The sequence below is a fragment of the Amycolatopsis sp. w19 genome, from assembly GCF_051373225.1.
Lineage (GTDB): Bacteria > Actinomycetota > Actinomycetes > Mycobacteriales > Pseudonocardiaceae > Amycolatopsis > Amycolatopsis japonica.
Window position 1 is genome coordinate 1 of record NZ_JBPQFM010000034.1, and the last position, 56,988, is coordinate 56,988.

General features: G+C 69.5%; 53 protein-coding genes and 1 pseudogene (1 of these 54 only partly in view). 27 read left to right on the plus strand and 27 right to left on the minus strand.

The annotated features are described in order from the left end of the window. The first annotated feature begins 238 nt into the window (after positions 1-238). A complete protein-coding gene (locus ACSMFO_RS37425; RefSeq protein WP_436462209.1) occupies positions 239-850 on the plus strand; it encodes a hypothetical protein in 612 nt (203 codons plus the stop codon). A 12-nt stretch (positions 851-862) separates the two neighbouring features. Here ACSMFO_RS37425 and ACSMFO_RS37430 read toward each other — a convergent pair whose 3' ends face one another. After that, positions 863-1,132 carry a DUF2631 domain-containing protein gene (locus ACSMFO_RS37430; protein WP_037342353.1) on the minus strand — a complete coding sequence of 90 codons (270 nt, stop codon included), beginning with the start codon at positions 1,130-1,132 and terminating at the stop codon, positions 863-865. Between the two features lie 95 nt (positions 1,133-1,227). Here ACSMFO_RS37430 and dxr point away from each other — a divergent pair, with 95 nt between their 5' ends. From dxr to map, 6 genes are all read left to right on the plus strand, one after another. Next, positions 1,228-2,433, plus strand: coding sequence for a 1-deoxy-D-xylulose-5-phosphate reductoisomerase (gene dxr / locus ACSMFO_RS37435; RefSeq protein ID WP_038509954.1), 1,206 nt, complete (start codon positions 1,228-1,230; stop codon positions 2,431-2,433). Positions 2,434-2,436: 3 nt separating this feature from the next. After that, positions 2,437-3,681 (plus strand): M50 family metallopeptidase, encoded by a 1,245-nt coding sequence (locus tag ACSMFO_RS37440; protein ID WP_037342355.1) that lies wholly within the window; start codon positions 2,437-2,439, stop codon positions 3,679-3,681. 118 nt (positions 3,682-3,799) lie between these two features. Then, positions 3,800-4,951 (plus strand): flavodoxin-dependent (E)-4-hydroxy-3-methylbut-2-enyl-diphosphate synthase, encoded by a 1,152-nt coding sequence (gene ispG, locus ACSMFO_RS37445; RefSeq protein ID WP_073849032.1) that lies wholly within the window; start codon positions 3,800-3,802, stop codon positions 4,949-4,951. Between the two features lie 164 nt (positions 4,952-5,115). Then, positions 5,116-5,970, plus strand: coding sequence for a GNAT family N-acetyltransferase (locus ACSMFO_RS37450; protein ID WP_038509958.1), 855 nt, complete (start codon positions 5,116-5,118; stop codon positions 5,968-5,970). 50 nt (positions 5,971-6,020) lie between these two features. Beyond that, positions 6,021-7,826, plus strand: a complete 1,806-nt coding sequence (locus tag ACSMFO_RS37455) for a penicillin-binding transpeptidase domain-containing protein (RefSeq protein ID WP_436462210.1) — start codon at positions 6,021-6,023, stop codon at positions 7,824-7,826. Positions 7,827-7,849: 23 nt separating this feature from the next. After that, positions 7,850-8,707, plus strand: coding sequence for a type I methionyl aminopeptidase (map, locus tag ACSMFO_RS37460; RefSeq protein ID WP_436462211.1), 858 nt, complete (start codon positions 7,850-7,852; stop codon positions 8,705-8,707). Positions 8,708-8,785: 78 nt separating this feature from the next. Here the strand turns inward: map and ACSMFO_RS37465 are convergent, their stop codons facing one another. Further along, complete coding sequence (locus ACSMFO_RS37465; RefSeq protein WP_436462212.1) at positions 8,786-9,475, minus strand: FadR/GntR family transcriptional regulator; 690 nt, start codon at positions 9,473-9,475, stop codon at positions 8,786-8,788. 48 nt (positions 9,476-9,523) lie between these two features. Between ACSMFO_RS37465 and ACSMFO_RS37470 the strand changes: the two genes are divergently transcribed. Beyond that, entirely contained in the window at positions 9,524-10,771 is a 1,248-nt protein-coding gene (locus ACSMFO_RS37470) for a CynX/NimT family MFS transporter (RefSeq protein WP_073849030.1), read from the plus strand. Positions 10,772-10,826: 55 nt separating this feature from the next. Further along, complete coding sequence (locus tag ACSMFO_RS37475) at positions 10,827-11,339, plus strand: hypothetical protein (protein ID WP_436462213.1); 513 nt, start codon at positions 10,827-10,829, stop codon at positions 11,337-11,339. Between the two features lie 77 nt (positions 11,340-11,416). Here the strand turns inward: ACSMFO_RS37475 and ACSMFO_RS37480 are convergent, their stop codons facing one another. The 3 genes from ACSMFO_RS37480 to ACSMFO_RS37490 form a co-directional block, all read right to left on the minus strand. Continuing rightward, the gene (locus ACSMFO_RS37480) at positions 11,417-12,811 is read right to left on the minus strand and encodes a mycothione reductase (RefSeq protein WP_436462214.1); all 1,395 of its coding nucleotides are present in this window, start codon (positions 12,809-12,811) and stop codon (positions 11,417-11,419) included. A 75-nt stretch (positions 12,812-12,886) separates the two neighbouring features. After that, a complete protein-coding gene (locus tag ACSMFO_RS37485; RefSeq protein ID WP_436462215.1) occupies positions 12,887-13,120 on the minus strand; it encodes a M15 family metallopeptidase in 234 nt (77 codons plus the stop codon). Next, entirely contained in the window at positions 13,117-13,635 is a 519-nt protein-coding gene (locus ACSMFO_RS37490; protein ID WP_436462216.1) for a hypothetical protein, read from the minus strand. Before ACSMFO_RS37490 ends, ACSMFO_RS37485 begins: the two co-directional genes overlap by 4 nt. 166 nt (positions 13,636-13,801) lie before the next feature. Between ACSMFO_RS37490 and ACSMFO_RS37495 the strand changes: the two genes are divergently transcribed. Both ACSMFO_RS37495 and ACSMFO_RS37500 read left to right on the plus strand, forming a co-directional pair. Next, positions 13,802-14,635, plus strand: a complete 834-nt coding sequence (locus ACSMFO_RS37495; protein ID WP_436462217.1) for a S1 family peptidase — start codon at positions 13,802-13,804, stop codon at positions 14,633-14,635. Positions 14,636-14,668: 33 nt separating this feature from the next. Beyond that, positions 14,669-15,151 carry a GNAT family N-acetyltransferase gene (locus tag ACSMFO_RS37500; RefSeq protein ID WP_436462218.1) on the plus strand — a complete coding sequence of 161 codons (483 nt, stop codon included), beginning with the start codon at positions 14,669-14,671 and terminating at the stop codon, positions 15,149-15,151. Here ACSMFO_RS37500 and ACSMFO_RS37505 read toward each other — a convergent pair. The 4 genes from ACSMFO_RS37505 to ACSMFO_RS37520 form a co-directional block, all read right to left on the minus strand. Then, on the minus strand, positions 15,117-16,304 hold the full coding sequence (locus tag ACSMFO_RS37505; protein ID WP_436462219.1) for an 8-amino-7-oxononanoate synthase: 1,188 nt from the start codon (positions 16,302-16,304) through the stop codon (positions 15,117-15,119). The two genes, ACSMFO_RS37500 and ACSMFO_RS37505, sit on opposite strands and share 35 nt — an antisense overlap. A 102-nt stretch (positions 16,305-16,406) precedes the next feature. Beyond that, positions 16,407-17,906, minus strand: a complete 1,500-nt coding sequence (locus tag ACSMFO_RS37510) for a DEAD/DEAH box helicase (protein ID WP_436462220.1) — start codon at positions 17,904-17,906, stop codon at positions 16,407-16,409. A 344-nt stretch (positions 17,907-18,250) separates the two neighbouring features. After that, positions 18,251-19,192 carry a serine protein kinase RIO gene (locus tag ACSMFO_RS37515; protein WP_037342368.1) on the minus strand — a complete coding sequence of 314 codons (942 nt, stop codon included), beginning with the start codon at positions 19,190-19,192 and terminating at the stop codon, positions 18,251-18,253. Between the two features lie 280 nt (positions 19,193-19,472). Continuing rightward, positions 19,473-22,337, minus strand: coding sequence for an ATP-binding protein (locus ACSMFO_RS37520; RefSeq protein ID WP_436462221.1), 2,865 nt, complete (start codon positions 22,335-22,337; stop codon positions 19,473-19,475). Positions 22,338-22,607: 270 nt separating this feature from the next. Between ACSMFO_RS37520 and ACSMFO_RS37525 the strand changes: the two genes are divergently transcribed. The 3 genes and pseudogenes from ACSMFO_RS37525 (at position 22,608) to ACSMFO_RS37535 (ending at position 26,914) form a co-directional block, all read left to right on the plus strand. Further along, on the plus strand, positions 22,608-23,771 hold the full coding sequence (locus tag ACSMFO_RS37525; RefSeq protein WP_436462222.1) for a S8 family peptidase: 1,164 nt from the start codon (positions 22,608-22,610) through the stop codon (positions 23,769-23,771). Beyond that, positions 23,771-25,318 (plus strand): S8 family serine peptidase, encoded by a 1,548-nt coding sequence (locus tag ACSMFO_RS37530; protein ID WP_436462223.1) that lies wholly within the window; start codon positions 23,771-23,773, stop codon positions 25,316-25,318. The genes ACSMFO_RS37525 and ACSMFO_RS37530 overlap by 1 nt, the downstream gene beginning before the upstream one ends. A 71-nt stretch (positions 25,319-25,389) precedes the next feature. Then, positions 25,390-26,914: pseudogene (locus ACSMFO_RS37535) on the plus strand (phytoene desaturase family protein). Positions 26,915-26,974: 60 nt separating this feature from the next. Here the strand turns inward: ACSMFO_RS37535 and ACSMFO_RS37540 are convergent. Continuing rightward, positions 26,975-28,426, minus strand: a complete 1,452-nt coding sequence (locus tag ACSMFO_RS37540) for a trypsin-like serine protease (RefSeq protein ID WP_436462224.1) — start codon at positions 28,424-28,426, stop codon at positions 26,975-26,977. An 87-nt stretch (positions 28,427-28,513) separates the two neighbouring features. Then, positions 28,514-29,269: a peroxide stress protein YaaA gene (gene yaaA / locus ACSMFO_RS37545; protein WP_436462225.1), complete on the minus strand. Its 756-nt coding sequence runs from the start codon at positions 29,267-29,269 to the stop codon at positions 28,514-28,516. Positions 29,270-29,328: 59 nt separating this feature from the next. On the opposite strand from yaaA, the gene ACSMFO_RS37550 reads away from it, so the two are divergent. Further along, the gene (locus tag ACSMFO_RS37550) at positions 29,329-30,297 is read left to right on the plus strand and encodes a GNAT family N-acetyltransferase (RefSeq protein ID WP_436462226.1); all 969 of its coding nucleotides are present in this window, start codon (positions 29,329-29,331) and stop codon (positions 30,295-30,297) included. Between the two features lie 73 nt (positions 30,298-30,370). Then, a complete protein-coding gene (locus ACSMFO_RS37555) occupies positions 30,371-31,306 on the plus strand; it encodes a hypothetical protein (RefSeq protein WP_038509987.1) in 936 nt (311 codons plus the stop codon). A gap of 279 nt (positions 31,307-31,585) precedes the next feature. On the opposite strand, the gene ACSMFO_RS37560 is transcribed toward ACSMFO_RS37555, so the two are convergent. Together ACSMFO_RS37560 and ACSMFO_RS37565 are read right to left on the minus strand one after the other, a co-directional pair. Next, the gene (locus ACSMFO_RS37560) at positions 31,586-32,491 is read right to left on the minus strand and encodes a 2-hydroxyacid dehydrogenase (RefSeq protein WP_436462227.1); all 906 of its coding nucleotides are present in this window, start codon (positions 32,489-32,491) and stop codon (positions 31,586-31,588) included. A 28-nt stretch (positions 32,492-32,519) separates the two neighbouring features. Beyond that, positions 32,520-32,876, minus strand: a complete 357-nt coding sequence (locus tag ACSMFO_RS37565; RefSeq protein ID WP_038509994.1) for a VOC family protein — start codon at positions 32,874-32,876, stop codon at positions 32,520-32,522. Between the two features lie 126 nt (positions 32,877-33,002). Between ACSMFO_RS37565 and ACSMFO_RS37570 the strand changes: the two genes are divergently transcribed. Together ACSMFO_RS37570 and ACSMFO_RS37575 are read left to right on the plus strand one after the other, a co-directional pair. Further along, positions 33,003-34,751, plus strand: a complete 1,749-nt coding sequence (locus ACSMFO_RS37570; RefSeq protein WP_400567785.1) for a proline--tRNA ligase — start codon at positions 33,003-33,005, stop codon at positions 34,749-34,751. A gap of 162 nt (positions 34,752-34,913) precedes the next feature. Next, positions 34,914-35,840: a hypothetical protein gene (locus ACSMFO_RS37575; protein WP_436462228.1), complete on the plus strand. Its 927-nt coding sequence runs from the start codon at positions 34,914-34,916 to the stop codon at positions 35,838-35,840. Here ACSMFO_RS37575 and ACSMFO_RS37580 read toward each other — a convergent pair. From ACSMFO_RS37580 to ACSMFO_RS37595, 4 genes are all read right to left on the minus strand, one after another. After that, complete coding sequence (locus ACSMFO_RS37580; protein WP_436462229.1) at positions 35,777-37,951, minus strand: bifunctional lysylphosphatidylglycerol flippase/synthetase MprF; 2,175 nt, start codon at positions 37,949-37,951, stop codon at positions 35,777-35,779. The genes ACSMFO_RS37575 and ACSMFO_RS37580 overlap by 64 nt on opposite strands. 71 nt (positions 37,952-38,022) lie before the next feature. Next, a complete protein-coding gene (locus tag ACSMFO_RS37585) occupies positions 38,023-38,880 on the minus strand; it encodes a hypothetical protein (RefSeq protein WP_436462230.1) in 858 nt (285 codons plus the stop codon). Beyond that, on the minus strand, positions 38,877-39,806 hold the full coding sequence (locus ACSMFO_RS37590; RefSeq protein WP_436462231.1) for a hypothetical protein: 930 nt from the start codon (positions 39,804-39,806) through the stop codon (positions 38,877-38,879). The genes ACSMFO_RS37585 and ACSMFO_RS37590 overlap by 4 nt, the downstream gene beginning before the upstream one ends. A gap of 9 nt (positions 39,807-39,815) precedes the next feature. Next, positions 39,816-40,502, minus strand: coding sequence for an HAD hydrolase-like protein (locus ACSMFO_RS37595; protein ID WP_436462246.1), 687 nt, complete (start codon positions 40,500-40,502; stop codon positions 39,816-39,818). Between the two features lie 127 nt (positions 40,503-40,629). On the opposite strand from ACSMFO_RS37595, the gene ACSMFO_RS37600 reads away from it, so the two are divergent. Beyond that, the gene (locus tag ACSMFO_RS37600; RefSeq protein WP_436462232.1) at positions 40,630-41,628 is read left to right on the plus strand and encodes an ABC transporter permease; all 999 of its coding nucleotides are present in this window, start codon (positions 40,630-40,632) and stop codon (positions 41,626-41,628) included. Here the strand turns inward: ACSMFO_RS37600 and ACSMFO_RS37605 are convergent. From ACSMFO_RS37605 to ACSMFO_RS37615, 3 genes are read right to left on the minus strand one after another with little or no spacing between them, the layout of a single operon-like run. Continuing rightward, positions 41,566-41,976, minus strand: a complete 411-nt coding sequence (locus ACSMFO_RS37605; protein ID WP_037342383.1) for a secondary thiamine-phosphate synthase enzyme YjbQ — start codon at positions 41,974-41,976, stop codon at positions 41,566-41,568. The genes ACSMFO_RS37600 and ACSMFO_RS37605 overlap by 63 nt on opposite strands. Positions 41,977-41,981: 5 nt before the next feature. Further along, a complete protein-coding gene (locus ACSMFO_RS37610) occupies positions 41,982-42,791 on the minus strand; it encodes a DUF3626 domain-containing protein (RefSeq protein ID WP_436462233.1) in 810 nt (269 codons plus the stop codon). A 10-nt stretch (positions 42,792-42,801) separates the two neighbouring features. Continuing rightward, positions 42,802-43,365, minus strand: a complete 564-nt coding sequence (locus tag ACSMFO_RS37615; RefSeq protein ID WP_125737936.1) for a helix-turn-helix domain-containing protein — start codon at positions 43,363-43,365, stop codon at positions 42,802-42,804. Positions 43,366-43,396: 31 nt separating this feature from the next. On the opposite strand from ACSMFO_RS37615, the gene ACSMFO_RS37620 reads away from it, so the two are divergent. After that, positions 43,397-43,927, plus strand: a complete 531-nt coding sequence (locus ACSMFO_RS37620; protein WP_436462234.1) for an N-acetyltransferase family protein — start codon at positions 43,397-43,399, stop codon at positions 43,925-43,927. Positions 43,928-43,935: 8 nt separating this feature from the next. On the opposite strand, the gene ACSMFO_RS37625 is transcribed toward ACSMFO_RS37620, so the two are convergent. The 5 genes from ACSMFO_RS37625 to ACSMFO_RS37645 all read right to left on the minus strand — a co-directional run bounded on the left by ACSMFO_RS37625 (position 43,936) and on the right by ACSMFO_RS37645 (position 48,471). After that, positions 43,936-44,580 carry a response regulator transcription factor gene (locus ACSMFO_RS37625; protein ID WP_037342386.1) on the minus strand — a complete coding sequence of 215 codons (645 nt, stop codon included), beginning with the start codon at positions 44,578-44,580 and terminating at the stop codon, positions 43,936-43,938. 8 nt (positions 44,581-44,588) lie between these two features. Beyond that, positions 44,589-45,851 (minus strand): sensor histidine kinase, encoded by a 1,263-nt coding sequence (locus ACSMFO_RS37630; RefSeq protein WP_436462235.1) that lies wholly within the window; start codon positions 45,849-45,851, stop codon positions 44,589-44,591. 185 nt (positions 45,852-46,036) lie between these two features. Next, complete coding sequence (locus tag ACSMFO_RS37635; RefSeq protein ID WP_038510010.1) at positions 46,037-46,240, minus strand: hypothetical protein; 204 nt, start codon at positions 46,238-46,240, stop codon at positions 46,037-46,039. 10 nt (positions 46,241-46,250) lie between these two features. After that, positions 46,251-47,366, minus strand: coding sequence for a fatty acid desaturase family protein (locus ACSMFO_RS37640; RefSeq protein WP_436462236.1), 1,116 nt, complete (start codon positions 47,364-47,366; stop codon positions 46,251-46,253). Between the two features lie 13 nt (positions 47,367-47,379). Next, entirely contained in the window at positions 47,380-48,471 is a 1,092-nt protein-coding gene (locus ACSMFO_RS37645; RefSeq protein WP_436462237.1) for a ferredoxin reductase, read from the minus strand. An 89-nt stretch (positions 48,472-48,560) separates the two neighbouring features. Between ACSMFO_RS37645 and ACSMFO_RS37650 the strand changes: the two genes are divergently transcribed. The 5 genes from ACSMFO_RS37650 (at position 48,561) to ACSMFO_RS37670 (ending at position 52,910) form a co-directional block, all read left to right on the plus strand. Next, entirely contained in the window at positions 48,561-49,217 is a 657-nt protein-coding gene (locus tag ACSMFO_RS37650) for a TetR family transcriptional regulator (protein ID WP_016336136.1), read from the plus strand. A gap of 180 nt (positions 49,218-49,397) precedes the next feature. After that, on the plus strand, positions 49,398-50,504 hold the full coding sequence (locus ACSMFO_RS37655; protein ID WP_436462238.1) for a Re/Si-specific NAD(P)(+) transhydrogenase subunit alpha: 1,107 nt from the start codon (positions 49,398-49,400) through the stop codon (positions 50,502-50,504). Beyond that, positions 50,504-50,803 (plus strand): NAD(P) transhydrogenase subunit alpha, encoded by a 300-nt coding sequence (locus ACSMFO_RS37660; RefSeq protein WP_016336134.1) that lies wholly within the window; start codon positions 50,504-50,506, stop codon positions 50,801-50,803. Before ACSMFO_RS37655 ends, ACSMFO_RS37660 begins: the two co-directional genes overlap by 1 nt. After that, positions 50,800-52,185 carry an NAD(P)(+) transhydrogenase (Re/Si-specific) subunit beta gene (locus ACSMFO_RS37665; RefSeq protein WP_073849013.1) on the plus strand — a complete coding sequence of 462 codons (1,386 nt, stop codon included), beginning with the start codon at positions 50,800-50,802 and terminating at the stop codon, positions 52,183-52,185. The genes ACSMFO_RS37660 and ACSMFO_RS37665 overlap by 4 nt, the downstream gene beginning before the upstream one ends. After that, the gene (locus tag ACSMFO_RS37670) at positions 52,182-52,910 is read left to right on the plus strand and encodes a lipoate--protein ligase family protein (protein WP_436462239.1); all 729 of its coding nucleotides are present in this window, start codon (positions 52,182-52,184) and stop codon (positions 52,908-52,910) included. The genes ACSMFO_RS37665 and ACSMFO_RS37670 overlap by 4 nt, the downstream gene beginning before the upstream one ends. A gap of 56 nt (positions 52,911-52,966) precedes the next feature. On the opposite strand, the gene ACSMFO_RS37675 is transcribed toward ACSMFO_RS37670, so the two are convergent. Then, positions 52,967-53,671 carry an Lsr2 dimerization domain-containing protein gene (locus tag ACSMFO_RS37675; protein WP_436462240.1) on the minus strand — a complete coding sequence of 235 codons (705 nt, stop codon included), beginning with the start codon at positions 53,669-53,671 and terminating at the stop codon, positions 52,967-52,969. Between the two features lie 156 nt (positions 53,672-53,827). On the opposite strand from ACSMFO_RS37675, the gene ACSMFO_RS37680 reads away from it, so the two are divergent. Continuing rightward, positions 53,828-55,201, plus strand: a complete 1,374-nt coding sequence (locus tag ACSMFO_RS37680; RefSeq protein WP_436462241.1) for a dihydrolipoyl dehydrogenase family protein — start codon at positions 53,828-53,830, stop codon at positions 55,199-55,201. Here the strand turns inward: ACSMFO_RS37680 and ACSMFO_RS37685 are convergent. Continuing rightward, positions 55,198-56,649, minus strand: a complete 1,452-nt coding sequence (locus ACSMFO_RS37685) for a hypothetical protein (RefSeq protein WP_436462242.1) — start codon at positions 56,647-56,649, stop codon at positions 55,198-55,200. The two genes, ACSMFO_RS37680 and ACSMFO_RS37685, sit on opposite strands and share 4 nt — an antisense overlap. 193 nt (positions 56,650-56,842) lie before the next feature. On the opposite strand from ACSMFO_RS37685, the gene ACSMFO_RS37690 reads away from it, so the two are divergent. Further along, positions 56,843-56,988, plus strand: the 5' portion of a protein-coding gene (locus ACSMFO_RS37690; protein WP_436462243.1) for a S8 family peptidase. It continues 1,327 nt past the right edge of the window; only the first 146 of its 1,473 coding nucleotides appear in the window; its start codon is at positions 56,843-56,845; its stop codon lies off the right edge, out of view.

Here is a 56,988-nt window from a genome sequence, read left to right on the forward strand (position 1 = left end):
GGTAGATGTCGCAATCCACACCGAACCCGGAGGCCCTCCCTCATTCCAAGATCATCTGACTACGTGTCTCCCCGTTCACAACCTCCCGGGGCAGTACACCTAGGTACAGGAAGGGGGCCTTCATGTACTTCGGGCGGGTGAGCGTGGCGGTGAGCCCTCGGTCCAGGTGGTCGTGAGTGGCGATTCGGGTTAGAACACGAATCGCCACTCACGACCCACCGCACCGAACGGTCAACGCATGCTGAGCTCACTCACCGCCGCGTACCTCGCCCTTTCCCTCGTCCTGCTCCCGCCCACCGAGATCCGGCCCGACCAGGTCGAACACGTAGCCCTGCCGTGCGTCCAAGCGGGCGTGTCCGCCGACGACACCGACTCCGCCCAAAGCCTCAACCAGCAACTCGCCACCAAGATGCGCGGCTACATGAACCCGTACAACACCTCGTGCGCCAGAGTGATCGTCGAGACCGTCCAGAGACAGGGGCTCAACGATCGCGCGGCGGCCATCGCGATCGCCACGGTGATCGTCGAGTCGAGCATCGCCAACCTCGACGGCGGCCTCGGCGACTCGGTCGGGCTCTTCCAGCAGCGCGCGAGCTGGGGGAGTTTCGAGCAGCGGACCGATCCGGTCTGGGCGACCGGCCGGTTCCTCGCCGTGATGCGGCAGTTCTACCCGAACGACTCGTGGAACAACGTCGCCATCGGAGAGGTCGCCGCGGCGATCCAGCGGCCGGCGGCGAAGTACCGGCATCGCTACGGGGTCGAGGCGGACGACGCGGTCAAGATCGTCAACGAGCTGTGGTCCCAGAACGGCGAATGGCCCCGGCCCACGAAGGTGGACAGGGGCCATTGAGCCGTGAAGGAGCTACTTGCGCCAGGCCGTGCGCTGCTTGCGGATGTCGAGCACCAGCCCGAACATCATCAGCAGCGACAGGCCGATCAGCCACAGGTTCTCGGTCCAGCCGTGGTGGTTGCCGTACAGCATCACCAGCAGGATGATCGCGCTCAGCCAGCCCGCGATCCGCGTCGCCTTCGGGAAGGAACCGTGCCAGCCCCACTCGGCCGACGGCTCGTCGCGCGGGTCGACGGTGTCGACGCCCACCCGGCCGCGCTTTTCGACCGCTTTGCTCGCCACGATCAACTCCTCAAAACCCGATGGTTCGCTTGCCCGCGAATGATCCCACACCTGGCTGCACGCGCCCGACGGGCCCCAAGCGACAATGAGCCCCGATGACTACCTCGCGAAGTGTGCTCGTGCTCGGTTCGACCGGATCGGTCGGCGCCCAGGCCCTCGACGTCGCGGCCCGCAACCCGGAGCTGTTCCGGGTCGCCGGGATCGCCGCGGGCGGCTCCGACCCCGCCGCGCTGGCCGCGCAGGCCCTGGCGCACCAGGTCGACGCCGTCGCCATCAGCAGGCCGACGGCCGTCGAAGACCTGCAGCTCGCGCTGTACGCCGAGGCGCAGAAGCGCGGCTACTCCAGCGGCGACTTCAAGCTCCCGCGCATCTTCGCCGGGGCCGACGCGGTCGTCGAGATGATCGACGCCACCCCTGTCGACGTCGTGCTCAACGCGCTTCCCGGTTCCCAGGGCCTCCCGCCGACCCTGCGCGCGCTCGCCACCGGCGCCACGCTCGCGCTGGCCAACAAGGAGTCGCTGATCGCGGGCGGCCCCCTGGTCCTGGCCGCGGCCAAACCCGGACAGCTGGTCCCGGTGGATTCCGAGCACTCCGCGATCGCGCAGGCCCTGCGCGCCGGCCGCGAGTCCGAGGTCGCCCGGCTGGTGCTCACCGCCTCGGGCGGCCCGTTCCGCGGGCGCAAGCGCGAGGAACTGGCCGACGTCACGGTCGAGCAGGCGATGGCGCATCCGACCTGGTCGATGGGCCCGCTCATCACGATCAACTCGTCCACTTTGGTCAACAAGGGCCTGGAGCTGATCGAGGCGAAGCTCCTGTTCGACATCGAGACCGACCGCATCGACGTGGTCGTCCACCCGCAGTCGATCATCCACTCGATGGTGACCTTCGTGGACGGTTCGACGATCGCCCAGGCCAGCCCGCCCGACATGCGGCTGCCGATCGCGCTGGCGCTGCACTGGCCGGATCGCGTGCCCGGCGCCGCGGCCGCGTGCGTCTGGGACAAGCCCGCGAGCTGGACTTTCGAGCCGCTGGACAACGAGGCGTTCCCGGCCGTCGAGCTCGCGAGGCACGCCGGAACCGTGGGCGGTTGCGTCCCGGCGGTCTACAACGCGGCGAACGAGGAGCTGGTGGCCGCCTTCCTGGCACAGAACACCGGCTTCACCTCGATTGTGGACACTATTGCCCAGGTGGTGGAAGCCGCCGACGAATGGCGTCGCGAACCTCGCGACGTGGATGACGTACTAGCTGCCGAGCGCTGGGCTCGCGCGCGTGCCGGTGCGCTGATCGGTAAGGGGAAGTAGCGCGTGCTCTGGTTCATTCTCGGGATCGTGCTGTTCGCGCTGGGTATCTGCCTGTCCGTCGCCCTGCACGAAGCCGGTCACATGTGGGCGGCCAAGGCCTTCGGCATGAAGGTCCGGCGCTACTTCATCGGCTTCGGGCCGACGATCTTCTCCTTCCGCCGCGGTGAGACCGAGTACGGCGTGAAGTGGATCCCGCTCGGCGGGTTCTGCGACATCGCGGGCATGACCGCGCTCGACGAGGTCACCCCGGAAGAGTCGAAGCGCGCGATGTGGCGCTTCAAGACCTGGAAGCGCACCGTCGTCATGTCGGCGGGCTCGGCGATGCACTTCATCCTCGGTTTCGTCATTCTCTACCTGATGGCCGTCACCATGGGCCTGCCGAACCCGGCCGCGCAGGCCGCTCCCACCGAAGCCGTGATCAGCGCCACGTCCTGCGCCCGCGCGGCCACCACGGTGGAGCAGCTGAACGACACCACCTGCCCGCCGAACGCCCCGACCCCCGCGAAGACCGCCGGTCTCCAGGCGGGCGACAAGGTCGTCTCCGTCGCGGGCAAGCCGATCAAGACCTGGCGCGAGATGCTGGCGGCCGTCCAGGTAGCCAGCGGCCCGACGCCGTTCGTGGTCGAACGGAACGGGCAGCGGCTGAACCTGACCGTCGACGTGCCGCGCGTGCAGCGGCTGGTCGCCGACGGTTCCAACAACACCACGGTCAAGGACGTCGGCATGATCGGCGCCTCGCCGATCCAGAACACCGCGCCGCCGCTGCTCACCTACGGCCCGGTCGACGCCATCGGCGGGACGCTCAGCTTCACCGGCACGATGTTCTCCGAGACCGCCAAGCGGCTGATCGAGTTCCCGTCGCGGATCCCCGCGGTGGTGGATTCCATCTTCGGCGGCGAGCGCGACCCGAACACCCCGGTCAGCGTCGTCGGTGCCAGCCGGATCGGTGGCGAGGCGGCCGAGCGCGGCCTGTGGGAGATCTTCGTGCTCCTGCTGGCGAGCCTGAACTTCTTCATCGGCGTGTTCAACCTGCTGCCGTTGCTCCCGCTCGACGGCGGGCATATCGCGGTCGTCTGGTACGAGCGGGTCCGCGACTGGATCCGGAAGCTGCGTGGCAAGGCGGCGGGCGGACCGGTCGACTACACGAAGCTGTCCGCGGTCACGATGGTGCTCGTCTTCATCGGCGGCGCGGTGACCCTGCTCACCGTCACCGCCGACATCGTGAACCCGGTCAAGCTGTTTCAGTGACGCGGGAGGACGGCGACGGAGCGCGCTGTCAGCATCATTGGGCTGCCCAGGTAATGCTGCTCACCGTGACGGCTGACGTCGTGGATGTCCGCCGATCGGGGTAGGTACGCTTGACGGCGTGACTGTCGCTCTTGGTATGCCAGCGCTTCCCCCTCCCGTCCTCTCCGAGCGTCGTAAGACCCGACAGCTGCAGGTCGGGCCGGTGGGCGTCGGCAGCGAGCACCCGATTTCGGTGCAGTCGATGACCACCACGCTCACTTCCGACGTCAACGCGACGCTGCAGCAGATCGCCGAGCTCACCGCTGCGGGCTGTGACATCGTGCGCGTCGCGTGCCCGTCGGCGGACGACGCCGAAGCGCTGCCCGCGATCGCGAAGAAGTCGCAGATCCCGGTGATCGCCGACATCCACTTCCAGCCGAAGTACGTCTTCGCCGCGATCGAGGCGGGCTGCGCCGCGGTCCGGGTGAACCCGGGCAACATCCGCAAGTTCGACGATCAGGTCAAGGAGATCGCGAAGGCCGCGAAGGACCACGGCACCCCGATCCGGATCGGCGTCAACGCGGGTTCGCTGGACAAGCGGATCATGGACAAGTACGGCAAGGCGACCCCGGAGGCGCTGGCCGAGTCGGCGCTGTGGGAGGCGTCGCTGTTCGCCGAGCACGACTTCTACGACGTGAAGATCTCCGTGAAGCACAACGACCCGGTGGTCATGGTACGCGCGTACGAGATCCTCGCCGAGCAGTGCGACTACCCGCTGCACCTCGGGGTCACCGAGGCGGGCCCGGCGTTCCAGGGCACCATCAAATCGGCCGTCGCGTTCGGCGCGCTGCTGCGGCAGGGTATCGGCGACACGATCCGCGTCTCGCTGTCGGCACCGCCGGTGGAAGAGGTCAAGGTCGGGATCCAGATCCTGCAGTCGCTGAACCTCAAGGAGCGCAAGCTCGAGATCGTCTCCTGCCCCTCGTGCGGCCGTGCGCAGGTGGACGTCTACACGCTCGCCGAGCAGGTCACCGCCGGCCTGGAGGGCATGGAGGTCCCGCTGCGCGTCGCGGTCATGGGCTGCGTCGTCAACGGTCCCGGTGAAGCGCGTGAGGCCGACCTCGGTGTCGCGTCGGGTAACGGAAAGGGCCAGATCTTCGTGAAGGGCGAGGTCATCAAGACCGTGCCGGAGCACGCGATCGTCGAGACGCTGATCGAAGAGGCCATGCGCATCGCCGAGGAGTCGGGCCAGACGATCGGTGAGGGAGAGCCGACCGTCACTGTCGGCTGAGTCCGGCCGAGTGGTCGAGACCACGCTAGGAAAGGTCCTTTCCTCGCAAATTTTGCAAGGAAAGGACCTTTCATGGCACTTGGCGGCCCCGACCTGCCGAAGTTCTCTCAGCGTGTCGTGAAGCTTGCGTTCCGTTTGTGCCGCTCATCTGGCACCCTGGAGTGGTGTTGCGGCTTGCAGGTGCACGGCTGCTCGATGATCGGGACTATCCCGCGGTCCGTGCCGCGCTCGCCACAGACCCGGTCGGCAGCTGCATGGTCAGTGCCAGGGTGGAGACCGCGGGTCTCGACCCCTGGCGGCTCGGTGGCGAGCTCTGGGCCGCGGATTCCCGTCCGGTGCGCGCGGGCAGGCTCCAAGGGCTGTGCTTCTCCGGGCCGAATCTGATCCCGTTGCGCGGCAACGCCTCCGCTCTGCGTTCCTTCGCCGATCGCGCCCTGCGCCGTCAGCGGAGCTGCTCGTCGCTCGTCGGCCCGGCCGAGCAGGTACTGGGGCTGTGGGACGAACTCGAGCCGGAATGGGGCCCCGCCAGGGAAGTCCGGCACGACCAGCCGTTGATGGCGCTCGACGGGATCCCGTCCGTCGCCGCCGATCCGCTGGTCCGCGCGGTGCGCCCGGAGGAACTCGACCGGTACCTCCCGGCCGCGATCGCCATGTTCGTCGAGGAGGTCGGCGTCGACCCCCGCAACGGTGACGGTGGCGCCGGATATCGCGCCCGCGTCGCGGAGCTGATCGCCGGCGGCCGCGCGTTCGCGCGGTTCGAAGACGGCGAGGTCGTCTTCAAGGCCGAGATCGGCGCGATGTCCTCCACGGTCGGCCAGATCCAGGGTGTCTGGGTGCATCCGGAACGCCGCGGCGGCGGTCTCGGCACCGCCGGGACGGCGTCCGTGGTGACCAGGCTCGTCCGCGGGATGGGCCGCACGGCCAGCCTGTACGTCAACGCCTACAACAGCCCCGCGCTCGCCGCCTACCGCAAGATCGGCTTCCAGCAGGTCGGGCAGTACGCGACGGTTCTGTTCTAGATCGGCGTTGCGCCAGGGTGGACAGTGCCCGGACTGGCAGGATCCGGGGCATGCAAGCAGGTCGTCGTGTCGCCGTCGTCGTGCTCGCGGGGGTGGTGGGCCTCTCGGCCGCCGGGTGCGGGCTCTTCGCCGATTCCGGGCCCGAAGACGCGATCACGGGTTTCCTCGACGGGCTCGCCTCCGGTGACGTCGCCGCCGCTGCCTTCTTCACCGATTCGCCGGACGCCGCGCGGTCCTCGGTGGAGATGACGAGGAAGGCGCTTTCCCCCGAGTCGATCAAGGTCGCGGCCGACGAGGTCCGGCACTCGTCCGGCGCGGACAACGCGACGGCGACCTATCGGCTCACCTGGAACCTCCCGCGCGGCCGGGTCTGGACGTACAAGGCCGACGCGCAGCTCCATTCCACCCAGGACGGCTGGAAGGTGCGCTGGCTGCCGACCGTCCTTCATCCGCAGCTGGCCGCGCAGCAGAGCATCGCGCTGAAGGCCGACCCGCCGGATCTCGCGCCGGTGCTGGACCGCGACGGGATGCCGTTGCTGCGCCCGCAGACGGTCGTCAGCGTCGTGCTCGACCCGGCGAAGGCGGGCGACCTGGTGGCCGTCACCGACAAACTCGGCGCGGCGCTCAACCGGTTCGAGCCGTCGGTGACCGGCCAGTCGATCCGCGACGGCGTGAAGACGCTCAAACCCGGCTCCGGCTATCCGGTGGTGAGCCTGCGGGCGAACAGCTACCAAGAGGTGAAGCCCGAGATCTACGACCTGCCCGGTGTCCGGTTCAGCCAGCAGGAAAGGCTGCTGCCGGACGACAAGAACTTCGGCAAGCAGGTGCTGCCCGTGGTCCGGTCGCTCGTCGAAGATCAGGTTGAGGGCTCGGCGGGCTGGCGCGTCGTCACGCTCGACACGGGTGGCGGCGAGATCGTCGACCTGCACTCCGAACACCCCAAACCGGCGCCCGCGGTCGTCAGCACGCTGAGCGTGAAGGCGCAGGGTTCGGCGGAACGGGCGCTCGCCCCGGTCCCGACGGCGTCCGCGCTGGTCGCGATCCAGCCGTCGACCGGCGAACTGCTGGCGGTGGCGCAGAACGCCCCGGCCGACCCGCAGGGCGCGATCGCGCTCACCGGCCGCTTCCCGCCGGGCTCCACGTTCAAGATGGCCACCGCCGTCGCGGCGCTGTCCGCGGGCTCGGTGCGGGCGGACAGCCCGGTGGATTGCCCCGGCACGGCCACCTTCGAGAACCGGACGGTGCCGAACGAGGGCAAGTTCGCCCTCGGCGTCGTCCCGCTGTCCACGGCGTTCGCCAAGTCCTGCAACACGACGTTCGCGAAGCTCTCGACCGACCTGCCTCCCGCCGCCCTGACCGACGCCGCGCGCGACCTCGGCGTCGGCGCCGACTTCGTGATCCCGGGCCTGACGACGATCACCGGTTCGTCACCGCCGGCGAACACCGTCGCGCAGCGGGCGGAGAACGGGTTCGGCCAGGGGACCGTCGTGGCGAGCCCGTTCGGGCTGGCGGTCGCCACCGCGACGGTCCAGTCGGGGAAGGTCCCGGTGCCGACACTGGTGCGGGGTATGGCCACCACGTCGTCCGGGCTCGGCAAACCGATCAAGCCGGAGGTGCTCGACGCCCTCCGCGGGATGATGCGCGAAGTCGTCACCGACGGCACGGCGACACTGCTCAAGCCCTTGCCGGACGTCCGGGGCAAGACCGGGACGGCGCAGTTCGGCGACGGCACGCACGCGCACGGCTGGTTCGTCGGCTACACCGGGGACCTGGCCTTCGCGGTGCTGACGACCGACGCGGGGACGTCCAGGCCCGCGGTCGAGGCCGCGCAGCGCTTCCTGACGGGGCTCGGTTAGCCGCCAGGTCGTAGGCTGGGCCCATGTCCGTTCGCTCCCCCTTGAAGCCCGGCGTCCAGACGCCGAGGCGAGTCGTCCCCGCCAGCATCGCCCGTCCCGAGTACGTCGACCGGCCGGCGCCGAAACGCGACACGGGCAACGGGGTCCGCACGCCCGAGGTCATCGAGGCGATGCGGGTCGCGGGCCGGATCGCGGCGCAGGCGCTGGAGGAGGGCGGCAAGGCCGTCAAGCCCGGTGCGACCACCGACGACATCGACAAGGTGATCCACGAGTTCCTGCTGGACAACCACGCGTACCCGTCGACGCTGGGCTACCGCGCGTTCCCGAAGTCGTGCTGCACCTCGCTCAACGAGGTGATCTGCCACGGCATCCCGGATTCGACGGTGATCGAGGACGGCGACATCTGCAACATCGACGTCACCGCGTTCATCGGCGGCGTCCACGGCGACACCAACGCGACGTTCCTGGCGGGTGACGTCTCGGAGGAGGCGCGGCTGCTGGTCGAGCGCACGCGTGAGGCGACCATGCGCGCCATCAAGGCCGTCCGCCCCGGCAGGCAGCTCAACGTCATCGGCCGCGTCATCGAGGCGTACGCGAAGCGGTTCGGCTACGGGGTCGTGCGCGACTTCACCGGCCACGGTGTCGGGCCGGCGTTCCACACCGCGCCGACCGTCCTGCACTACGAGGAGCCGTCCGTCGAGACGGTGATCGAGCAGGGCATGACCTTCACGATCGAGCCGATGATCACCCTCGGCACCATCGACTACGACATCTGGGCCGACGACTGGACCGTCACCACCAAGGACAAGAAGTGGACGGCCCAGTTCGAGCACACCCTCGTGGTGACCGAGGACGGCGCGGAGATCCTCACCCTGCCGTAGGCGGGCTGAAGGGGCCCTTCACCGCATGCGATGCGGTGAAGGGCCCCTTTGCTGCGTCCTATGTGGGGAAAGTCCCCTTCAGCTCTCGTCCTGCTCCACCCTGGCCAGGAGTTCGTCCAGGAAACCGCACGCCTCGCTGGCTGCCCGGTCGGCGTCGCGGTCGGCGATGGCCTCGGCGAGGCCTTCGTGCCCTATCTCCGGCAGGTACTCGCGCCCCGGCGTCACGTTCGACGTGGCGGCCACGCTGGCCGTGATCACCTCGGTGAGCCCGCGGTACATCTCGGTCAGCAGGGCGTTATGTCCACTTTGGACGACCGCGAAGTGGAATTCCGCGTCGAGGCGGGCGAAGTCCTCCCAATGGCCGTCGCGCAGCTCGGCGTTGCGGCGTTCGAGCAGGGACCGCAGCTCGACGACCTCCTCCTCGGTCCGCGACACGGCCGCGAGCCGGGCGCCCTCGACCTCGAGGATGCGCCGCACCTGCAGCACCTCGCGCAGTTCGGAACCGCAGAGCCGCCGGATGGCGCCCGAGACCTCGCTCGTCGCCCGCACGTAGGTTCCGTCGCCCTGGCGGACCTCGAGCAGCCCCGTGTGCGCGAGCGCGCGAACGGCCTCGCGGACGGTGTTGCGTCCGACGCCGAGTTGCCCGGCCAGCTCAGGTTCCGTCGGAATCCGCTGACCGATGGGCCATTCTCCCTGCGTGACGGCGTCACGCAGCTGCTCGATGACCTGATCGACCAGGCCGGCACGGCGCGTGGTGGCCAATGGCACAGCGTTGTCCCTTCATCCAATCATCCTATGTATGTGATACTAGCCGACGTGCGTGTCGACTCTCGAGAATCCGTGGCCCCGTTCGACGAAAGCCTTGAACTCGAAGGCTCGATCGAAACGGAGTGGCGGCCGGGAGTGATCACCGGCGGCGTCCTGCTCGGTGTCGCGGTGATCCTGGTGGCCCTCAATCTGCGGCCCGCGATCACCAGTATCGGCCCCATGCTCGGCGAAATGCGCGACGACCTCGGCGCCACGGCGACCTGGGCCGGCGTGCTCACCACGCTCCCGGGCCTCTGTTTCGCCGCCGCCGGACTCGCCGCGCCACTGCTGGCCCGCCGGTTCGGCATCGGCGCGGCCATCGCGTCCGCGCTTTCGGTGCTGGCCGTCGGCCTGGTGCTGCGCGTGATCGACGGACCGTACGTCGTGCTCGGGGGAACCCTGGTCGCCACGGCGGGAATCGCCTTGGCGAACGTACTGATCCCGGTCGTCATCAAGGACTCCTTCCCGGCACGTGTCGGCATGATGACCGGCGTGTACACCGCCGCTCTGCAGGGCGGGGGCGCCCTGGGGTCCGCGCTCACCCCTCCCTTGGAGAACGCGTTCGGCGGCTGGCGCCAAGGTCTCGGCGCCTGGTCGGTCTTGGCGGTGCTCGCACTCCTCGTCTGGATTCTCGCAGCCCGCGGTGCGGGACGTGCGCCCGTTGCCGAGGCAGGCAAGCAGGGTAGCGGGCGATCGCTCCTGCGTAGCCCCCTTGCGTGGATGGTCACGCTTTTCTTCGGCACTCAGGCCTTTTTGGCCTACGTCGTGATGGGCTGGCTGCCGGAGGTGATGATCGACGCGGGGGTGAGCAAGGGTGATTCCGGGCTGCTGCTCGGGTTGATCTCGCTCATCGCCGTCCCGATCAGTCTCGTGGTGGCGCCGATGGCCGCCCGGCACAAGAGCCAGAGCCCGTGGATCGTCGGGCTGGGCGTTCCCGGCTTCGTCGGCATGGTCGGCATGATGGTCGCGCCCGCCGCTTCGCCTCTGCTCTGGTGTCTCCTGATCGGGCTCGGGATGAGCGTCTTCTCGCTCGCGCTGACGGTGATCGCGCTGCGGGCGCGCACCGGCGAGGACACCGCGCGGCTGTCGGGGATGGCGCAGGGCATCGGCTACCTGATGGCGGCCGTCGGGCCGTTCCTCTTCGGGCTGCTTCACGATCTCACCCACGGCTGGACCGTTCCCTGGATCATGATGCTCGTGGTCTTCGCCGCCCAGATGACCTTCGGTGCCTTCGCCGGTCGTCGCCGCTTCGTCTGAACGCGTTCAAAAAACTTCTTGACCCGTCCCGGGGCGGAGCCATAACCTGAGCGAGTTGAACCTGTTCAAAAACTCGATCCTGGGGGTCGGCGTGGTGGAGGGACTGGCGTACGGCTCGGCTCTGGCGTGTTTCGCCGCGGTGTGTGTCGCCGTGGTGCCGGAGCGGGCGCCCGCCGTGCTCTCGCCGCACGAGTTCTACCGCGCCGTCGACCGGGTGTGCGTGCGGGTGTGGAAGGACAGTGGCGCCGAGATCCAGCGCTACTGGCCGGATCCGGAGGGGGAGGCCGCGACGGAGCTGCGCAAGTGGCAGCACTACGTCGCGGTGAAGGTGGACGACGCCAAGGACGTCCTCAAGGGGGCGATGGGGGTCCGTGCGGTGCCAGGAGGGGCGGCATCGGCGCGGGAGGAGTTCTTGGCGGCGATCCGCCGGTACGTCGAGGCGGGCGAGCGGTTCTCGGGGGAGGGGGCCCGCTCGCCCGCCCTGATGGCCGTCTCGGACACCACGGGGAACGCAGTCGGCGAGCTGGCGGCGCGGAACGGGGCCCGCGCCTGCGACCGCGTCGTCTGACTGGCGCGTTTCGTCCTCTGAATGCGCCTCACCCGGGCGTCCGGGGAGCGCATTCAGAGGACTAAATGCGGCGGGGGTCAGTCCAGGGGCAGGTTCAGCAGCGCGTTCTCGACCAGTTCCGGCATCGCCGGATGGATCCAGTACTGCCCGCGCGCCATGCTCTTCGCGTCGAGACCGAAGCTCATCGCCTGGATCAGCGGCTGGATCACCGAAGACGCCTGCGGGCCGATGATGTGCGCGCCCAGCAGCTGCCCGGTGGCCGGGTCGGCGAGCAGCTTCGCGAAGCCGGTGGTGTCCTCCATCGCCCAGCCGTAGGCGATGCCCGCGTAGTCCTGGTGCGACGTCACGTACGACACGCCACGCTCGCGCGCCTCGCGTTCGGTCAGCCCGACCGAAGCGACCTGCGGCGAGGTGAAGACCGCGTGCGGGACGAACCGGTGGTCGGCTTCGATCCGCTCGTCCGGGTGCAGCAGGTTGTGCTGCACGACGCGCTGCTCGTGGTTCGCGACGTGCTTCAGCTCGTAGACCGACGAGAGGTCGCCGAGGGCGTAGATCCCGTCGACCACGGTCTGCTGGTATTCGTCGACCACGACGTGCCCGCGCTCACCCGTGGTCACGCCGGTGGCGGCGACGTCGAGGAGGTCGGAGTTCGGGGTGCGGCCGGTCGCGACCAGGAGCACGTCGGCCTCGACGGTTTCGGCGCCTTCCGGACCCTCCAGATCCAGAGCGACACCCGACGCGGTCTTGCGCGCGCGGACGGTCTTCCGGTCGAGGCGGACGTCGAACCGCTGCGAGGCCAGTTCGGTGAACCGGGCGCTGACGTCGTCGTCCTCGGAGCGCAGCAGCGCGCCGGACCGGTTGACCACGGTCACGTTCACCCCGAACGAGGCGAAGACGTGCGCGAACTCGGCCGCGATGTACCCGCCGCCGATGATCACGATGCTCGACGGCAGCTCGTCGAGCCGCATCACCGTGTCGGAGGTGTGGTAGCCGGTCTCGGCGAGGCCGGGGACGTCCGGGATCACCGGCCGCCCGCCGGCGGCGAGCACGAACTTGTCGGCGGTGATCGTCTCGGCAGGGCGGCCGTCGGAGTAGCTCACCCGAAGTTCCTTGTGCCCGGTGAAGCGGCCTTCGCCCTCGTACACGGTGACGTTCTTGTTGTCCTCGTGCTGGACGCGGTACTCCCGGCCGCCGGCGGCGATCGGGTCGATCCGGCCGAAGATCCGGTCGCGCACATCGCGCCAGCGGACGCCGGTCAGCTCCTCGTCGACGCCGAACTTCGACGACGTGGCGGGGGTGGCCGCGACGTTGGCGGCGTGCACGAACATCTTCGTCGGGATGCAGCCCACGTTCAGGCAGGTGCCGCCGAACGTGCCCTTCTCCACGATCGCCGTGTTCCAGTCCGCGAAACGCGGGTCGAGGATCGAGTTGCCCGATCCGGTACCGACGATCACCAGGTCGTAGTGGGGCACGCTGTCTTCCTTTGCGGCGGGGGAGCGGGTGGTTCCGACTCTAGCCAACTTGTCACGGCGAGCGGTTGTTCCCGGTCAGTGCCCGTTGGCGCTGAAGTGCATCCGGTCCTTCGGCGTCGTCCACGTGCCGCCCCAGGTCCAGCCGATCGCGGCGAAGGCGGCCACGGTCGGGTCCCCGGCGGTGATCATCCCCGGCCGCCGGTTTTCCCGGTCGAGATACGCCGACGCGAGCTCGGGCAGCACGAGGTCGCCCTTGGTGTTGTTCCCGTCACCCGTCGGGGGAGCGGTGAGTTCGGCGGGAGCGGTCACGCGCCCCTCTTTTGATCGTCTACTGCCTCGATCGGGAACTTCGCGGCGAACAACTGCCCGAACACGGTGACGACGGCGTTCGCGACCGACGCGTTCACGAGCATTTCCCCGGTGTGCGCGCGGCCGTCGAAACCCCAGAACGACAACGTGAGATAGCGCAGTTCGCCCGCCGTGACCGGGCAGGCCGGCTGCCACGTGCTGCGCGCGAGAACCCCTGCGGGAACGGGATTCACCGTGCCCGCGAACCGGTTCCCGGCGGGCGGGGGCAGCAGGTCGGCGGTCGGCAGGGAACGGTTCGCCAGTACGGGAGGAGTCGGGAGGATCTGCCCGAAACCGTCACGGCGCAAGGGAAGCGGCTTCGCGCCGACCTGCCAGACGGGGGTGGGTGGCGGGGCCGAGGTCGTCGGAGTCGTTGCCGCCGAAGAGGTTTGTGCCGGGCCGCCGGTGACGGCCGGGCTCGAACACGAGAAGAGCAGAAGGGCCGTAGCCGCCAGAATCGTCGCCGTAGCCCGCACGACGTCCAGGGTGACAGCTGCGTTCGGTGAGCACAGTTCCACCCGTTTCAGTGACACCGCATCGGGCTTTCTCCGATTAGGGTATTCGCGATCGCTCGTGTACGCGCTGGAGTCGAATGACTTCCCAGGGTTTGACCGTACGTACGCCCCGGTGAAGGGACAGAACATGCCCAAGAAGTCACGTCGCACGCTGCTGCTCGCGGTCGGAGCGGTCCTCGCGACGGCGGTGATGGTGCCGGTCGCGGTCAACAGCGCGTCGGCGGACGACAGCGCGGTGAGCGGCCCGGAGCAGGCCGCCCAGCCGCGGATCGTGGGCGGTGGCAAGGCTTCGGTCTCGCAGTATCCGTACGCGGTCTACTTGGCCGATCGCGGCGGCAACCAGTACTGCGGCGCGGTGATCGTCAGCTCCACGACGGTCGCGACGGCGGCGCACTGCGCGGTCGCGGTCAAACGCGCCGACGTCCGCGTGGTGGCGGGTCGCGAGGACAAGCGTTCGCGCGACGGCGTCGAGCTGCGGGTCTCGCGGATCTGGGTCAGCCCCGACTACAGCGGCGATCCCGGCAAGGGCGACGACATCGCGGTGATGACGGTCAGCGGTCAGCTGCCGTACCGGCCCGCGAAGGTCGCGGACAACGGCAACGCCGACCTGTACCAGGAAGGCACGAAGGCGACGGTCCTCGGCTGGGGCCGGGTCGCCGACGGCGGCGCGCGGTCGGACTACCTGCGCAGCGCGGTCGTCCCCGTGGTCAGCGACAAGACCTGCCGCACCGCGTACTCGGGCTACGACCCGAGCGACATGGTGTGCGCCGGCTACGACGAGGGCGGCGTCGACGCCTGTCAGGGCGATTCGGGCGGACCGCTCATGGTGGGGGACACGCTGATCGGGATCGTGTCGTTCGGCGAAGGCTGCGCGAAGGCGGGCAAACCCGGCGTCTACACCCGCGTCTCCCACTTCGCGAACGAGATCTCCCAGCAGAAGAACCGGGGCCTGATCGGCTGATCGATGCCTTCTTCACGTCCGATGTGCTAACAAGTGGGCGTGAGCACCGACACCCCGATCATCGAGACCTCGTCGTTCCCGCTGTCCGTCGCCGGTGACGAGATCACCGCCGCGCAGCTGCACGGCATCCTCCGCCTGCGCGTGGACGTGTTCGTCGTCGAGCAGGACTGCGCCTATCACGAGATCGACGGACGCGACCTCCTGCCCGGCACGCGGCACCTCTGGGTCGGCGGTTCCGTCGCCGTCGACTCGTACCTGCGGGTGTTGCAGGACGCCGGCGGCACCTTCCGCATCGGCCGGGTATGCACGGCCGTCCGCTCACGCGGCAAAGGGCTCGCGGGACGGCTGATGGAGACCGCCCTCGCGGGGATCGGGGACGCGCCGTGCGTCCTCGACGCGCAGACGTACGCGACGAGTTTCTACGCCAAGTACGGTTTCGTGGCCGAAGGCGAAGAGTTCATGGAGGACGGGATCCCGCACATCACGATGTGGCGCCGGGAGGCGCCGCGGCCGTGATCACGGCGACCGCGCGGTCCACGTCGGCCTCGGTGAGGTCGGCCCGCGCGGTCAGGCGCAGGCGGGAGATGCCGTCGGGCACGGACGGCGGCCGGAAGCAGCCGACCCGCACGCCCTGATCGGCGCACGCGGCCGCCCACGCGACGGCCGACTCCGGGGACGGCGCCTGTACCGAGATCACCGCGGCGTCCGGGAGACCGACCCGGAAACCCGCCGATTTCAGTTGCATCGCAAGGTTTCCCGCGGCTTCGGTCACCTTGGTGGCCAGCTCCGGCTCGGCCTTCAGCGCGGTGAGGGCGGCCAGCGCGGCGGCGGCACTGGCGGGCGCGAGCCCGGTGTCGAAGATGAAACTGCGCGCGGTGTCGACGAGATGTTTGATCACGCGACGCGGTCCGAGCACCGCTCCGCCTTGCGCCCCAAGGGATTTCGACAGCGTGATCGTGGTGACGACGTCCGGCGCGCCGGAGAGCCCCGCCGCGTGGACGGCGCCGCGGCCGCCCTCGCCGAGGACGCCGAAACCGTGCGCGTCGTCGACGAGCAGCGACGCGCCGTGCTCCCGGCAAACACCGGCGAGCTGCTCCAACGGGGCGATGTCACCGTCGACGGAGAACACGGAATCGGTGACGACGAGGGCGCGCGGTTTGCGGCGGGTCGCCAGCGCGTGCTTGAAGGCGTTCGGGTCGCTGTGCGCGACGGCGGCGATGTCCGACCGGGACAGGCGGCAGCCCTCGATCAGCGAGGCGTGGATGTACTTGTCCGTGACGATCGCGGAATCCGCGCCGGACAGGGCCGTGACGGCGCCGAGGTTCGCGGTGAAACCGGACGAGAAGACCAGCGCGGCCTGCGTGCCGCAGAAGCGGGCGAGTTCGTGCTCGAGTTCGGCGTGGACCTCGGTGGTGCCGGAGACGAGCCGGGAGCCGGTCGCCCCCGCGCCCCAGCGCAACGCGGCCGCGGCCGCCGCACCGGCGACGCGCTTGTCCCTGGCGAGCCCGAGGTAGTCGTTTCCGGCGAGGTCGAGCTCCGGCTCCTGCGCCTGCCGGATGCGCAGCTTGCGCACCAGCCCGGCCTCGGCCCGCTTCTCAGCCTCCACGTCGAGCCAGTCGAAGACCTGGTCGGGCGGGAGGTTCTGGGAGGCGGGGCCGGGAGAAGTCACGTCCCGCAGTCTCCCATCCGCCGTCCGCGAGTACATGAAGGCCCCCTTCCTTGCGCCAGGCGCAAGGAAGGGGGCCTTCATGTACTTCTGGCCGGGATTACCTCAGCTGTCGTAGCTGCGACGCGGGCGTCCGCCCGGACGCTGCGGACGGCCGTTGCCGCCGCCGCCCTCGCCACGACGCGGGCGGCCGCGGAAGCCACCGGGACGGCCGCCTTCGCGGTGACCGTGACCCTCGCGCGAACCCTGGTAACCGCGGTCGCCGCCACCGTAGCCACGGCCACCGCCGCGACGCGGGGACTCACGACGACGCTCGACGACCGGCTCGCCGCTGGGCTGCTGCGCACCGGTGATGCGGGCGAGTTCGGCGTCGCCCGGGCGGACCGTGGTCTGCTCGGCGCGGACGCCGGCGCGGTCGGTCATCCGGCGCACCATGCGGCGCTGGTCGTGGGTGACCAGCGTGACCACGACACCGGACGCCCCGGCGCGCGCGGTGCGGCCGGCGCGGTGCAGGTAGTCCTTGTGGTCGGCGGCCGGGTCGACGTGCAGCACCAGCGAGATGTCGTCGACGTGGATACCGCGCGCGGCGACGTCCGTGGCGACGAGGACGGGCGCGTAGCCCTCCTTGAAGTCCGCGAGGACGCGGTTGCGCTGGCCCTGGGTCTTGCCACCGTGCAGGGCGGCCGCGTGGACGCCCTTCTCGCGCAGGCGCTCGGTCAGGCGGTCCACGTGGTGCTTGGTGCGGACGAACATGATCGTGCGGCCCTCACGGGCGCCGATCTCGGTGATGATGTCCTGCTTGTCCTGGTGCGACACCTGGAACACGTGGTGGTCCATGGTGGTGACGCTCGCGGTCGACGGGGCGACCGAGTGCGTGACCGGGTCGGTCAGGTACGCGCGGACCAGCCGGTCGACGTCACCGTCGAGGGTGGCCGAGAACAGCAGGCGCTGGCCGCGGGCCGGGGTCAGGTCGAGGATCTCGCGGACCTGCGGCATGAAGCCCATGTCGGCCATCTGGTCGGCCTCGTCGAGCGCGACGAAGTTGACGTCGGACAGCGACGCGGTGCCCTGGCGGACGTGGTCCGACAGCCTGCCGGGGGTGGCGATCAGCAGGTCGACACCGCGGGAAAGCGCGTCGGCCTGGCGGGTGAAGGCCATACCGCCGACGGCGGTGCGGCACCACAGGCCGAGGGACTTGGCCAGCGGGGTCAGCGAGTCGGCGACCTGCATGGCCAGCTCGCGGGTCGGGACCAGGATCAGCGCGCGCGGGTGCTTCGGACGGGCACGGCCGCCGTTGAGCCGGGTCAGCATCGCGAGGCCGAAGGCCAGGGTCTTGCCGGAACCGGTCTGGGCGCGGCCGAGCACGTCGCGACCGGCGAGCGCGTCGGGGATGGTCGCCGACTGGATCGGGAACGGGGTGGTGATACCGGCGTCGGCCAGCGCCCGCAGCAGCGGGTCGGGAAGGCCGAGTTCCGCCCAGGTCTTCGCCTTGACCGTCTCGACGGCGTCTTCACGCAGCATCGCGTCACCCGCGGGGCGGGTGCGCGGCTTGCGGTGCTGACGCGCCGACGGTGAGACGTGGCCGGAGTTGAACGTGACTGTCACAAATGCCTCTCGGACGTGGCACGTCGCAAGGAGGCCCGGGCTGCCCGCACGCAGGCAGGGCAAGATGGTGTGCACAGATGGGCGTTCACAGGGACGAACCCGGCACACCGCGTCTGCGTGACACCGCGCGCCAATGGATTGATACGGATACCGCGAGCCATTCGGTTGGCTTTGGAGGCGACGGACACCAACTCATCCACGCCGCCGGTTGCGGTCTGTCACTACTGTACCGGACCGTTATCCGGCCTCCCAACTGGAGGGACCGATTGTGGGCAGGGTCTCCACGGCGGGGTCTTCCCCGGCGTGATCGTGCCGGGGAAGACCCATCGAGACACTGTGGACGGTCAGCGGAGGCCGGCGATCTCCTGCAACTCCTCGATCAGCTCCGGCACCGCCGTGAGCCGCTCCGGCAGCCCCCGCGAGTGGAACCAGGTCGCGATGTTGCGCACGTCCCGCGCGAGGAACTCCAGCCCGCCGGGATTGGCCACGATGTCGACCACCTGGGGCAGGTCGATCACCATGATCCGTTCGCGGTGCACGAGCAGGTTGTACGCCGAGAGGTCACCGTGCGCGAGCCCCTGCGACGCCAGCAGTTCCAGCATCGCCGAGGTCTGGAACCACAGTTCCCGCAACTGGTCGGGTTCAGGCCGGACCTGTGCCAGCCGCGGCGCGGCCGTCTCGCCCTCGCCGAGGAATTCCAGCAGCAGTTCGGTGCCGTCGCGCTGCACCGGGTACGGCACGGGCGCGCCGACCGACCAGAGCCTGCTCAGCGCGCCGAACTCGGCCACGGCCCACTGTTCGGCGATGAGGTTGCGGCCGAAGCTGCTGCGCGACTCCATCGCCCGCATCTCCCGCGAACGCCGCATCCGCCTGCCTTCGAGGTAGCCGGCGTCACGATGGAACAGCCGGTGCTCGCCGCTGCGGTACCGCTTGGCGGCTAGCACGGTGCCCTCGGTGCCAGGCAGGTTGCGCCGGACGAGGTGGACGTCCGCCTCCTTGCCGGTTTTGAGGATGCCGAGTTCGGTGTCGACCGCCGCCAGTTCGGTGATCACCCAGTCCGGGCGCGGCAGCGGTCCTTGCTCCGCTTCTCCCCAGGTGCTCCAGCGGTCGGCGCCGTCGGGGATGGCGGTCTCGGTGTAGGCGTCCTCCCGCAACCGGGCGAGGCGGACGCGTTCGGCTTCGGTGAGCCGTCCGCCTCGGGTGGGTTCGGGTTCGTCGTCGAAACGGGCACGACGGGTACGGCGAGGACGTTGTTCGTAAGACTCTTCGAGATCGTGCTTGCGCACTGGTGGGTTCTCCTAGATCAGGGATGCCCCACCGGGCGAGCGTCGTGGCTCCGCGCTCAGCCGCGAGGGGCGAGTGGATGGGGGCGGCCAAGGCCCCGGACAGTCATCAGCACGAGGCACCTCCCTGTCGCATCCACCGGCTCCCTGCCGGATCGCGGACGATCATCCCTCGCCACCTGGACGACCGCAACCGATTTAATTCCCGGTGCGGCCAAGTACATGAAGGCCCCCTTCCTTGCGTCTGGCGCAAGGAAGGGGGCCTTCATGTACTTGCTGATCGCTACGCCGACCGCAGCCCCGCCAGCTCACTCCGCGACCGCACCTTCAGCTTCCGCAGCACGCTCGCGACGTGCTGTTCCACCGTGCGCCGGGACAGGAACAGCACCTCGGCGATCTCCCGGTTGGTGTGCCCCGCGGCCAGCAGGCGGGCGACGTCGCGCTCCCGCGGGGACAGCTCGTCGCCGTAACCCCGGCGGCCGCGCCGCGAGGGGGCGACGGCGCCGGTGGACCGGAAGGCGTGGCGGCAACGCGCGGCGTCACGCGTCGCGCCGAGGTGGTCGAAAGTCTCCGCTAGCGACGCGAACGTCTCTGCGACGTCCTCGTTGCGGGCCAGGCGGCAGCGCGCGGCCCGTTCGGCGATCAGCGCCGCGTGATAGGGCGCGGGGAGCGCCTCGAAGCGGGTCCGCGCCTGCTCGAAGGCCTCGATCGCCTCCGCGTGGTCGCCCCGGGACGCCGCGACGAGCCCGCGGTTCGCGGCGAGCGCGGCCCGGGTCGACGGTGCGTCGAGGTCGCCGACCTCGCGTTCGAACTCGTCCGTGAGCGCTTGCGCCTCGGCGTCCCGCCCCGTGGCGCAATACGCGTCGACGGCGGCCATCACCAGATCGGCGCCCCAGGCCCAGACACCCTTGGCGCGCAAGAGTTCCAGCCCCTTCTCGGCCTGCGTCACGGCGGCCTCGCCGAGATCCTGCGCGAGCAGCATGCCCGCCATCCCGGCGTGCGCGGCGATCGCGACCGGGGTGAACGCGTTCTCGGGCTGATCCGCCGCGGTACCGGCGAACCGGGCCGCGGCCTCGTCCCATTCGCCGCGCGCGGCGGCGAGCAGGCCCAGCACCAGGCACAGTTCGCTGGTCACCGGCAGGAGGTCGCGGTACTCGTCGATCAGCGCGCCGGCCCGTTCGGCGAGGCCGTCCCAGTTCCCGGTGAGCCAGTCGGTGTGGACGGCCGTGGCGCGGGCCGTGCTGACGACGTACGGCGCACCGCAGTCGGCGGCGAGCTGCATCCCGCTGCGCAGCAGGCTCCTGGCCCGCCGGTGGTGGCCGGTCCAGGCGCAGGCGTCGGCGCTGTTGCAGTGCAGCCGCGCCAGATGCCGTTGTTCGTCGGCGGAACCGGCGGTGGTGGGCGCCCGGTCCAGCATGTCCCAGCCGCGTGTGTCCCCGATGTGCAGCCGTGACGCCGCGTTGTTGGCCAGCAGGATGATCTTCAATCGCCGGTCGGTCGCCCGGTCGATGAGCTCGTCCACCCGGTCCATCCAGCGCCGGTGCTCCCGCAGCGGGGTCGCGCCGACCCACGGCTGGGCGAGGACGCCCATCCCGCGGCCCGCCAGATCGGGCCGGTCGGAGAGGTCGTTGACGGCGATCTCGATCTCGGTCCGCGCCGCCTCCAGCCCGCCCGCCTGGCGCACCAGCAGGAGCCCGAGCCCCAGCCGGACCTCGCCGCTCAGGCGCCCGGACAGCCTGCCGTCGGTGAGCAGCCGCTCCAGCGCCGGGACGACTTCGGTCTGCGCGAGTCCGTTGCACGCCACCGAGCTGAACTTGACCGCGAGTCTGTCCACATCGGACGGTTGAAGGCCCGGCTCGTCGAGCAGGGTGCGGAGCAGATCGGTCGCGGTGGCGAGATCGCCGACCGTCGACGCCTGATCCGCGGCGGCTTCGCCGTACTTCAGGGCACCGGCGCGGTCTCCCGCCTTCCGGCAGTGCTCGGCCAGCCGCACCAAGGACTGCGGGAGGCGGTCGCGCAGCAGCCGCGCGGCCCGCCGGTGCAGTTCCTGGCGATCGGGGCCGGGGATGGTGAGATACGCGGCTTGCCGGGCGAACGCGTGCCGGAACCCGTACCTGCCTTCTCCGGACTCCACGAGGACGTTGCGTTCGAGCGCGAGGACCAGCGCGCGGCGGGCGCGTTCGGGGGTGAGCGCGGCCACGGCGGCCAGCAGGTCCGAAGTGGACGGTGTGCCGAGGACGGCGGCGGCCTCGGCGATCCGCCGGGCGGCGGGCGGCAGCGCCATGAGGCGTTCGACCGTCGCTTCCCGCAGCAGCGCCGGGACTTCGACGGTGTCGAGCAGACGTCGCGCGGTCGCGCCGTCGGCGTGCACCGCGCCTTCGACGCCGCCGATCGCGTGCACGATCTCCTCCACCACGAACGGGATCCCCGCGGTCCGCTCGTGCAGCCGCGCGGCGAACTCGGCGGAGACGTTCGCTTCGCCGAGCAGGGCCGAAACCAGTGCCTGGACGCCGTCGCGGTCCAACGGCCGGAGGGTCACGAGCGCGTGCGCGGTGCCGGGAGCGGGCCGGTAGGCGCTGCCGAGCGGGATGCCGCCGGGAGTCTCCTCGCGCCGGTACGTGAGCAGGAGCGTCAGGCCCGCGGGCGGTTCGGTCATCAGGAACCGCAGCAGGCGGCGGGAACCGTCGTCCGCCCAGTGGAGGTCTTCGATGAGCAGGACGTGCGGGCCCAGCGAGCCGAGCAGTTCCCGGACGGCGCGGAAGAGCTGGTGGCGTTCGGTCCTCGGATCGGACGGCCGCGGCGGCGGCTGAGGCAGGAATGCCGCGAGCTCGGGCAGGTAAGGCGCGAGGACACCGGTCACCGGGCTGAGCTCACGCGCCGGGCGGACGTCCTTCAGCGCGTCGAAGATCACGCCGTACGGGAAAGGCTCGCGCAGCGGCTGGCAGGTCGCGGTGAGGACCGGCCGTCCGGCCAGTTCGGCGCAGGCCAGCAGTTCGGTGGCGAGCCGGGTCTTGCCCACCCCCGCTTCGCCTTCGAGCATGATCACCGACGGCGAGCGCAACGCGCCGTCGAGGAGCTCGCGTAATTCCGCCTCACGGCCGACGAGTACCGGCGAACTCGTCCTGCGTCGGCAGCCACCGATCACCATGCCGGGTCACCCCCGCTTCACGAACCACACCGTTCGAGTGAACGCAGCTTAAGCGCGGTTTCGATGATCACGGAACCCGCTCGGGCGGTCACCCGACTTTCGTAGGGACGGGGGATTTCGCCATTAGATACGTAGTCCTACGGACCATTGCCTCGCTTGTTCGCGCAGGTCCCGCCACTCGAAAGTGATTCCAGCGTGACTGCACGTCACGGCGCCGGCCTGGACCTCCGCCGGCGCGAACCACCTGTTCGAGTGAACGGAGCTCAGGAAATGCGTGGAGAACTTCGACGTCACCGGATCGCGGGTGCGGTGCTGGCCGGGGCCTGTGCGGCGGCCACGGTGGCCTTCGCCGGACCGGCCACGGCCGCCGAGGGACAGATCCGCGGTGCCGGTGTGCCGGGGGCCGTCACGGACGGGTACATCGTCTCGCTCAAGAGCGGCGACGCCGGCCTCGCGGCCAAATACGGCGCCCAGGTGAAGGCGACCTACACCGCCGCGCTGAACGGCTTCTCGGCGAAGATGACCGAGGCACAGGCCAAACGCCTCGCCGCCGACCCGAACGTCGACTTCGTCCAGCAGGACGCGGTCGCGCACCTGCTCGGCACCCAGACCAACCCGACCTGGGGCCTGGACCGGATCGACCAGAAGAACCTGCCGCTGGACAAGAAGTACACCTACCCGAACACCGGTTCCGGGGCGACGGTCTACGTCCTCGACACCGGGGTCGACTACCGCCAGTCCGAATTCGGCGGCCGCGCGACCAGCGGGTACGACTTCATCGACAACGACAGCGACGCCCGCGACTGCCAGGGACACGGCACGCACGTCGCCGGCACGGTCGGCAGCGCCACCTACGGCGTGGCCAAGGGCGCCAAGATCGTCTCGGTCCGCGTGCTGAACTGCCAGGGCAGCGGCCAGTACTCGCAGATCATCTCCGGGATCGACTGGGTCGTGAAGAACGCGAAGGGCCCGTCGGTGCTCACGATGAGCCTCGGTGGCCCGGCCGACTCCGGGGTGGACTCCGCCGTGCGCCGCGCGGTCGCGGCGGGCATCACGAACACCGTGGCCTCCGGGAATTCCAACACCGACGCCTGCTCCACCAGCCCGGCCCGGGTGCGTGAGGCCATCACCGTCAACGCCACCCAGAGCGACGACCGCCGGTCCTCGTTCTCGAACTACGGCAGCTGCACCGACATCTTCGCGCCGGGCACCAGCATCACCTCCCTGCGCAATGGTGGCGGCACCCAGCAGATGAGCGGTACCTCGATGGCGACGCCGCACGTCGCCGGCGCGGCCGCGATCTACCTGACGTCGAACCCGTCGGCGACCCCCGCCGCCGTGGCCTCCGGTCTCGCGAACGCCGCCACCAACGGCGTCGTGACGAGCCCGGGCTCCGGTTCGACCAACAAGCTGCTGAACGTGGCGGGTCTCTGATGCGCCGCGGCGTGCGGGCCGGTGTGGTGGCCGTCGCGGCCACCGCGCTGGCCGCGCTCGCCGCGGGCAACGCCCTCGCCGCTCCGGCGGAAGGCGTTGTCGTGCAGGCGAAGCAGCACTACGGCGACCAGTACATCGTCGTGCTCCACGAGGTCGGCACCATGGCGGTCGAGCAGTCCTCGGCCGCGCTGACCGGCCGCTACGGCGGCGAGGTCCGGTCGGCGTACAAGAACGTGCTCCGCGGGTTCTCCGTCAAGGGCATGTCCGAGCAGCAGGCCCGGCGGCTCGCGGCCGACCCGGCGGTCAAGGCGGTCTACCAGGACGGCACCGCGCGTGCCGTCGGCACGCAGACCAACCCGACCTGGGGCCTCGACCGGGTCGACCAGAAGAACCTGCCGCTGGACAAGAGTTTCACCTACCCGAACACGGGTGAGGGCGTCACCGCGTACGACCTCGACACCGGGATCAACCCGGAGAACCCGGAGTACGAGGGGCGCGCGTCCATCGGCAAGGATTTCGTGGGCGGCAACGGGAAGGACTGCAACGGACACGGCAGTCACACCGCGGGCACCATCGGCAGCAAGACCTACGGCGTGGCCAAGAAGGTCAAGCTGGTCGGGCTGAAGGTGCTCGGCAACGACTGTTCGGGCAACGGCCCGGACTCGGCCATCGTCGACGCGGCCGAATGGTTGACCTCGAACGGCACCAAACCTGCGGTGGCGAACCTGAGCCTGCGGATGGACCAGGTCGGGCTCGGCGACGACGTCATCAAGAAGTCCATCGCGGCGGGCTTCGTCTACGTGGTGGCGGCGGGCAACGAGAACCAGAACGCCTGCAACGTCAGCCCCGCCCGCATCCCCGAGGCGATCACGGTCGGCGCCTCGGACAGCAGTGACAACAAGTCCTCGTTCTCCAACCACAGTTCGTGCGTGGACATCTTCGCCCCTGGCAGCAACATCACGTCGCTGTCCACGTCCAACGGTGGTTCGGCGAACATGAGCGGGACGTCGATGGCCACGCCGCACGTGGCCGGGGCGGCGGCGCTGTACCTCGCCGCGAATTCCGGTGCCACCGCGCAGCAGACGCGGGACGCGCTGGTGAACAACGCCTCCGACGGCGTGCTCAAGGGACTGCCGTCCGGCACGGTCAACAAGCTGCTGAACGTGTCGTTCATCGGCGGCGGTGGCCCCACCCCGACGTGCGGGGCCAAATCCAACACGACACCGGTGTCCATTCCGGACGCGGGTGACGCGGTGACCAGTTCGGTGACGCAGGAAGGCTGCGACGGCAAGGCGTCGGCGACGCTGCCGGTCAAGGTCGACATCGCGCACACCTACACCGGTGACCTGGCGATAGACCTGATCGGGCCGAGCGGTGCGGTGTTCGGCCTCAAGCAGGCGGGAGGGATCGGCGAGGCGAGCGGCGTGCACACGTCGTACACGGTGAACGCCTCGTCCGAACCGGCGAACGGGACCTGGAAACTGCGGGTCCGTGACGTCTACCGGTTCGACAGCGGGACGATCGAAGGCTTCTCCATCACCTTCTGAGTCCTTGCGAACGGCGGTGCGCCGCGGTCACGATGGCCGCGGCGCACTGTCGTTTCGCTGGGAGGTCTTGGATGGAGTCCTACGATGCCGTGATCGTCGGCGGCGGGCACAACGGCCTGGTGGCGGCGGCGTACCTGGCCAGAGCCGGCCGCTCGGTGCTGGTGCTGGAACGGCGCGACGAGGTCGGCGGGGCGGCGGTCTCCTTCCGGGCGTTCCCCGGCGTCGACGTCCGGCTGTCGCGGTACTCGTATCTGGTGAGCCTGCTGCCCCGCAAGATCATCGCGGAACTCGGGCTCGGACTCGATCTCCGCCGCCGGCGGATGTCGTCGTACACGCCGGTCGGCGACGGCGGTCTCCTTGTCGACACGGGCGACGACGGCCGGACTTCGGCGTCGTTCTCCGCGCTCACCGGGTCCACAAAGGACTTCGAGGCGTGGCAACGGTTCTACGCGATGACGTCCCAGGTCGCGAAACGGACTTTCCCCACCCTGACCGAGCCACTGGTCTCCAGGGAGGAGCTGCGCTCGGGGATCGAGCCGGAAGCGTGGGACGCGCTGTTCGAACGGCCGATCTCGGAAACGCTCACCGGGTTGTTCGGCGACGACACCGTCCGCGGCGTCGTCCTGACCGACGCGCTGATCGGCACTTTCGCCGGGGCCGGTGATTTCCGGCAGAACCTCTGCCTGCTCTACCACGTGATCGGCAACGAGACCGGCGACTGGGACGTGCCGGTGGGCGGGATGGGCGCGGTGACCGGGGCGCTCGCGTCGGCCGCGTCTTCCGCCGGGGCTCGGCTGGTGACCGGCGCCGAGGTGTTGTCGATCGACCCGGGTGGCTCAGTGCGCTATCGGCTCGGTGACGACGAGTTCGTGGTGCGTGGCGGCCACGTACTGGCGAACGTCGCGCCGCGGACGCTTGCGCGGTTGCTGGGGGGAGGAGCCGCCGGAGGCGCCGGAAGGCGCGCAGCTCAAGGTGAACATGGTGCTTTCACGGCTGCCGCGGCTGCGCGATTCGAGTGTCGATCCGCGAGAGGCGTTCGGCGGGACGTTCCATGTCAACGAGGGCTACGAGCAGCTGGCGGCGGCCTACGCCGAGGCCGCCGTGGGCCGGATCCCGTCGCTGCCGCCGTGCGAGATCTACTGCCACTCGTTGACCGATCCGTCGATCCTCGGCCCCGCCGAGCAGGCGGCCGGAGTCCAGACGCTCACGTTGTTCGGGCTGCACATGCCCGCCCGGCTCTTCGAGGGCCGCAACGATGCCGCGCGCGACGAGGCGTTGCGTGCGACTTTGTCCTCTTTGGACAGTGTGCTGGCCGAGCCGATCGAGGACTGTGTGCTGCGCGCGCCGGACGGCCGGTTGTGCGTCGAGGCGAAGACCCCACTGGATCTCGAAGCCGAACTGGGGCTGCCCGCGGGACACATCTTCCATCGGGATCTTTCGTGGCCTTATGCCGCGGACGCCGATCAGGTGTGTCGTTGGGGTGTGGAGACCGCGCATGAGCGGGTGCTGCTGTGCGGCGCCGGGGCCGTGCGGGGCGGCGGGGTCTCGGGTATTCCCGGGCACAACGCGGCCATGGCGGTGCTGGCCCGATCCTGAACGTCATGAAAGGGTCGTTCAGGACGAAATATGTCCTGAACGACCCTTTCATGACACTCGCTACTGGACGGTGAGGGTGTAGGTGGCGGTGGCGGTCTTGCCCGCCGAGTCCGTCGCGGTGACGGTCACCGGATACGTGCCCCGTTGGAAGGGCGCGACCACCTGCATGGTCGAACTGCCGCCGCTCGAGATCGTCTTCGGGTTGAAGAACGGGGCGAACGGCAGCCCTTGCCCGGACGCCGACAGCGTGATCGTGCCCGTGCCGCCGGTGGCGGAAACCGTGACGTTGCTGAAGAAGCCGGGTTGCGATGTCCCGCTGGCCGGGCTCAGGCCCACCTTGAGGTCGCCGGGCTGCGGTCCGCCTGCGCCGACGGTCAGTGTCAGGTTCGTGGTCGCGGTGTCGGTGGTGCCCTTGCCCGAGATCGTGACCGCGTAATCCTTTTCGGCCGTCCCGGCGGGAACTTCGATGCTCACCTTCGCCGACTCACCCGAGGTGATGGACGAGGGCTGGAACGTCGCCGTCGCGCCTTCCGGCAGCCCCGAAGCGCTGAGATCGACCTTCTCCGCGCCGTTCTTGCCCGGCTTGCTGGTCACCGTGGCCGAAACGTACTTGCCCGGCTCGACCTTGAGCGAGGACGGCGTCACCGCAAGTGAGAACGTCTCCGGGTTCTGCGGCTCGCCGATCTGCTGCTTGACCCAGTCGCCCATGTCGTTGTTGAGCCTGCCGTAGACGCTGTACCACTTGAAGTCGCTGCGGCTCCACGACGCGACGCCGACGATCTTGCCGTCCACCACGAGCGGTCCGCCGCTGTCGCCCGGCAGGATGGTGACGTGGCCGTCGCTGTAGCCGCTGCAGATCATCGTGGCTTCCTTGAAGCCGGCACCGACACCGTTGCAGTTGCTGCCCTGCACGATCGGCAGGGTGAACTTGTGCAGTTCGACGTTGCGGGTGTCGTCGTTGAAGTCCTTCTTGCCGTAGCCGAGCCCCAACCCGGACTTGCCCGGCTTGTTCAAGTCCGTGTCGGCCGACGTCGCGACCTTCGCGTACTGGCCGCCGGGCACCGGGATGTCGGCGTCCGTGGTGACCACCGCGACGTCGTAGCCCTGGTCGAAGTTGACGTACTTCGGGTGCTTCTCATAGCTGACGACGCCGATCCGCGTTCCGCCACCGGCGTTCAGGTCGTCGAGCCCGTAGAGGAACGACTTCTCGCCGGCCGCGTCCTTGCAGTGCGCGGCGATCAGGATCTTGCGCGGCGCGACGACCGACCCGGTGCAGGTCTGCCCCTGCGGTCGCGTCCCGCCTTCGCGCAGGCCCGCGATGATGAACGGATAGTCCGTGACCGAGGCGGGCGTGCCGCCGATGGAGTTCGTATGCGGTCCGGAGGGGACGACCGCTTGGTCCGTCGGGGTGACCGCGGGCAGGTCCGCGGCGGCCGCCGGCGCGGGCAGGAGGACCGAGAGGCAGCCGAGGGTGGCGGTGGCGATCCCCAGTAGCCGTTTTCTTCTGTTCACGGTGGTTCCTTTCCAGGTGGCTGGAAATCACTTTCCGCATCCGCGCCTGGTGGAACAACCGAGGAAGAAGCCCGTAGGGGTACGGAACTAATGCGCCCCGTCGCCGGTCAACAGCTCGATACTGTGGTCACCGGTGCGTTCGACGGCGAGGCCCGCCTTCGACAGCACTCGCATCAACTGCTCCACAGTGGACGGTTCGCTGCGGGACTTCACCAGCTCCGCGGCCAGCCGTCCCTTGTGCGCCTTGTTGAAGTGACTCACCGTGGTCCGGTTGCCCTTCGCGTCCTCGGTCACGACGCGGACGGTCACCGCGTCCGGGCGGAGCTTCGCCAGCGCCGAGTAGGGGCCGGAACGCAGGTCGACGACGAGACCGTCGATGCCCTGGAGCACCGGTTCGAGCACCGGCTTCCACACGCTGCGAACGGTCCCCAGCGCCGGGAGCGCGTTGCCGCCGGAAAGCCGGTACGCGGGGATCGGGTCGGTCGCCGCGACCACCCCGAACAATGCCGAAGCCACCGCGAGGCGCTTCTCGGCCTTCGCCAGCGTCGCCTTGGTGAAGGACTTCACGTCGAGCGCGTCGTAGAGGACCCCGGTGTAGCGGCGCAGGCCGGGCATCGTGGGCGAGGTCCACAGCTCCGCGTTGCGGGCGACCTCGTCGGTCTGCCGCGGCGTGATGCCGAGCGCGGCGACACTGGCCGGGACGTCGTCCGCCAGTTCGACCAGCGCGTCGGCCAGCTTCGCGCGGGCCGGGTTCAGTTCCGGGAACGACAGCGCGCCGAGGTCCAGCGGGCCGCCGGTGCCACCGGTGGCCTTGGTTTCGGAAGGGGGGAGCAGCACGAGCACCACGGAAGCGTAACTAAATGGAGTGCGTCACCCCGAGGCGCGGGCTTAGCCTCGTCCGCATGAGCCTGACCTGGCGCCCGCTGACCATGGACGACATGCCGCGACTGGCCGAGACCTTCGCCGAGGCGGAGCGTGCCGAGCCGATCGAGGAGCACTACAGCGCGGAGGATCTCGCCGAAGAGATCGGTACGCCGACCGTCGACCTGCCGACCGCGTCCACGAGCGCGTGGGACGGCGACACGCTGGTCGCCTACGGTCTGCTCCGCAAGCGTGACGCGGCGGATCCGGTGCACATGATGCGGGTCGAGACGCTCGTCCACCCCGCCTATCGCGACGAAGCGATCGCCGCGCACCTCACCGGGTGGTTCGAGGAAGCGGGCAAGAAGCTCCACGCGAAGTCCCATCCGGACGTACCGCTGGAACTGCACGGCGCGGCCAACACCAAGCAGCGCTGGCTCGCCGAGGTACTCGTGGGCGCCGGGTTCGGGCACGCCCGCTGGTTCGTCGACATGCGAGCCGACCTCGGCTCGATCCCGCCGGCGAAACCGCTGCCGGAAGAGTTCCCGCTCGTCGCGTACGAGGAGAAGTACGAGGCCCTCACCCTGCGGTCCCGCAACGAGACCTTCGCGGATCACTGGGGGAGCACCACGCAGTCGCCGGAAGCGTGGCGGCATCTGGTGGTCGGCGCGAAGGATTTCCAGCCGGACCTGTCGTTCCTGCTGCTGAGCCCGGAGCGGGACAGGGTGGTCGCGATGGTGCTGAGCGCGTTCTTCGCCTCCGACGAGGCCGCCACGGGCGTGAAGGAGCTGTACGTCAGCCACGTCGCGACCGACGCGAGCCTTCGCGGACGCGGGATCGCGGGCGCGCTGCTCGGGCACACCCTCGTCCAGGCCAAGGCCAAGGGTTTCCAGCGGGCCTCGCTCAACGTCGACCAGGACAACAGTCACCGTGCTCTCGGGGTTTACGAGCGTGTCGGGTTCAGCGAGTTCCAGCGCTGGGCCGGGTATGTGAAACCTGTTCCGACCTGACCGGTTGTCACCCGAAAGGGTGGATTTCGGTACAGTCGATCTTCTCGGAGAGATCGCTGGGGGTGGTAGGGCGTTGCCGGTTTCCGCACGCCTCGGCTGGCACGACCTCCCCTCGGCGACGCGTGACGCCGTCGAGCGTGAGCTCGGGTCGATGGTCCGTCGTTCGTTGTGGCAGACCCCGGAATTCGACGGCGGTGTCTCGGCGCGGCTCGAACTCGAACGCGGTCATCGCTGGGTCTTCCTGAAGGCGATCCCGGCGGGCAGCCCGCGCGCGGGCGGCTACCGGACGGAGGCCGCCATCGCGCGACGGCTTCCCCCGGAGGCGCCCACGCCGAAGCTGTTGTCCTTTGTGGACGGTGAATGGCTGGTGCTCGCGTTCGCCGACTTCGACGGCACCAGGCCGAACCTGCGCCCGGGATCGCCGGACCTCTCGGCGGTACTGGCCACCTTCGGCGCGCTCGGGCGCACGCTCACGCCGTGCCCGCTGCCCGACGTGCCGGACGCGCTCGACGATCTCGGCCCGCTCCTGCGCGGCTGGCACGAACTCGCGAAGGAGCGCCCCGACGATCTCGACGCGTGGGCCGTCCGCAATCTCGACCGGCTCGTCCAGCTGGAGACGTCGTGGCATCCCTGGTCGGCCGGGGACACGTTGCTGCACAACGACATCCAGCCCGAATACCTGGTGCGGACCGGGCCGGGCCGGGTGCTCGTCACCAACTGGCGCTACCCGGCGAGGGGCGCGGGCTGGCTCGATCTGGTCGCGCTCGTCCCGTACCTGCTCGACGCCGGGCACGAACCCGCCGACGTCGACCGGCTGCTCCGGCGCCGCCCCGTGCTGGCCGGCGTCCCGGTCTGGGCGGTCACCGCTTTCGGTGTCGCACTGGCCGGGCATGCCGAACGCGCTTGCCGGTTACCGGAACCGCCCGCGACGACAGGGGTGCGCGCGGCGCAACGCCGCCTCGCGGGGGCGATGCGGGAGTGGCTCGCTTACCGGACCCACTGGCAGTAGCCGCCCGGCTCGTGAGTGGTGAGGACGGTTCTAACCGTCCTTACCGCTCACGAGAGGTGGCGCGGTCGTCAGCTGGGCTGAAGGGAGCTTTCGCTGCGTCCGATGCGGTGAAAGGCCCCTTCGCGTCTTGTTGGTGGCGCTCTGTTCGCCTTACCGCCCCAGATTTGGCGAGGCATCGGGGCACCGATCACGTTGCGAAAGCCGCTTTCGCAACCTTCAACGTTGCGAAAGTGGCTTTCGCAACGCCTCGGGCGCGGGTGGCGGCACCGCGGGGCGGAACTAGCCACTCACGAGATTGAGTGGCTCGTCCCCGGCGACGTACCGACGCAACTGTTCGGCGACCAGCCGTTTCGCGCGCGGGTAGAACGACGCCGACCCGCCCGCGATATGCGGCGTGATGATCACGCCCGGCGAACTCCACAGCGGATGCCCGGCGGGCAGCGGTTCCGGATCGACGACGTCGAGCGCGGCGCGCAACCGCCCGGAGACGGTCTCGGCCGTGAGCGCTGAGGTGTCGATCGCCGAGCCGCGCCCGACGTTCACCACCAGGGCGTCGTCCGGCAGCGCGGCGAGCTCCGCGGCGCCGAACAGGCCCATGGTCGAGGGCGTTTCGGGCAGGATCAGGACCACGATGTCGGCGGACGGCAGCAGCTCGGCCAGTTCGCCGACGCCGTGCACCCGCTCCGCGGGCCGGGCCGTGCTCGCCACCCTGGTCACGATCGCCTCGGCCGCGATCAGCTGTCGCTCGATGGCCTGGCCGATCGAGCCGTACCCGACCAGCAGCACCCGGCTGTCGGCGAGCGAGCGCGTGTGTTCGCGCTCCCACGACGCCGTCGCCTGCTGCGCGAACCACCGCGGCAGATCCCGCTGCGAAGCGTGGATCAGCGCCAGCGCGTGCTCGGCCACGCTGAGGTCGTGCAGGCCGCGGCCGTTGGCCAGCTTCACTCCCGCCGGCACCAGCGGGATCAGCTTCTCCACCCCGGCCGACAACGACTGCACGAGCTTCAGTGAAGGAAGCCGGTCGATCAGCTTCATCGGCTCGGCGCCGGTGTCGTACGGCAGCACGTAGACCTCGACGTCATCCAGGCCCGCGTCCGGCAGCGGGCCCATGCCGTCGTAGAGCCGCGCGCTCAGTCCTTCGGGCAGCTCGATGTCGGACCAGGGCAGGATGGCTCGCTCCGTCATGCCGCCATTCTGACCATCGCGACCGGCGTCAGCCCTCGTGGGTCGCGACGCAGAATTCGTTGCCGACGGGATCGGCCAGCACCGTCCAGGCGAAACCCGGCATCTCGTGCTCGTCCAGCTTCTTCGCGCCCAGTCCGATCAGACGCTCCACCTCCTTCTCCATGTCTTCGGTCCCGAAGTCCACGTGGACCCGGTTCTTGCCCACCCGCTCCTCCGGCACGCGCTGGAACGCGAACACCGGCCCGTTCTCCTTCTTGGCGTGCAGGATCAGGAACTCGCCGCCGTGGTCCTGATCCACTTCGACCTCCAGCGCCTTCGTCCAGAACGCCGCGAGCCCGCGCGGATCCGCGCAGTCGATCGTGATCATGCCCAGTTCGATACCCATGGCGGCACGCTAGCGGCGCCCACCGACAAAACCGGGCGCCCGCGATAACCGGTTGAACCGGCCCGGGGCGGGGTGACTACGCTGCGCAGAACGTCTAAGCACGTAATTCCAGCGAGGAGCCCAGAAGTGATCACCAGGATGTCGTCGTTGTTCCTTCGCACCCTGCGTGAGGATCCGGCGGACGCCGAGGTACCGAGCCACCGGCTCCTGGTACGCGCCGGCTACGTCCGCCGGGTGGCCCCGGGTGGCTATTCCTGGCTGCCGCTGGGCCTGCGGGTGCTGCGCCGGATCGAGAACGTCGTCCGCGACGAGATGAACGCGATCGGCGCGCAGGAGATCCAGTTCCCCGCGCTGCTGCCGAAGGAGCCTTACGAGGCCACCGGCCGGTGGACCGAGTACGGCGACGCCCTGTTCCGCCTCAAGGACCGCAAGGGCGCGGACTACCTCCTCGGCCCGACGCACGAAGAGCTCTTCGCGCTCACCGTGAAGGGTGAATACAACTCGTACAAGGACTACCCGGTCGTCCTGTACCAAATCCAGACGAAGTACCGCGACGAAGCGCGCCCCCGCGCCGGAATCCTGCGCGGCCGCGAGTTCGTCATGAAGGACTCCTACTCCTTCGACCTCGACGACGAGGGTCTGAGCAAGTCGTACGAGCTGCACCGCCAGGCCTACACCAAGCTGTTCGACCGCCTTGGCATCGAGTACGTCGTCGTGAAGGCGACCTCCGGCGCGATGGGCGGCTCGGCCTCAGAGGAGTTCCTCGCCGTCGCCGAGACGGGTGAGGACACCTACGTCCGCAGCACCGAATCGGGTTACGCGGCCAACGTCGAAGCGGTCACCACGCCCGCTCCCGAGGCGAAGCCGATCGAGGGCCTGCCCGAGGCGAAGGTCCACCACACGCCGGACACCCCGACCATCGAGTCCCTGGTCACGTTCCTGAACAACGCCGACCTCGGCCGCACCTTCACCGCCGCGGACACGCTCAAGAACGTCCTGGTGAAGACCCGCCAGCCGGGCGCGAAGGAGTGGGAGCTGCTGGCCATCGGCCTCCCCGGCGACCGCGAGGTCGACACGAAGCGTCTCGAAGCGTCGCTGGAGCCCGCCGAGTTCGAACTGCTCGAAGAGGCCGACTTCGCGAAGAACCCCTTCCTCGTCAAGGGCTACATCGGCCCGAAGGCGTTGAAGGACAACGGAGTCCGCTACCTGCTCGACCCGCGCGTCGTCGACGGCACCGCCTGGGTCACCGGCGCCGACGAGCGCGACCACCACGTGGTCGACCTGGTCGCGGGCCGCGACTTCACCGGTGACGGCACGATCGAGGCCGCCGAGGTCCGCGAGGGCGACGCGTCGCCCGACGGCAAGGGCACCCTGGTCGCCGCGCGCGGTATCGAGATCGGGCACATCTTCCAGCTGGGCCGCAAGTACGCGGACGCGTTCGAACTCGACGCGCTGGGCCCGGACTCCAAGCCCATCCGCATCACCATGGGTTCGTACGGCGTCGGCGTCTCGCGGCTGGTCGGCGTGCTCGCCGAGCAGAACCACGACGACCTCGGCATCGTCTGGCCGCGCGAGGTGTCGCCGTTCGACGTGCACGTCGTCATCGCGGGCAAGGACGAGACGGTCGCCGCGGGCGCCGAGAAGCTCGCCGCCGAACTGGACGCCGCCGGGATCGAGGTCGTCCTCGACGACCGCAAGGCCACCCCGGGCGTGAAGTTCGCGGACGCCGAACTCGTCGGTGTGCCGACGATCCTCGTCGTCGGGCGTGGCCTGGCGAACGGTGTCGTCGAGGTCAAGGACCGCCGCACCGGCGACCGCGAGGAGATCGCCGTCGACGCGGTCGTCGAGCATCTGGTCAAGCTCGTCCGTTCGTAGCGTCTACCGTCGGGACTTCGGCACGTATCTCGGCGGCCCAGCTTCCTGTCGGCTGCGTCGCCGGTTCGCCCGAGTACGACCCGGTACGAGGACGAACCGGCGCCTTGCCGGCAGAAACCTGGATCCACCGATATACGCACCGAAGTCCCGACGGAGGACGCTGTGTTCGGCAAGAAGCGCGGGGATTCCCCGGGCTACGAGGACAACGCGGCGCTGGACGGGTTCGGGGGCTATCAGCCCTCGGACTCGTCCGGCTACACGCCCGCTCCCGAGACCCCGACGCCGGAGCCGGAGCCGGAGAAGCCCGCGAAGCAGCCGATGTCGCGGAGCGGGCGAAGGGCCATGTACGGCTTCTTCGCGACGCTCGGCGTCATCGCGGTCGCCGCGCTCGCGAACAACGGTGACAGGTCGTCGGAGAGCAGCGCGCCCACGCCCCGGGCTCCGATCGTCTATACGCCTTCGCCTCGGGTCGTCGCGCCGGCGGTGACCGAAGGCTGGCAGTCGGTGGCCGGGAAGGACGGCGTCTACGCCTACGACGTCCCGCCGAACTGGACCCCGAAACCCGGCACGATCCACGGCTGGGAGAAGGGCACCCAGGTCCCGGGCATCACCATGGTCGCCAGCGCCTTCGTCGGGGAAGGCTATTGCCCGCAAGAGAAGCGAAGCAGGCTCGGCGGCAGCGGGGTGGCGAACATCAAGCTCGCCGATGCCGCCGCCGCGGCGAAGAAGGCGGTCGACGACCTCGCCGTCAGCGCTTACAACCCCGAAAACGGCCCGCTGACGGCCAAGATCACCGCGGAACCGCCCCAGACCACCGAGTTCACGCTCGGTACCGGCAAGAAGGTCCCCGCGAGCATCGTCCTCGCGGAGGTCGTCACCCCGCCGGGAGCGTGCGGCGCGCATCGCGCCTTGGTCGGCGTGATCGCTCCCCAGCTGGGCGAAGCCTCGGCGGCCCTGGCCGTCTATTCGGGCCAGGACGCGCCGGGCGGAGCGGATCGCGAGCTGATCCTGAAGATCCTCAAGACCTACCGCGGTGTCCCGGAAGCCGACCGCAAGACCATCACGCCGCCTCCTTCCACACTGCGCTGAGGCTTCTTGCCCGACCGCGCGAGCTTCGCCAGCCGCAGCAGCCCGGTGTTCGGCAGGTAGGCCCGGCCGAGCGCGATCCCGATCCGCGGCAGATCCGCCTCGTCGCGGAACGCGAGGTACAGCGGCACGTGACGCGGCTGGAACTTCGCCTTGAACGCGTGCAGCGAACGGAAACCGTAGAACGGCTCCATCATCGTGCCGAGCGCGTCGAGCACCCGCTCGACGGCGTGCGCGGGTTCGCCCGAGCTCGCCAGGGGAGCGCCGGACAGCGAAACGAACTTCGCGCCTTCTTCGCGGAAGGCCAGGCAAGACGACGCGATCAGGAACTCCATCGACGGACGGAACCCGTCGGCGCGTTTGCGCATGACGTCGAGCGTCCAGCCGCCGATCGCGCCCGCGCCGGTGTACACCGGCAGCCACGACGTCACGCCGTGGACCACGCCGTCGGCGTCCACCGCGAGCCCCACGCGGGTCTCGGGATCCATCGCCTCGTCGACACCGCCGAGGGTGAAGCCCATTTCCGGCATGCCCTTGTCGCCGATCCACTCCTCGGAGATCGCGCGGACCTGCGAGATCACCGCGCGCGGCTGGTCGGCGAGCCGGACGAGCCGGAACTCGATGCCGTCCTTCTTGGCGCGGTTGAGCGCGGTCCGCACGTCCTGCCAGCGCTTGCCGCGGAATTCCAGCGTGTCCAGTTCGATCAGGGTGTCCTCGGCGACCTGGACCTGCTTCCAGCCGAGTTCCCCGGTTTTGGCGATGGTGTCGCCGGTGGCGGAGAAGAGGCACGGCACGAGGCCGGTGTTCTCGCACATCGTGATGAACTCGGCGATCGTCCGGTCGGCGGCGCCGTCCGGGGCGATCGGGTCGCCGAGGGCGATGGCCACCCCGGCGTGGCGCCGGTAGGCGAGGTAGGACTTGCCGTCCGCGGCCACGAAGTACGAGTTCTGCGGCCAGGTCGTCATCCACGAAAGCGTGCTTCCGCCGTGACGGCTGAGCAGGGTGCGGGCCAGCGCGGGGTTGCCCATCCGGCCGAGACGGCGGCGCTTCCGCCGCGACGGCACGCGGAAAGCGCCGCGCGAGGAGACCAGCAGCGCGAATTCGACCGTCCACAGCAGGTTGTCCACGAAGAACAGCGGCGGATCCATCAGGTCGGCGTCCTCGCCGAAGATCTCCGCGAGCGTGAGCACCCCGCCGTAGACCATCACCTGCAGGATGACGAACGAGGTCAGGATCATCGCGCACCACCAGGCGACCTGGCTGCCCTTGCGCAGGCCGTTCATGATCGGCACCACGATCAGGCACAGGACGACGACTTCCCAGGTGGACAGCGAAAGCTCTTCGGACGAACCGAAGGGACCGTTGCCCGGTACGAAGGACATCACCAGTTCGGCGACCGTCAGGACCAGCAGGCCGGCCATCACGTAGAACCGCCACTCGCGCAGGCTCGGTCGCCGTTCGCGCGAGGATTCCTTGGCACCGACGAACTTCCGCCCGAACGGCAGCGCGAGGACGAGGGCGAAGAAGTGCACGAGATCGGCGAGTGTGCCGACGAAGATGATGGCGACCCCGGCGTAGACGCAGAGCCCGGCGCGCAGGCGCAGCCGCCACGGCGGGCGCAGGGTGGCGCTGGCGACCGCGACCGCGGCGAGCGCGCCGCCGGAGAATCCGACGTCGAGGCTGCCCGCGACGCGTTCCGCCCATTCCCAGCCGGAGTTGCGGCTCAGTGCCAGGAACTGGACCGCGACCAGCACGCTGACGAACTGGCCGCCGATGGCGACGGCCATCGCCCGGCGCGTGCCGAGCCGCCATTCCGCGAATCCGGCGAACAACGCGAAGCTGAGCACCATCGGCAGGTAGTACAGCGGGACGACCGCGAACAGCGGTCCGGTGAACAAGGTCCACCACCGGCCTGCTTCGAGCGACGGCAGCCCATACGCGATGTACGGATACACCGCGCGGTCCTCGGCGGCCGACCAGAGCGCGCCCGTGGCCAAGGCGAGCGCGAGCATGGTCAGCGTGACGAGGCTGGTGAAAGGCAGCCGGTGCCTCAGCACCGTGGCGATCTTGTGCGTCCGGCCCGGCGCGGCCGTCCCGCTTCCCCCTTTTGGCATGGAACTCAAATTAAGGGCGGGAGGTGCCCGGACACATCCGGCACGGGACCCATATTTCCCTTAGGGGAGTGCTACTCGCGACGGATGCTCTCACCCATCTTGAGGACGACGCCGCCGGCTATCGCACCGGGGATCCCCTGGTCCGCCAGTACCAGGAGGACGTGGTAGCGGCCCGATCCGGGCAGTGCTCGCAGCGGAAGGGCGATCGCGGTGATCGCGACGGAGGGCGCCGGGCACGGTCCGTCCGGGGCGGGGACGACGGTGGTGGTCACGGCGGTGGCGGTCGTCCCGCCGTCCAGGACGGGCACCGGCCCGGCCTTGCCGATCTCCGGCTTCGGGCCGTGTCCGTACGCCGCTTCGGCCCAGCGGATCGTCGATTCCTCGGCCGCCTGGGCGAGTCCGCCGACCTCGCCCTCGTCGATGGTGGTGAACCCCGCCATCGCGCGGGCCGAGAGATCGGAGCCGGGGCAGAAGGCACGCCGGTAGCGCGCGACACCCTGCAGGGTGACGAGGTCACCGGACGGGGTCTCGTAGCCGATGGCGACGTCGGGCTCTTCGAGTTTCCAGTCCGGCGGGACGTCGTAGACGAGCGGGTGATCGTCGGACAGCACCGGTTGCCAGCCCGCGATCACGGGCTCGATGCGGGTGGCGGGCACCGGATCGGGCAGGACGAGATCGTGGGCGGACGGCGGTGGAGGTGTGGTCTTGGCCTGATAGGTGGCCGTCGTGCCGACGGCGAGGACGAGGATCAGCCCCAGGATCCCCAGCGTCGGCCTGAGGCGCGGGCGGCGGCGCGAGGGAACGGTGTCCCGGACGACCGGGAGCGGCCTCGTCTGCTCGGCTTCGGTTTCGGTTTCGAGCGGTTGCCCGGTGAGCGGATCGACGAACCACTGCCGAGGTTCGTCGATGCGCCCACCGGGGCCGGTCATTGCTGAGGCCTCAGACTCGCGAGGATCTTCTGGGCGTCCGCCTCGGTCAGCGCGTCCGGGGTGCCCTGGTCCATGGCCATGACGAAGCAGATGGTCTGGTCGCCCGATTTGAACGCGGCCGAGGTGACCTTCACGCTCGGGGCGCGGCATTCCTCGGTTTCGGCCGGGGTGAACGTCCCGGTCGAGCTGACCGCCTGGATCGAGCCGCCCGCGATCGCCACCTGCGTGATGTCGGGCAGCGGGACGTCGGGCTTGCCGGTGGCGGCCTGGGTCCAGAGCCGGACGGCGCCACGGGCGGCGTTCTCGACCGGGATCTGGTCCGCGGTGGCGAAGCCGACGACACCGCGGTTCGAACCGCGGACCTCCGGGCAGGCGCCGAGTTTGTACGTCGACGCCTCGTGGATGACCATCTTGAATTCGCCCTCGTTGTAGCCGACGATCTGGCCCGGCTCGGTCTCCCAGCCCGACGCGGGCAGGTCGTAGGCGGCTTTGTCCTTGACCGACAGGATCCCCTGCCAGCCGGGCGTCGTCGAGGGCACTTTGTTGTCCTTCGGGGCACCGCTGCTCGAAGACGGCGGTTTCGTCGCCGAGGACGAAGGCGGCGGCGCGGGCGCGGAGGAGGACGGCGGTGCCGCCTGAGGCTGCGGCTCGTCGCCGTCGCGCAGGACGAAGAAGAGTGTGGCACCGACGGCGACGACCAGCACGAGCGCGCCGAGGCCGATCCACAGGCCCTTCTTGCCGCCCTTCGGTGGCTCCGGCGCGAAACCCTGGTACGACTGCTGCGGGAACTGCTGGAAGCCCTGCTGCTGGTAACCCTGGTACTGCTGCTGGGGATCCTGCGGATATCCCTGTTGCGGGGGGTACTGCTGATAGGGCTGCTGCGGTTGCTGCTCCGGCCAGCCGTTGCCGCCGCCTGGGTATGCCATGGACCGAGCTTAGTTGGCGCCCCCGAGCACGGCCGCACGTACCGCTACCAGGTCGGACAGGTCGCCGAGCACGGTGTGCGCACCCGCGTCGGCCAGTTCCTCCGCGCTGAACTGCCCGGTCGCCACGGCCACCGCGACGGCGCCGTTGTCGAGCGCGGCACGGACGTCGTCCGGGGTGTCGCCGATGACGACGACCGACTCGGGCGCGAACTCGGTGCCGTGTTTCGCCGAAGCGTGGCCGACGGCGGCCGGCACCAGATCGGGCCGGTGAGCCGAAAGCGAGCCGTAGCCGCCGATCTCGAAGTCGACGTGCTCGTGCAGATCGAACGCGGTCAGCTTGTGCACCGAGATCTCCGGCAGGTTCCCGGTGACCAGTGTCTGGACGACGCCGCCGTGCGTGGCGAAGGCGTACAGCGCGTCTTTGGCGCCGGGGAGCGCCCGGCCGCTCGAAGACAGGGTCGGGGCGTGGCTTTCGGAGACCGCGATCAGCGCGAGCCAGAGCTTGCGCACGTTCTCCTCGGTGGGCTCGACGCCGTGCGACGTCAGGATGTCCGCGCTGATGGCGCGTTCGGTGCGGCCGCCGAAATTCGGCAAGGCCCGCAGTTCGACGCCGGCGACCTCGGCGAGCGCGGTCGTGTACCAGGTGGCGCCCACGCCGCGCAGGTCCACGAGGGTCTGGTCGATGTCCCACAGCACGAGCCGATGCGGAGTAGTCACGCGATCGACGGTACCGGTGAGCTTATTCAACGTCTGTTGACTTCTCGGCGGCCGAGGCCTACCTTGGCAGCTAATTCAACAAGTGACGAATAAATGGAGGACGGTCATGTCGAACCGTCGCCCCGCCGGGGCCTTCGCCTTACTAGCCGCGGTGGCCGGTGCGCTGGTCGCCGCCGTACTCGGCTTTCTCACCTTCGGCGCGCAGGCGACCGTCGCGCCCGACGGTCTGCCTCTCGCCGTGGCAGCGCCTCCGGGGCCGCTCCAAGCGGCCGCGAACGGGATCGCCTCCCATGGCGGAGGGCAGGTCTCGTGGCGGGTGACCTCACCCGAGGAAGGCCGGAAACTGCTGACGGACAAGGAGGTCTACGGCGTTCTCGAACTTCCGTCGACGGTCGTGCTCTCCGGGGCGGTGAACCCGTCCGGGACGCAGATCGCGCAGCAGGCGCTGACGGGCGCCGCGCAGGCGCGCGGCGGGACGCCGAAGATCGAAACACTGCATCCGGCGAGCGCGGCGGGCCGGGTCGCCCCGCTCGCGCTGAGCGCGCTGGCGTGGGTCGGCTGCCTGATCGCGGGCGCCGTGCTGGTCCTGGCCGGACGGCGGATCGGCCGGGACGCGGGAGCCGCCGCGCGCCTCACCCAGATCGTTTCGGCGGGGTTGCTGGTCACCGGTGTGCTGGCCGGTTTCCTGAAACTGTGGGACTCCGCGCTCCCGCTCGGCTGGGACGTCCTCGGCTTCCTTTTCCTGGCCGCCACCGGATTCGCCGCCCTGCAGACCGGGCTGCTGAGGCTGCTGGGCGTGCGGGCGATGGCGATCCTGGGCCCGCTGTACCTGGTCGCGCCCGCCGTCGCGGGTCAGGTGCCGGAGCTGCTGAACCCCGCGTATCGCGCCGTGCTGTGGTCCTGGACGCCGTTCCGGTTCTCGGCGGAAGGGCTCCGGAGCCTCTTGCAGGGCGTGCCCGGCGCGCCGGACGTCGCGACCGGGGTGTGGGTGCTCGCCGGACTGCTCGTGGTGGGACTGGTGCTCGCGCTGTGGCCGGGCCGGTCAGCCCTCCAGCAGACTGAAGCGGACGCGCCGGACCGGGTTGTCGAGGTTGGTGTCCACTAGGCAGACCGACTGCCAGGTGCCCAGCGTCATCACCCCGCCGATCACGGGGATCGTCGCGAACGGCGGCAGCAGTGCGGGCAGGACGTGGTCACGGCCGTGACCGGGACTGCCGTGCTGGTGCCGCCAGCGGCCGTCGCGGGGGAGTAGTTCGTCGAGCGCCGTGAGCAGGTCTTCGTCGCTGCCGGCGCCGGTCTCGAGGATCGCCAGCCCGGACGTCGCGTGCGGGACGAAGACGTGCAGGATCCCGTCCTCGGCGTCCGCGTCGCGCAGGAAGGCCTCGGCGTCCTTGGTCAGGTCGTGCACCACGGCCACGCTGCCGGTGCGCACCTCGATCTCCGTGGAGTACATGCTCTTCACGGTAGTGCCCCGAAGCGCGCGACGTAGTGCCAGACGCGTTTGAGGGCTTGCGGGTCGAGGTGCCGGGCTTCGCCGAGGACGTGCGGATCGAGGTGGCCGTCTTCGGCCAGCGCCAGGCCGAGTTCGACGAATTCGGTGCCGCGGTACGCCGGATGCCGTTGGAGTTCTTCGGTGGACAGGCGGAAACCCGGATGCCATTCGACCGGGCAGCCGAGCCGTGAAGCGGCCTTTTCGACGTCCGTGCCGCGGTGACTCGGGTCGAGAACCAGGGCTTCGACGTCCTTCGCGAGGTCGACCGGGCCGTGGACGTGCGCCTCGATGTAGTCGTCGAGAAGGTCGGCGTAGTCTCGGGCCGCCAGCTCGATCAGTGCGGAAACCCTGGTGCCGCAGCCGAAATCCGCCGGATTCAGGACGCTGTCCGGATAGCAGAACGTCGTCCTGCCGAGGGTGTGCGCGGCCATGCGGAAATGGGCGGAGCCGAATCTCGGCGCGCCGCCGGCCGGGCGACGGCGGAAGTTCAGCGCGCCGTACTTCGGCCGTTCGGCCGCGGGCGCGTCGTCGTAGGCGCCGCCGAACATCCGGCTTTCCCAGTGCCAGCGGTCTCCGCCGGGCCGCGCGGTCAGCCCTCCGTTGCTCGTCCCCGTTTCGAACTGGTTGCGGTAGAACCCGTCTTCGGCCATCGCTTCGAGCAGCGGGCGTCCGTCCACTGTGGATCTATCGGGGTGGAAGTGCAGTGTCACCGGCAAGCCGGCTTCGTGCCCGCCGCGTGCTTTCGCCGCGACGTAGGCGAGGGCCCGGGACTGCATCGTCCGAGTATCAGGCGTGCCGCCGGGCGAGCGCGACCAGATATCGGACCGGCTCCCCGGTCGGGTTGACGTAGGCGCAGGGCTGCGGGGTGCCGAGCTGCAGGCAATCGCCCGCGTCGAGTTCGTGCTCGACGTCGCCCTCGCGGAACCGCAGATGCCCGTCGAGCACCCAGATCTGGTGATGGGTCAGCACGTAGGTGTGGGCGGGGAAGGCGACTTCGGCGCCCGCGGGCAGCACGACCTCGACCAGCTCCAGCGGCCCGCCCAGTGAAGGCGAGACCGCTCGGCGCACGTACCCGGTGTCGGGGTCGGTCCAGGTCGGCTGGTCGGCGGCGCGCACGAGCCGCCGGTCACCGTGCTCGGCGCGCGCGATCAGCTCGGACAACGTCATGCCGAGCGCGGCGGAAAGCCTGCTGAGCAGGACCGCCGTCGGCTGCGCCTCGCCCCGTTCGATCTTGCCGATCATCGCCCTGGACACGCCCGACGACTCGGCGAGGGCGTTGGCCGAAAGGTTCTGATCGAGCCTCGCGGCCTGGAGCGTCGCGGCGAGCGACGCGGACAAGGGATCCGACATGCTGCTCACTATAGTGGCAGCCTCGGTTACTATGGTCGCCATGGTGATCAGGGAAGCGACGGAAGCCGACGCGACGGCGTGCGCGGAGATCTACGCGCCGTATGTCACCGATACGGTGATCTCGTTCGAAACCGAGCCGCCCAAACCGGACGAGATGGCCGAACGTATCGCCAAGGCGCAGCGAGCACACGCCTGGCTCGTGCTCGAAGACGACGAAGGTCGCGTCGTCGGCTACGCCTACGGAGGCCCCTTCAGCGGCCGACCGTCGTATCGCTGGTCTTGCGAGGTCAGTATCTATCTGGAGCTGGGCCGCCGGAGGACCGGCGGCGGGCGCGCGCTCTATCAGGCGCTGCTGGACGAGCTGGCGTCGCGCGGTTTCCGGAACTTCTGCGCGGGGATGGTACTGCCGAACGACGCGAGCGCCGGGCTGCACCGCGCGCTCGGCTTCGAGCCGGTGGGGACGTACCGGCGCATCGGGTACAAGCACGGGGCTTGGCGGGATGTCGCCTGGGTGCAGCTTTGCCTTCCTGAGCTGGACGGGGTTCCGGTGGAGCCGCGGTAGGCCCCGCCCTAGGACTCCAGGTACCGCAGCACGGCGAGGACCCGCCGGTTGTCCCCTTCGGACTGGGGCAGCGCCAGCTTCCCGAAGATGCTCGACACGTACTTCTCCACCGAGCCCGCCGAGAGGAACAACGCCGCCGCGATGGCCGAGTTCGACCGGCCCTCGGCCATCAGGCCCAGCACCTCACGCTCCCGCGGTGTCAGCCCCGCGAGCGCGTCCGTCTTCCGGGTGGCGGTGAACAGCTGGCTGACCACTTCCGGGTCGAGCACCGTCTCGCCCTCGGCCACCCGGCGAAGCGCGTCCAGGAAGTCCGACACCTCCGCGACGCGGTCCTTCAGCAGATAGCCGACGCCGCCCGCGCGGTCGGCGAGGAGTTCCGTCGCGTACTGCGTCTCGACGTACTGCGAGAACAGCAGGATCGCGCACCCCGGCAGTTCCGCGCGCAACGCGATGGACGCGCGCAGTCCTTCGTCCGTGTGCGTCGGCGGCATCCGGATATCCACAATGGACACGTCCGGCCGATGTTCGCGTACCGCCGCGCACAGGCTGTCGCCGTCGGCGACGGCCGCGACGACCTCGTGCCCCCGAAGGTTCAGCAGTTCGACGAGCCCCGCCCGGAGGATGGCCGAATCCTCCGCGATCACGACGCGCACGCCGCCCCCTATTTCCGTAATGGTATTTCCGCGCTGATCACCGTAGGCCCTCCAGGAGGGCTGTCGATGTCGAGCCCGCCGTCCACCGTCGCGAGCCGCTCGGCGATCCCGGCGAGCCCTCCGCCGCGTACCGGCCGGGCCCCGCCTTCGCCGCCGTCGCGCACCACGAGCCGCAGGTCGTCGCCGACGATACCCACGTCGACCTCGATCGCGGAGGAAGTGTGTTTGGCGGCATTCGTCAGCAGTTCCGCGACGGTGAAGTAGGCGATGGTCTCGATCGACGGGGACGGCCTGCTCGGCAGGTCCACGGCGATCCGCGCGTCGATGCCCGAGCCCGCGGCCAAAGTGGACAGCGCGACGTCGAGTCCGGCGTCGAGCGCGGCGGGATGGATGCCGCGGGCGAGGTCGCGAAGTTCGACGAGTGCCTGTTTCGCGTTGGCGTGCGCGGCCGTGACCAGGGCGGTGACCTGCTCGATGTCGCCGTCGCCCGCCAGTTCGTCCTTCGCGATGCCGAGCTTCATCGCCAGCGCGACCAGCTGCGCCTGCGCGCCGTCGTGCAGGTCGCGTTCGATCCGGCGCAGCCGCCGGGTCGCGTCGTCGACCGCGGTCGCGCGGCTGCGTTCGAGGTCGCGCACCCGCTTCGAAAGGTCCTCGGCGCCGAGGACGCCGCGCACCAGCAACCGGTCGAATTCGGTGAGACCGCGGACCACCCACGGCATCGCCAGCAGGACGGCCAGTCCGGTGGCGGCGAGCGGCAGCGTGAGGGGCCACGTGTCGACGCGCAGGTCGAACGTCGGCATCGCGTCGCCGTGCAGGGTGAACCAGAACAGCGGATAGCTCAGCGTGCTCACCGCGTACACGACCAGGGTCGCGACCAGAAAGAACTCGATCAACGACAGCGGCAGCCGGATCACCAGATAGGCGATCGACCGCCAGCCGAGCGGATCCCCGAGCCTGCCTTTGACGGCGTTCCAGAGACCTGGGCGCAGTTCGGGCCGGGCGGGCGGGGTGACCGTCGTCCCGAGGAGGGCACGTGCCAGGCCGACGTGGGCGATCCCGATCAGCCTCGCGCCCGCCAGGACGCCGATGAGCACCGGGACCCCGATGGTCAGCAGGCTCAGGCCCGCCCCGAGGATCAGCCCGAGGACCACGAGCACCACGAACGCCAGCGTCAGCGGCGCGCCGATGATCACCCAGGCCAGTTCGCCCCAGTACGCGCGGCTCAGCTGTGCGCCGAGGACGCGTCCAGGCAGGGCGAGGCGGGTGATCACGGCTTCAGCTTGCCGTGGCCACCCGCCTCGTGCCCATCCAGGTTTCCCTAGTCTTCGGGGCTCGATACCGGAGCCCCTTGCCACCCGAGTACATGAAGGCCCCCTTCCTTGCGCCAGGCGCAAGGAAGGGGGCCTTCATGTACTCGGGAAGTTGCGACCGGCGCGGTACTGAGACGCCCTTGGGGCTAATCCGAATCGCGGCTCTCGTCCGCCTGCGCCCGCTGGGACGCCTCGCGCATCTCGATGACGTCCGTCAGCCAGTCGCCGGTCTCGCGGGCGATGTCCCGGATCGCGCCGGTGATGATCGTCGCGATGTTGCCGATGTGGGTGGCCGCGGACTCGGTGACCTCTTGGACCACGTCCTTGGTGCTTTCGAACTGACCGACCATGTCAGACACCTTAAGCCGCTCGGAGGGTCTTGTCGCTCTCCACGGTAGCCGGGGTGCGGGGCTCACCGTTCCACGGAAGGGCCAATTTCACGATCTTCTTGGCCACCGAGAACAGCTGCTTGTGCAGGGGACCGGTGTTGTACGGCAGGCCGTACTTCTCGCAGATCGCCCGCACCTCGCCCGCGATCTCCGGGTAGCGGCGCGCCGGGATGTCCGGGAACAGGTGGTGCTCGATCTGGTGCGAGAGGTTCCCGGTCATGACGTGGAACAGCTTGCCGCCGGTGATGTTCGCCGAGCCGAGGATCTGCCGCAGGTACCACTGGCCACGCGACTCGTTCTCGGTCTCCTCCTCGGTGAAGCTCTCGACGTCGGCGGGGAAGTGCCCGCAGAAGATGATCGAGAACGCCCACAGGTTGCGCGTCAGGTTCGCGGTGGCGTTGCCGAGGAAGGTCAGCGGCGCGAGCGGACCGGTCAGCAGCGGGAAGAGCACGTAGTCCTTGCCGACCTGACGGCCGGCCTTCTTGAGCATCTTCAGGCCGACCTCCTTGTTGTCCGACCACTTGCGCTCGCCCTTGACGACGCGGTCGAACTCGAGGTCGTGCAGCATGACGCCCCACTGGAAGAACAGGGCGAGCAGCGTCGCGTACACCGGGTTGCCCAGGTAGTACGGATTCCACTTCTGCGCCGGGTCCATCCGCAGGACGCCGTAACCGATGTCGCGGTCCTTGTCGAGGATGTTCGTGTAGGTGTGGTGGATGTAGTTGTGGGAATGGCGCCAGTTCTCCGAAGGCGCGACGGTGTCCCACTCGAACTGCTGGGAGCTCAGCGCCGGGTCGCGCGTCCAGTCGTACTGGCCGTGCATGACGTTGTGGCCGATCTCCATGTTGTCGAGGATCTTCGCCACCGAGAGCGCGGCGACGCCGGCGACCCAGGCGGGCGGGAAGAATCCGGCGAACAGCAGGCCACGGCCTGCGACCTCGAGCGCGCGCTGGGTCTTGATGACGTTGTGGATGTAGTCGACGTCCACCTGGCCGAGGTCGGCGACGATCCGCTGCCGGATCTCGTCCAGTTCGCGGCCGAAGTCCTCGACCTGCTGAGGGGTCAGCTTGTCCTGCAAGCCGGTCATGGCCTGCTCCTTTCTAAGCGTTGATCTCGACGTCCCCGACCGGGACGGAGATGCAGAGCTGGATCTCTTCGTTCTCTTCGCTGGAGGTCTCGCCGGTCTTGGCGTTGCGCACGCAACCGGAGGTCTTGATCTGCGTGCACGAGAAGCAGATGCCCATGCGGCAGCCGTGTTCCGGGCTCAGTCCCGCTTCTTCGGCCTGCTCCAGCAACGGTTTCCCGGAGTTGGCGACCTCGCGGCCGCTGCGTGCGAAGCGCACCTGTCCTTCGGCGTTCTCGATGTCGAAGGTGAGCGCGGGCGGGGTGAACTCCTCGGTGTGCAGATGTGCACCGATGCCGTCGGCCTCGAAGACCTCGCGGACCGAGTCCATCAACGGCTTCGGACCGCACAGGAAGGTTTCGGCGTCGGGGTACCACGGAGCGGCCTCCGTGAGGTGCTCCTTCGAGAAGAAGCCGTGCAGGTCGCCGCCGGTTTTGGCGTGAGTGAACGCGTGTACCACCCGCAGGCCGGGCAGGCGGCGGGCGAGATCTGCGAGTTCGGTGCGATAGAGGGCGTCTTCGGCGCCGTTGGAGTAGTGCAGGAAGACGAGATCGCCCTCGAACTTCTCGTCCGCCAGCGTGCGCAGCATCGACAGGACGGGCGTGATCCCGCTTCCGCCGCTCAGCAGCAGGATCCGCCGCGGCCTCGGCGAAGGCAGGGTGAACTCACCGTCCGCAGTGGACAGTCCGAGCACCGAACCGAGGGTGACCGTGCGGTTCAGGTGTCGCGAGACCAGGCCCTGTGGGTCGGCCTTGATGGTCAGTTCCAGTGTCCCGTCGTGCTCCGAACCGGCGGGTGAGTAGCAGCGGGTGCGGCGGACGCCGTCGATCTCGACGGTCACCCGCACGTACTGGCCGGCGAGGTGGCCACGCCAGGCCCGGCTCGGCCGGATGGTCAGCGTGACCGTGTCGGGTGTCTGCCGCCGGACGCCGGTGACCAGGCCGCGGATCTCGCGGCGGACCAGCATCGGGTCGACGAGTTCGAGGTAGCGGTCCATGCCGTGGGGCGTGAGCAGGGCCTCGGCCAGCGAGGCCAGCCGCCTGGCCCTGCGCGGTACCAGTGCCGTCATCACTTCTCCCAAATTCAGTGAACGCTTGTACACTGAATAGTGAAGTGGTGAAGATCCCGCTTGTCAACGCGAGAGGAGGGCGATGTGACGTGGGTGATAGCGCGGAGGCGATTACGCTGTCCGTCGTGACAACCGAGCCCGTTTCCCGGCAGGAACGCAAGCAGCGCACCCGGCAGGCACTGCTGGACGCGGCGCTCGACCTGGTCGCGGAACGCGGGTTCTCCGGGCTCAGCCTGCGGGAGGTCGCGAAACAGGCCGGGATCGTGCCGACGGCGTTCTACCGCCATTTCGCGTCGATGGACGAACTCGGCGTGGCGCTGGTCGAGGAGTCGATGCGCACCTTGCGCACGATGATCCGCTCCGCGCGCACGAGGCCGTCGGCGTACAACGACATGATCCGCTCGTCGGTGCGCATCCTGCGTGAGCACGTACGGGCGCACGAGGACCATTTCCACTTCCTGACCAGGGAGCGCTACGGCGGTACCGGCCCGGTCCGGCAGGCGATCGGCTTCGAACTCAAGCTCTTCGTCAGCGAACTCGCCGTCGACCTCGCGCGTTTCGACTTCCTCCGCGACTGGAGCACCGAAGATCTGCACCTGCTCGCCGACCTGATCGTGACGACCATGCTCACGACGGTGCTGGAGCTGCTCGAAACACCTTCGCGTGACGACGAGATCGTGCGCACGGCCGAACGGCGGCTGCGGCTGATCTTCCTGGGCGTGCCGAACTGGCGCAGCGTTCCGTGATGCGGAAACCGTTGCCATAGCGCGCATATGACGTCGCGCACCTGGATCGATGGCTGGATCGATCGTGATGAGTGATGTCACGGAAAGATGCCGTCCGGATACGTTCAGCCAGGAAAGTTGTCGGCCGGACGTGGTAAACAGTGCGGGTTCGTGTGGTCCTCTCCAGCGAGGAGGTCGCCTGTGGCGGCAGAGAACGAGCAGCTCACGGTCGGCGTGGTCCGGGAAACCGGACAAGGTGAACGCCGCATCGCGCTGGTACCGAAACTCATCGAGCGCGTCTCAGGACGCGGACTGCGGGTGGTGGTCGAGCCCGGCGCGGGCGCCGGCGCGCTGCTCGCCGACGAGACCTTCGAGCAGGCGGGCGCGGTGATCGGCGATCCGTGGGATGCCGACATCGTGGTGAAGGTGGCGCCTCCGAGCGCGGCCGAAGTCGCGAAGCTCAAACAGGGCACCATCCTCATCGGCTTCCTGAATCCGAGGGGTGATCCCGAGGGGATCGCCGCGCTCGAAGCGGCGGGCGTCCGCGCCTTCGCCGTCGAGGCGATCCCACGGATCTCCCGCGCGCAGGCGATGGACGCGTTGTCGTCGCAGAGCAGCGTCGCGGGCTATCGCGCCGTCCTCCTCGCCGCGGAGAAGCTCACCCGCTTCTTCCCGATGCTCACCACCGCCGCCGGAACCGTGCCCCCGGCCAAGGTGCTCGTGCTCGGCGCCGGTGTCGCGGGGCTGCAGGCCTTGGCGACGGCGAAACGGCTCGGCGCGCAGACCACCGGGTACGACGTCCGGCCCGAGGTCGGCGAGCAGGTGAAGTCGCTCGGCGCGAAATTCCTCGACCTCGGCATCGAGGCGGTCGGCGAAGGCGGGTACGCCCGCGAGCTGACCGACGAGGAAAAGGCCGAGCAGCAACGCAGGCTCACCGAGGCGATCACGAAGTTCGACGCCGTGATCACCACCGCGCTCGTCCCCGGCCGCAAGGCGCCGATCCTCGTCACCGCCGACGCGGTGAAGGGGATGCCCGCCGGTGGGGTCGTGGTCGACCTCGCGGGTGAGTCCGGCGGTAACTGCGAGCTGACGAAACCGGGTGAGGAGGTCGTCGAGCACGACGTCACCATCTGCTCGCCGCTCAACCTCGCCGCGGAGATGCCCGCGCATTCCAGCGAGCTCTACGCACGCAACGTCACCGAGTTGCTGGAACTGCTCGTCGACTCCGAAGGCAAGCTCGCGCTCGACTTCTCCGACGAGATCGTCGCCGGGGCCTGTGTCGCCGGAAAAGAAGAAGGAGGCGAGTGATGCTCGTCGGCAGTTTGGCGATCCTCGTACTCGCCGGATTCGTGGGCTTCACGGTCATTTCCAAGGTGCCCAACACGCTGCACACTCCGCTCATGTCGGGGACCAACGCCATCCACGGCATCGTCCTGCTCGGCGGGCTGATCGTGCTCGGCCTCGGGGTGGACGGCGTGTTGAACAAGGTCCTGCTGGTGATCGCGATCGCCTTCGGCACGATCAACGTGGTCGGCGGCTTCCTCGTCACCGACCGGATGCTTTCGATGTTCAAGGCGAAGAAGCCGGAAGACGGTGGTGACAAGTGACGACCTTCATCGCCGTCCTCTACATCATTTCCTTCGCCCTGTTCATCTACGGCCTCATGGGCCTGACCGGTCCGCGCACCGCGGTGCGCGGCAACTGGATCGCCGCCGTCGGCATGGGCATCGCGGTGATCGCGACGCTGCTGACCCCGGGCATGAGCAACTGGCTGCTCATCGCGCTCGGCGTGGCGATCGGTGTCGTCGTCGGCGTGCCGTCCGCGCGCAAGGTGAAGATGACCGCGATGCCGCAGATGGTGGCGCTGTTCAACGGCGTCGGCGGCGGGGCGGTCGCGCTCATCGCGTGGGTCGAGTTCCGCACCACCGAGGGCTACGCGCACGAGCCGGCGTACGTCGCGATCGCGTCGTTGTTCGCCGCGATCGTCGGATCGGTGTCCTTCTGGGGTTCGAACATCGCGTTCGGGAAACTGCAGGAGCTCATCTCCGGCCGCCCGATCACCCTGGGCAAACTGCAGCAGCCGGTGAACGCGCTGGTGCTGATCGCCGCGATCGTGCTCGCGGTCGTCATCGCGAGCGGCGGCGACGCAGAACTGCTGATGATCGGCCTGCTGGTCGCGGCCGGCGTCCTCGGCGTGGTGGTCGTGCTGCCGATCGGCGGCGCGGACATGCCGGTCGTCATCTCGTTGCTGAACGCGCTCACCGGTTTGTCGGCGGCGGCCATGGGGCTCGCGCTCGACAACACCGCGCTGATCGTGGCCGGCATGATCGTCGGCGCCTCGGGTTCCATCCTGACGAACCTGATGGCGAAGGCGATGAACCGGTCGATCCCGGCCATCGTCGCCGGCGGGTTCGGCGGCGGCACGGCGGTCGCGAGCGGTGGCTCCGGCGAAGTCCGGCCGGTCCGCAGCACCAGCGCGTCCGACACCGCGATCCAGATGGCGTACGCCAACAAGGTCGTGGTCGTGCCCGGATACGGCATGGCCGTCGCGCAGGCGCAGCACGTCGTCCGCGAGATGGCGAAGTTGCTGGAGGCCAAGGGGATCACGGTCGCGTACGCCATCCATCCGGTGGCGGGCCGGATGCCGGGGCACATGAACGTGCTCCTCGCCGAGGCCGACGTCCCGTACGAGCAGCTCAAGGAAATGGACGAGATCAACTCCGAGTTCGCCCAGACCGACGTCGCGCTGGTGATCGGCGCGAACGACGTCACGAACCCGGCCGCGGAGACCGATCCGGGCTCGCCCATCTACGGGATGCCGATCCTCAAGGTGAACCACAGCCGGTCGGTGATCGTGCTCAAACGCGGGATGAGCTCGGGCTTCGCCGGCATCGACAACGAGCTCTTCTACGATGCGAAGACAAGCATGCTCTTCGGCGACGCCAAATCGTCGGTGGGCGAGATCGTGGAGGAACTCAAAGCACTGTGATCGGTCCTTCGGAAGTCGTCGCCTCGTTCGACGACCCGGCCGACAACCTCGCGTTCGACGAAGCCCTCCTGCGCGCCGCACCGGAGGCGCCGGTCCTGTGGATCTGGCGCAACACCGACTGTGTGGTCGTGGGGCGGGGGCAGAAGATCGAACGCGAGGTCAAGGCCGATGTCTGCGCGAGCGACGGCGTCCCGGTGCTGCGCCGGGCCAGCGGTGGCGGCACCGTGTTCCACGATCCCGGCAACCTGAACATCACGTTAGTCCTGCCGGGACCGTCGCACAGACCGCTCGAAGCACTCGGGGAACTGATGACCGCGACGGTGGCCGAACTCGGGCTGCCGTCGCGGCTCGGTGATCGAGGTCTGTTCGTCGGTGACGCGAAGCTGTGCGGTTTCGCCGTCTTCCGGACGCGAACGGGCTTGCTCGCGCATTCCACCCTGCTCGTTTCGACCGCCGCCGAACGGGTCGGCCGGTACCTCACTTCGGCACCCGCGGATCCCCGTCCGCTCGATTCCCACCGGAGCCGGGTCGCGTCGCTCGCCGAGCACGGCCTGCGGAAAGGTGTTGCCGACGTCACGGCCGCCGTCCGCGTGGCGGCGGCCGCGCAACTGGGTGAACTCGTCACCCGGAAGCCCTCGGACGAGGAGCTGGAGTGGCACCGCTCGCTCCAGCACACGCGGTACCACTACCCGGAATGGCATGCCGAGGGCGCTCAGCGTAAATGAACTGAAACAAAAAAAGGCCCTTTCGCGAATATCGCGAAAGGGCCTTTTTCGATGAATTACTTTTCGGTGGCCGAGAAAGTGACGGCGGGCACCTTGCGGGCGGCACGCGTGGTCTTCTTCGGCTCGGTGGCCTTCTTCGCCGGAGCCTTGGCCGCGGCCTTCGGCGCAGCCTTGGCGGCGGTCGTCTTCGCGGCGGCGGCCTTCGGAGCGGCCTTCGTGGCCGTTGTCTTGGCGGTGGCCTTCGCCGCCGTCTTGGCCGGGGTCTTCGCCGCGGCCGCGGCCTTCGCTCGGCCGGCCGGAGCCTTGGCCGCCGTGGTCTTCGCCGCCGCGCCGCGAGTCGTCTTCGCCTTGGCTGCGGTGGCTTTCGCCGTGGTCTTGGCGGGAGCCTTCGCCTCCGCCTTGGGCGCGGCGGCCTTCTTGGCGGCGGCGGGCTTGCGCCCGGCGACGCCCTTGGCGGCGGGCTTGCGGCCCGGCTTCGCGGCCGTCTTCGCCTCGGCCTTCGCCGCGGTGGCCGCGGTCTTCGGGGTCGACTTCGACACCCGCGCGCCCTTGGGGCGCTGCACGACCCGCGGCCGCAGTTTGCGTCCGCCGATCCGGCGGCCGTTCTCCACATAGGCACGCAGGATTTCCCGGAGTGCGGTGGCGTTGTCGGCCGAAAGGTCGATGTCGTAAGCGATTCCGTCCAAACCGAAAGCGACCGTTTCCTCGGCCGCCTCGCCGGTCAGATCATCCAGCAAATGCACAGCAGTGTTCCTGGCCATGAAAAACCTCCCGCGCTCGATCGTTCTACTGCGTAACCGGCACGGTGAAACCTGAACCCGCGGCTGATGACTCACGCAGCGACACGAGGATAGCGGCAGGTTGCGCGAAGCTGCGCGGTGGTGTGCGCTGAATGCATGTCAGCACAGACTTTTGACGTGATCGTGATCGGAGGCGGCCCGGTCGGCGAGGTCGCCGCCGAACGGGCGGCACGAGGCGGCCTTCAGGTCGCGCTCGTCGAACACGAACGCTTCGGCGGCGAATGTTCTTACTGGGCCTGCATTCCGAGCAAGGCGCTGCTGCGGCCGGGGAACCTCCTCGCCGCCGCCAAACGGGTACCCGGTGTCCCGGTGGGCGACGCGGTCGACCCGGCCGCGGTGTTCGCGCGGCGGGACTGGTTCACCGGCAAGGGAGACGACACCGGTCAGGTCAAGTGGGCCGAGGGAGCCGGGATCGTCCCGATCCGCGGGCACGGCCGGATCACCGGTGAGCGGAAGGTCACGGTCGACGGAGGTGACGAGCTGACCGCGCGGCACGCCGTGATCGTCGCCACGGGCAGTGTTCCGCGGATACCGTCGATCCCCGGGCTGGACACGATTTCGCCGTGGGGTTCGCGTGAGGCGACCTCGGCGGAAGCGGTCCCGCGCCGCCTCGGCGTATTGGGCGGCGGTGTCGTCGGAGTCGAAATGGCGCAGGCCTTCGCCACGCTCGGCGCCGAAGTCCACTTGATCATCTCGGGGGCGCGTCCCTTGCCGCGGCTGCCGGAATTCGCGGGCGACGCCGTCATCGCGGGGCTCCGCGAAGCCGGCGTCACCGTGCACACCGGCTCCGGTCTCGACTCCGTGTCCGCTGTGGACGGTGGTAAGGAACTGGCGTTGAAGGGCGGCGACCGGTTGGTCGTCGACGAACTGCTCGTCGCCACCGGCCGCCGCCCGGCGACCGACGGACTCGGTGTGGAGACGCTCGGGCTCGAAGCGGGCGCGCCGCTCACGACCGACGACAACGGCCGTGTGTCCGCTGTGGACGGTGACTGGCTGTTCGCCGTCGGGGATGTCACCGGCCGGGCGCCGCTGACCCATCAGGGCAAGTACGCGGCCAGGGCCGCGGGTGACTCGGTGGCCGCGCAGGCGGCGGGCAAGCCCGTCGATTCCGCCGCGTGGAGCGCGCACAGCGCCACGGCCGACCACCACGCCATCCCGCAGGTCGTCTTCACCGACCCGGAGGTCGCGTCGGTCGGGCTCGCCGGACCCGAGGAGGGCAAACCGCATCGCGTCGTCGACATCGACATCGCGGTGGCGGGTTCGTCACTGCACGCGGACGGTTACGCGGGCAAGGCGCGCCTCGTCGTCGACACCGAACGCGACGTCCTGGTCGGCGCGACCTTCGTCGGGCAGGACGTCGCCGAACTCCTGCATTCGGCGACGATCGCGATCGTCGGGGAGGTCCCGCTGCCGAGGCTGTGGCACGCGGTCCCGTCGTTCCCCACGATCAGCGAAGTGTGGTTGCGCCTGCTTGAGGCGTACGGCCTCTAACCGTTGACAGGCAGTTCGAGCGCGGCCTTCGCGCCGCGCACGAGGCCGGGATCGTCCGGAGTGGACGGTCCCGGCAGCCACACCACCTGGATCAACCGGACCGATTTCCCGTCGAGGCTGCTCTGGTAGGCGGCACCCTCGAACACCGGCACTTCGCCCTGCCATTGGTTGGTCTCGGTGGCGAGATCGAGGATGCCGCCACCGCCGGGATTGTCGGCGATGGCCTTGAACGCGTTCGCCTGCTCCGTGTTCGGGAATTCCACGACGGCGATCGTCACCGCCGCGGCACGGCCGTCGATGGAACTGGCGAAGCTGGCCCTTTTCACCGTCGAGCAACTCGTCTGCTGAAGACTCGACTGGACGTCGCCATACGCGTGGGACGCGCATTTCTGGTCCGCGGCCGACGCCCGCGAAGTGAACTGGATGTTCTCCACCGCGCTGCTGCTCGGCGGCGGGGGACTGGTCGCCGGGGTCGGCGGCGGGGGAGTCTGGGTGGACGCGGTGTCGTCGCCGCCGGAAGCCACGCTGATGGCCGCGACCAGCAACACGATGAGCAGGCCGATCGCGGCGACCGGAAGCCATTTCACCGTCTTGGACTGCCGCGGCGACTTCGGGGCGGGCTCGGCGGGTGCGGGAGCAGCGGCCGCCGGCGGCGGGGTCTGCCGGGCCGGGGTAACCGGCTTCTCGGGAGCGGCCTGCTGAACGGGCGGAGCGGGCTTGGCGGGAGGAACGGGCGGCGCGGCCGGTTTCGCCGGTCTCTTCCCCTTCCCCGGATGCTGGACCGGAACCGTCGGCGCGATCGCGACGAGCGGGTTCTCGCGGATCACCGTCGGCTCGTCGTCGGAGTAGGCGCTGAAACCCTCCCCGAGCAACATCTCCTCGGGCATCGGCGGCGCGTCCGGGGCGAGCGCGGCGATCAGGTCCCGCGCCTGCTGGACCGAGCGGGGGCGGGGCGCGGTGGCCAGGGACACCGTCGCGGCGAGCATCGTCGTCGCCGTCGGGTAGAGGACGCGGACCGAACCGGCGAGATCCGCGGCCGGCTGGTCGACCGTCTCCACGTAGGGGCCGACGGCGATGATCGTGCCGATCGGCCCGGCGCCGGGGGCGACGTCCGCGATCTTGTGCGTGCAGGCGGCGGACAGCGAGAGCGCGTCCGTGGCCGGGTTGATCGAGGTGTCGCCGTGGACCAGCGGCCAGCCGTCGGCCTTCCACGGTCCGCCGAGCGGGGCTTCGAGTTTCAGGGCCGGGTCCGGCAGGTCGACACCGATGACGATGAGGACACCCTTCGGCATGACCACGACGGCCTCGACGGGCCGTCCCTCGACCGGGCTGGCGCCGATCAGGGCGACCCCGCCGACGACGTTGCTGCCCCGGCCGAGTGAAGCCAGCGCGGCGCGGACGTCCTCGGCCACCCGGGACGGCTGTTGAGCGAGGCGAACGAGTCGCACCGAACCCCTCCCCATCTCGTCGGTCTCGCTGCACAAACTAGCGCCTCCATCCGGACTAACGGCACGACACGTCCCAGGTAGGCGCCGTGACGTTGCTCCGAAAAGTTGTAATGCACGTGAGCACCGTCACCCGTCCGGGTGGTACTCGTTGGTAGGTGACAGTTCCTTGCCCCCTGTCACCAGGAGAAACGCAATGGCCGTATCTCGACCCTGGCGTCGACGCGCCGCGCTCGTCGTCGCCCTGCTCGCCGTCCCGGCCGCGGGGATGGTCCCCGCGCAGGCCGCGGGACCGTCGGCACCCGTCGCCCCCGGACTCGCCCGCCTCCTTTCGGCCGTCAC

Coding starts and splice junctions, on each gene's coding strand:
- ACSMFO_RS37620 (WP_436462234.1), top strand. CDS start 43,397: ATGGTCGCCATGGTGATCAGGGAAGCGACGGAAGCCGACGCGACGGCG.
- ACSMFO_RS37590 (WP_436462231.1), bottom strand. CDS start 39,806: ATGGCATACCCAGGCGGCGGCAACGGCTGGCCGGAGCAGCAACCGCAG.
- ACSMFO_RS37640 (WP_436462236.1), bottom strand. CDS start 47,366: ATGACCGGCTTGCAGGACAAGCTGACCCCTCAGCAGGTCGAGGACTTC.
- ACSMFO_RS37455 (WP_436462210.1), top strand. CDS start 6,021: ATGCAAGCAGGTCGTCGTGTCGCCGTCGTCGTGCTCGCGGGGGTGGTG.
- ACSMFO_RS37610 (WP_436462233.1), bottom strand. CDS start 42,791: ATGCAGTCCCGGGCCCTCGCCTACGTCGCGGCGAAAGCACGCGGCGGG.
- ACSMFO_RS37520 (WP_436462221.1), bottom strand. CDS start 22,337: ATGGTGATCGGTGGCTGCCGACGCAGGACGAGTTCGCCGGTACTCGTC.
- ACSMFO_RS37645 (WP_436462237.1), bottom strand. CDS start 48,471: ATGACGGCACTGGTACCGCGCAGGGCCAGGCGGCTGGCCTCGCTGGCC.
- ACSMFO_RS37425 (WP_436462209.1), top strand. CDS start 239: ATGCTGAGCTCACTCACCGCCGCGTACCTCGCCCTTTCCCTCGTCCTG.
- map (WP_436462211.1), top strand. CDS start 7,850: ATGTCCGTTCGCTCCCCCTTGAAGCCCGGCGTCCAGACGCCGAGGCGA.
- ACSMFO_RS37635 (WP_038510010.1), bottom strand. CDS start 46,240: ATGGTCGGTCAGTTCGAAAGCACCAAGGACGTGGTCCAAGAGGTCACC.
- ACSMFO_RS37585 (WP_436462230.1), bottom strand. CDS start 38,880: ATGACCGGCCCCGGTGGGCGCATCGACGAACCTCGGCAGTGGTTCGTC.
- ACSMFO_RS37615 (WP_125737936.1), bottom strand. CDS start 43,365: ATGTCGGATCCCTTGTCCGCGTCGCTCGCCGCGACGCTCCAGGCCGCG.
- ACSMFO_RS37660 (WP_016336134.1), top strand. CDS start 50,504: ATGCTCGTCGGCAGTTTGGCGATCCTCGTACTCGCCGGATTCGTGGGC.
- dxr (WP_038509954.1), top strand. CDS start 1,228: ATGACTACCTCGCGAAGTGTGCTCGTGCTCGGTTCGACCGGATCGGTC.
- ACSMFO_RS37565 (WP_038509994.1), bottom strand. CDS start 32,876: ATGGGTATCGAACTGGGCATGATCACGATCGACTGCGCGGATCCGCGC.
- ACSMFO_RS37600 (WP_436462232.1), top strand. CDS start 40,630: ATGTCGAACCGTCGCCCCGCCGGGGCCTTCGCCTTACTAGCCGCGGTG.
- ACSMFO_RS37550 (WP_436462226.1), top strand. CDS start 29,329: ATGAGCCTGACCTGGCGCCCGCTGACCATGGACGACATGCCGCGACTG.
- ACSMFO_RS37525 (WP_436462222.1), top strand. CDS start 22,608: ATGCGTGGAGAACTTCGACGTCACCGGATCGCGGGTGCGGTGCTGGCC.
- ACSMFO_RS37605 (WP_037342383.1), bottom strand. CDS start 41,976: ATGTACTCCACGGAGATCGAGGTGCGCACCGGCAGCGTGGCCGTGGTG.
- ACSMFO_RS37675 (WP_436462240.1), bottom strand. CDS start 53,671: ATGGCCAGGAACACTGCTGTGCATTTGCTGGATGATCTGACCGGCGAG.
- ACSMFO_RS37560 (WP_436462227.1), bottom strand. CDS start 32,491: ATGACGGAGCGAGCCATCCTGCCCTGGTCCGACATCGAGCTGCCCGAA.
- ACSMFO_RS37495 (WP_436462217.1), top strand. CDS start 13,802: ATGCCCAAGAAGTCACGTCGCACGCTGCTGCTCGCGGTCGGAGCGGTC.
- ACSMFO_RS37580 (WP_436462229.1), bottom strand. CDS start 37,951: ATGCCAAAAGGGGGAAGCGGGACGGCCGCGCCGGGCCGGACGCACAAG.
- ACSMFO_RS37530 (WP_436462223.1), top strand. CDS start 23,771: ATGCGCCGCGGCGTGCGGGCCGGTGTGGTGGCCGTCGCGGCCACCGCG.